The 57,671-nt window shown below is 70.2% G+C and carries 42 protein-coding genes, 2 tRNA genes and 2 pseudogenes (1 of these 46 running past the window's edge); 15 read left to right on the forward strand and 31 right to left on the reverse strand.

Features of this window, described 5'->3' with window-relative positions; genetic code table 11:
* Both H305_RS46835 and H305_RS0123500 read left to right on the forward strand, forming a co-directional pair.
* Window positions 1–3,267 (forward strand): HAMP domain-containing protein (locus H305_RS46835; RefSeq protein ID WP_078629206.1); only part of this gene is annotated, 3,267 nt, incomplete at its 5' end.
* A 12-nt stretch (window positions 3,268–3,279) separates the two neighbouring features.
* On the forward strand, window positions 3,280–3,864 hold the full coding sequence (locus H305_RS0123500) for a response regulator (RefSeq protein ID WP_028802553.1): 585 nt from the start codon (window positions 3,280–3,282) through the stop codon (window positions 3,862–3,864).
* A 109-nt stretch (window positions 3,865–3,973) separates the two neighbouring features.
* Here H305_RS0123500 and H305_RS0123505 read toward each other — a convergent pair whose 3' ends face one another.
* Together H305_RS0123505 and lepA are read right to left on the reverse strand one after the other, a co-directional pair.
* Window positions 3,974–5,848, reverse strand: a complete 1,875-nt coding sequence (locus tag H305_RS0123505) for an AMP-dependent synthetase/ligase (protein WP_028802554.1) — start codon at window positions 5,846–5,848, stop codon at window positions 3,974–3,976.
* 277 nt (window positions 5,849–6,125) lie between these two features.
* Window positions 6,126–7,994, reverse strand: coding sequence for a translation elongation factor 4 (lepA, locus tag H305_RS0123510; RefSeq protein WP_028802555.1), 1,869 nt, complete (start codon window positions 7,992–7,994; stop codon window positions 6,126–6,128).
* Window positions 7,995–8,522: 528 nt separating this feature from the next.
* Between lepA and rpsT the strand changes: the two genes are divergently transcribed.
* Window positions 8,523–8,789, forward strand: a complete 267-nt coding sequence (gene rpsT / locus H305_RS0123515; protein ID WP_028802556.1) for a 30S ribosomal protein S20 — start codon at window positions 8,523–8,525, stop codon at window positions 8,787–8,789.
* Between the two features lie 668 nt (window positions 8,790–9,457).
* Here the strand turns inward: rpsT and holA are convergent.
* From holA to leuS, 8 genes are all read right to left on the reverse strand, one after another.
* Window positions 9,458–10,444 carry a DNA polymerase III subunit delta gene (gene holA / locus H305_RS0123520; RefSeq protein WP_199791445.1) on the reverse strand — a complete coding sequence of 329 codons (987 nt, stop codon included), beginning with the start codon at window positions 10,442–10,444 and terminating at the stop codon, window positions 9,458–9,460.
* A gap of 70 nt (window positions 10,445–10,514) precedes the next feature.
* Complete coding sequence (locus H305_RS0123525) at window positions 10,515–10,760, reverse strand: hypothetical protein (RefSeq protein WP_078629207.1); 246 nt, start codon at window positions 10,758–10,760, stop codon at window positions 10,515–10,517.
* Between the two features lie 102 nt (window positions 10,761–10,862).
* A complete protein-coding gene (locus H305_RS0123530; protein ID WP_028802559.1) occupies window positions 10,863–11,693 on the reverse strand; it encodes an arylamine N-acetyltransferase family protein in 831 nt (276 codons plus the stop codon).
* Window positions 11,694–11,697: 4 nt separating this feature from the next.
* Entirely contained in the window at window positions 11,698–14,274 is a 2,577-nt protein-coding gene (locus H305_RS0123535) for a ComEC/Rec2 family competence protein (RefSeq protein WP_199791451.1), read from the reverse strand.
* Between the two features lie 14 nt (window positions 14,275–14,288).
* Window positions 14,289–15,470, reverse strand: coding sequence for a ComEA family DNA-binding protein (locus tag H305_RS50955; protein ID WP_078629208.1), 1,182 nt, complete (start codon window positions 15,468–15,470; stop codon window positions 14,289–14,291).
* A gap of 242 nt (window positions 15,471–15,712) precedes the next feature.
* Window positions 15,713–16,558: a DegV family protein gene (locus H305_RS0123550; RefSeq protein WP_028802562.1), complete on the reverse strand. Its 846-nt coding sequence runs from the start codon at window positions 16,556–16,558 to the stop codon at window positions 15,713–15,715.
* A gap of 72 nt (window positions 16,559–16,630) precedes the next feature.
* Complete coding sequence (locus H305_RS0123555; RefSeq protein ID WP_028802563.1) at window positions 16,631–17,356, reverse strand: hypothetical protein; 726 nt, start codon at window positions 17,354–17,356, stop codon at window positions 16,631–16,633.
* 153 nt (window positions 17,357–17,509) lie between these two features.
* On the reverse strand, window positions 17,510–20,392 hold the full coding sequence (leuS, locus tag H305_RS0123560) for a leucine--tRNA ligase (protein WP_028802564.1): 2,883 nt from the start codon (window positions 20,390–20,392) through the stop codon (window positions 17,510–17,512).
* Window positions 20,393–20,799: 407 nt separating this feature from the next.
* On the opposite strand from leuS, the gene H305_RS0123565 reads away from it, so the two are divergent.
* On the forward strand, window positions 20,800–22,116 hold the full coding sequence (locus H305_RS0123565) for a hypothetical protein (protein ID WP_028802565.1): 1,317 nt from the start codon (window positions 20,800–20,802) through the stop codon (window positions 22,114–22,116).
* Complete coding sequence (locus H305_RS0123570) at window positions 22,113–23,732, forward strand: NADH-quinone oxidoreductase subunit NuoF family protein (RefSeq protein ID WP_028802566.1); 1,620 nt, start codon at window positions 22,113–22,115, stop codon at window positions 23,730–23,732. The genes H305_RS0123565 and H305_RS0123570 overlap by 4 nt, the downstream gene beginning before the upstream one ends.
* A 48-nt stretch (window positions 23,733–23,780) precedes the next feature.
* Here the strand turns inward: H305_RS0123570 and H305_RS0123575 are convergent.
* Window positions 23,781–23,853: transfer RNA gene (locus tag H305_RS0123575), tRNA-Ala, on the reverse strand.
* A gap of 138 nt (window positions 23,854–23,991) precedes the next feature.
* On the opposite strand from H305_RS0123575, the gene H305_RS0123580 reads away from it, so the two are divergent.
* Window positions 23,992–25,176 (forward strand): glycosyltransferase 87 family protein, encoded by a 1,185-nt coding sequence (locus H305_RS0123580; protein WP_037765107.1) that lies wholly within the window; start codon window positions 23,992–23,994, stop codon window positions 25,174–25,176.
* Here the strand turns inward: H305_RS0123580 and H305_RS0123585 are convergent.
* The 3 genes from H305_RS0123585 to H305_RS0123590 form a co-directional block, all read right to left on the reverse strand.
* Window positions 25,145–25,378: a hypothetical protein gene (locus H305_RS0123585; RefSeq protein ID WP_010986886.1), complete on the reverse strand. Its 234-nt coding sequence runs from the start codon at window positions 25,376–25,378 to the stop codon at window positions 25,145–25,147. The two genes, H305_RS0123580 and H305_RS0123585, sit on opposite strands and share 32 nt — an antisense overlap.
* 3 nt (window positions 25,379–25,381) lie before the next feature.
* On the reverse strand, window positions 25,382–25,555 hold the full coding sequence (locus tag H305_RS54075) for a hypothetical protein (RefSeq protein WP_199791446.1): 174 nt from the start codon (window positions 25,553–25,555) through the stop codon (window positions 25,382–25,384).
* Window positions 25,556–25,624: 69 nt separating this feature from the next.
* Window positions 25,625–26,989 carry an MFS transporter gene (locus H305_RS0123590; RefSeq protein WP_028802568.1) on the reverse strand — a complete coding sequence of 455 codons (1,365 nt, stop codon included), beginning with the start codon at window positions 26,987–26,989 and terminating at the stop codon, window positions 25,625–25,627.
* A 222-nt stretch (window positions 26,990–27,211) separates the two neighbouring features.
* Between H305_RS0123590 and H305_RS46845 the strand changes: the two genes are divergently transcribed.
* A complete protein-coding gene (locus H305_RS46845; protein ID WP_051370870.1) occupies window positions 27,212–28,087 on the forward strand; it encodes a helix-turn-helix transcriptional regulator in 876 nt (291 codons plus the stop codon).
* Between the two features lie 55 nt (window positions 28,088–28,142).
* On the opposite strand, the gene H305_RS0123600 is transcribed toward H305_RS46845, so the two are convergent.
* From H305_RS0123600 to H305_RS53480, 7 genes are all read right to left on the reverse strand, one after another.
* A tRNA-Ala gene (locus H305_RS0123600) sits at window positions 28,143–28,215 on the reverse strand.
* Between the two features lie 106 nt (window positions 28,216–28,321).
* Window positions 28,322–28,984: a histidine phosphatase family protein gene (locus tag H305_RS0123605; RefSeq protein WP_028802569.1), complete on the reverse strand. Its 663-nt coding sequence runs from the start codon at window positions 28,982–28,984 to the stop codon at window positions 28,322–28,324.
* Window positions 28,981–29,424: a ribosome silencing factor gene (gene rsfS, locus H305_RS0123610; RefSeq protein WP_028802570.1), complete on the reverse strand. Its 444-nt coding sequence runs from the start codon at window positions 29,422–29,424 to the stop codon at window positions 28,981–28,983. The genes H305_RS0123605 and rsfS overlap by 4 nt, the downstream gene beginning before the upstream one ends.
* A gap of 155 nt (window positions 29,425–29,579) precedes the next feature.
* Window positions 29,580–31,325, reverse strand: a complete 1,746-nt coding sequence (locus H305_RS0123615) for an LCP family protein (protein WP_028802571.1) — start codon at window positions 31,323–31,325, stop codon at window positions 29,580–29,582.
* A 16-nt stretch (window positions 31,326–31,341) separates the two neighbouring features.
* The gene (gene nadD, locus H305_RS0123620; protein WP_028802572.1) at window positions 31,342–32,061 is read right to left on the reverse strand and encodes a nicotinate-nucleotide adenylyltransferase; all 720 of its coding nucleotides are present in this window, start codon (window positions 32,059–32,061) and stop codon (window positions 31,342–31,344) included.
* A 69-nt stretch (window positions 32,062–32,130) separates the two neighbouring features.
* Window positions 32,131–32,292, reverse strand: a complete 162-nt coding sequence (locus tag H305_RS54080; RefSeq protein ID WP_028802573.1) for a hypothetical protein — start codon at window positions 32,290–32,292, stop codon at window positions 32,131–32,133.
* 139 nt (window positions 32,293–32,431) lie between these two features.
* Window positions 32,432–32,623, reverse strand: a complete 192-nt coding sequence (locus H305_RS53480) for a hypothetical protein (protein ID WP_158690566.1) — start codon at window positions 32,621–32,623, stop codon at window positions 32,432–32,434.
* A gap of 70 nt (window positions 32,624–32,693) precedes the next feature.
* Between H305_RS53480 and H305_RS46850 the strand changes: the two genes are divergently transcribed.
* Window positions 32,694–33,824 carry a M48 family metallopeptidase gene (locus H305_RS46850; RefSeq protein ID WP_037765064.1) on the forward strand — a complete coding sequence of 377 codons (1,131 nt, stop codon included), beginning with the start codon at window positions 32,694–32,696 and terminating at the stop codon, window positions 33,822–33,824.
* 235 nt (window positions 33,825–34,059) lie between these two features.
* Here H305_RS46850 and H305_RS0123640 read toward each other — a convergent pair whose 3' ends face one another.
* The 5 genes from H305_RS0123640 to proB all read right to left on the reverse strand — a co-directional run bounded on the left by H305_RS0123640 (window position 34,060) and on the right by proB (window position 39,302).
* Window positions 34,060–35,127, reverse strand: a complete 1,068-nt coding sequence (locus H305_RS0123640) for a hypothetical protein (protein ID WP_028802575.1) — start codon at window positions 35,125–35,127, stop codon at window positions 34,060–34,062.
* Window positions 35,128–35,339: 212 nt separating this feature from the next.
* Complete coding sequence (locus tag H305_RS0123645; protein ID WP_078629209.1) at window positions 35,340–35,972, reverse strand: hypothetical protein; 633 nt, start codon at window positions 35,970–35,972, stop codon at window positions 35,340–35,342.
* Between the two features lie 59 nt (window positions 35,973–36,031).
* Window positions 36,032–37,318: a glutamate-5-semialdehyde dehydrogenase gene (locus tag H305_RS0123650; protein ID WP_028802577.1), complete on the reverse strand. Its 1,287-nt coding sequence runs from the start codon at window positions 37,316–37,318 to the stop codon at window positions 36,032–36,034.
* 61 nt (window positions 37,319–37,379) lie between these two features.
* Window positions 37,380–37,874 carry a hypothetical protein gene (locus H305_RS0123655; RefSeq protein ID WP_028802578.1) on the reverse strand — a complete coding sequence of 165 codons (495 nt, stop codon included), beginning with the start codon at window positions 37,872–37,874 and terminating at the stop codon, window positions 37,380–37,382.
* Between the two features lie 321 nt (window positions 37,875–38,195).
* The gene (gene proB, locus H305_RS0123660) at window positions 38,196–39,302 is read right to left on the reverse strand and encodes a glutamate 5-kinase (protein ID WP_028802579.1); all 1,107 of its coding nucleotides are present in this window, start codon (window positions 39,300–39,302) and stop codon (window positions 38,196–38,198) included.
* A 467-nt stretch (window positions 39,303–39,769) separates the two neighbouring features.
* Between proB and H305_RS0123665 the strand changes: the two genes are divergently transcribed.
* Window positions 39,770–40,000 carry a hypothetical protein gene (locus tag H305_RS0123665; RefSeq protein ID WP_028802580.1) on the forward strand — a complete coding sequence of 77 codons (231 nt, stop codon included), beginning with the start codon at window positions 39,770–39,772 and terminating at the stop codon, window positions 39,998–40,000.
* A 306-nt stretch (window positions 40,001–40,306) separates the two neighbouring features.
* On the opposite strand, the gene H305_RS46855 is transcribed toward H305_RS0123665, so the two are convergent.
* Together H305_RS46855 and H305_RS0123675 are read right to left on the reverse strand one after the other, a co-directional pair.
* Window positions 40,307–41,251 carry a M56 family metallopeptidase gene (locus tag H305_RS46855; RefSeq protein WP_037765066.1) on the reverse strand — a complete coding sequence of 315 codons (945 nt, stop codon included), beginning with the start codon at window positions 41,249–41,251 and terminating at the stop codon, window positions 40,307–40,309.
* Window positions 41,252–41,266: 15 nt separating this feature from the next.
* Window positions 41,267–41,656 carry a BlaI/MecI/CopY family transcriptional regulator gene (locus H305_RS0123675; protein WP_028802581.1) on the reverse strand — a complete coding sequence of 130 codons (390 nt, stop codon included), beginning with the start codon at window positions 41,654–41,656 and terminating at the stop codon, window positions 41,267–41,269.
* A gap of 179 nt (window positions 41,657–41,835) precedes the next feature.
* Here H305_RS0123675 and H305_RS46860 point away from each other — a divergent pair.
* The 5 genes and pseudogenes from H305_RS46860 (at window position 41,836) to H305_RS0123695 (ending at window position 47,649) form a co-directional block, all read left to right on the forward strand.
* A pseudogene (locus H305_RS46860) lies at window positions 41,836–42,373 on the forward strand (DedA family protein).
* A gap of 40 nt (window positions 42,374–42,413) precedes the next feature.
* Window positions 42,414–43,631 (forward strand): glycosyltransferase family 4 protein, encoded by a 1,218-nt coding sequence (locus H305_RS0123685; protein WP_028802582.1) that lies wholly within the window; start codon window positions 42,414–42,416, stop codon window positions 43,629–43,631.
* Window positions 43,632–43,710: 79 nt separating this feature from the next.
* A pseudogene (locus tag H305_RS54085) lies at window positions 43,711–44,104 on the forward strand (undecaprenyl-diphosphate phosphatase); the annotation flags it as partial.
* A gap of 363 nt (window positions 44,105–44,467) precedes the next feature.
* Entirely contained in the window at window positions 44,468–45,196 is a 729-nt protein-coding gene (locus H305_RS0123690) for a L,D-transpeptidase family protein (RefSeq protein WP_051370872.1), read from the forward strand.
* 341 nt (window positions 45,197–45,537) lie between these two features.
* Window positions 45,538–47,649, forward strand: a complete 2,112-nt coding sequence (locus H305_RS0123695) for a hypothetical protein (RefSeq protein ID WP_028802584.1) — start codon at window positions 45,538–45,540, stop codon at window positions 47,647–47,649.
* 51 nt (window positions 47,650–47,700) lie between these two features.
* On the opposite strand, the gene H305_RS0123700 is transcribed toward H305_RS0123695, so the two are convergent.
* A complete protein-coding gene (locus tag H305_RS0123700; protein WP_158690567.1) occupies window positions 47,701–48,171 on the reverse strand; it encodes a hypothetical protein in 471 nt (156 codons plus the stop codon).
* Window positions 48,172–48,200: 29 nt separating this feature from the next.
* Complete coding sequence (locus tag H305_RS46865) at window positions 48,201–54,665, reverse strand: RHS repeat-associated core domain-containing protein (RefSeq protein WP_051370875.1); 6,465 nt, start codon at window positions 54,663–54,665, stop codon at window positions 48,201–48,203.
* Window positions 54,666–55,073: 408 nt separating this feature from the next.
* On the opposite strand from H305_RS46865, the gene H305_RS0123710 reads away from it, so the two are divergent.
* Entirely contained in the window at window positions 55,074–56,165 is a 1,092-nt protein-coding gene (locus H305_RS0123710) for a hypothetical protein (protein WP_037765071.1), read from the forward strand.
* Between the two features lie 85 nt (window positions 56,166–56,250).
* Here H305_RS0123710 and obgE read toward each other — a convergent pair whose 3' ends face one another.
* Window positions 56,251–57,671, reverse strand: partial view of a GTPase ObgE gene (gene obgE, locus H305_RS0123715; protein WP_028802587.1) — the 3' portion only. The gene runs 16 nt beyond the window's last position; only the last 1,421 of its 1,437 coding nucleotides appear in the window; its start codon lies off the right edge, out of view; it ends in the stop codon at window positions 56,251–56,253.

Below are 57,671 nucleotides of genomic sequence, written 5' to 3' on the forward strand. Positions count from 1 at the left end.
AACACGATGGTCGACCAGCTCTCCGCCTTCGCCGACGAGGTCACCCGCGTCGCCCGCGAGGTCGGCACCGAGGGCAACCTCGGCGGCCGTGCCCAGGTCCGGGGCGTCTCCGGGGTCTGGAAGGACCTCACCGACAACGTCAACTTCATGGCGGACAACCTGACCTCGCAGGTCCGCAACATCGCCCTCGTCTCCACGGCCGTGGCCCAGGGCGACCTCGGCAAGAAGATCACGGTGGAGGCGAAGGGCGAGATCCTGGAGCTGAAGTCGACGATCAACACGATGGTCGACCAGCTCTCCGCCTTCGCCGACGAGGTCACCCGCGTCGCCCGCGAGGTCGGCACGGAAGGCAACCTCGGCGGCCAGGCGCAGGTCCGGGGCGTCTCCGGGGTCTGGAAGGACCTCACCGACAACGTCAACTTCATGGCGCTGAACCTGACTTCGCAGGTCCGCAACATCGCCCAGGTGACCACGGCAGTCGCCAACGGCGACCTGTCCAAGAAGATCACCGTCGACGCGCGTGGCGAGATCCTGGAGCTGAAGGACACCGTCAACACGATGGTGGAGCAGCTGCGCGCCTTCGCCGACGAGGTCACCCGCGTCGCCCGCGAGGTCGGCACCGACGGGCGGCTCGGCGGTCGCGCCCAGGTGCTCGGCGTGTCCGGCGTCTGGCGGGACCTGACCGACAACGTCAACTACATGGCCGACAACCTGACCTCACAGGTCCGCAACATCGCCCAGGTCGCCACCGCGGTCGCCCAGGGCGACCTCTCGAAGAAGATCGACGTGGACGCCCGCGGCGAGATCCTCGAACTGAAGACGACCATCAACACGATGGTCGACACCCTCTCGTCCTTCTCCTCGGAGGTCACCCGCGTCGCCCGCGAGGTGGGCTCCGAGGGCCAACTCGGCGGCCAGGCCCGGGTGGAGGGCGTGTACGGCACCTGGAAGCGCCTCACGACGAACGTGAACGAGCTCGCCTCCAACCTCACCACCCAGGTCCGTGCCATCGCCGAGGTGGCGTCCGCGGTCGCCCAGGGCGACATGTCCCGCTCCATCACCGTGGAGACAAGGGGCGAGGTCGCCGAGCTCAAGGACAACATCAATCTGATGGTGGCCAACCTGCGCGAGACCACGCGTGCGAAGGACTGGCTGGAGTCCAACCTCGCCCGCCTCGCCGCACTGATGCAGGGCCACCGCGACCTGATGGAGGTGGCGGACCTGATCCTGCGCGAGCTGACCCCCCTGGTGAACGCGCAGTACGGCGCCTTCTTCCTCGCCGATCCGGAGGAGGACGGGACCTCGCTGCGCACGGCCGTCCCGGCCAAGGGACTCGCCTTCATCGCCGGCTACGGCTCGGCGCAGGGCGCGACCGTCGACACGGGCGGCATGCCCGTGCACGGGCTCGTACGGCAGGCTGCGCGCGAGAAGAAGCGGATCCTGGTGGAGGAGGCCCCACCGGACTACATCAAGATCAACAGCGGTCTGGGGGAGGCCGCTCCCGCCAGCGTCGTCATCATCCCGATCCTGTTCGAGGACACGCTGCTCGGCGTGATCGAGCTGGCGTCCTTCTCCCGCTTCTCCGACGTCCACCTGGCCTTCTTCGACCAGTTCGTGAACACCATCGGCGTCGCCATCAACACCATCATCGCCAACTCGCGCACCGAGTCGCTGCTCGGCGAGTCCCAGCGGCTGGCCGTACAGCTGCAGGACCGCTCGGACGAACTCCAGTCCCAGCAGGCCGAGTTGCAGCGTTCGAACGCGGAGCTGGAGGAGAAGGCCGCGCTGCTCGCGACGAGTTCGCAGTACAAGTCCGAGTTCCTGGCGAACATGTCGCACGAGCTGCGCACCCCGCTCAACTCGCTGCTCATCCTGGCGCGGCTGCTGTCCGACAACCCCGACGGACATCTCTCCGACCAGGAGGTGCAGTTCGCGACCACGATCCACCGTTCCGGGTCCGACCTGCTCCAGCTCATCAACGACATCCTCGACCTGTCGAAGATCGAGGCCGGCCGCATGGACGTACGGCCCAAGAAGCTGCCCCTCATCAAGCTGCTCGACTACGTCCACGCGACCTTCCGCCCGCTCACCCTCGACCGGGGGCTCGCCTTCGAGGTGACGGTCGGCGAGGACGTACCGCGCGAGATGTACTCCGACGAACAGCGGCTCCAGCAGATCCTGCGCAACCTGCTCTCCAACGCGATCAAGTTCACCGCGACCGGCCGGGTCGAACTGCGCGTCAGCCGCCTCAAGGATGTGGGGCACATCTTCACCCGCGAGCACAGCGACGACGTGATCGCCTTCGCGGTGTCCGACACCGGCATCGGCATCGCCGCGGAGAAACTCCCGGTGATCTTCGAGGCGTTCCAGCAGGCCGACGGCACCACCAACCGCAAATACGGCGGCACGGGTCTGGGCCTGTCCATCAGCCGGGAGATCGCGGGCCTGCTCGGCGGCCGGATCATCGCCGAGAGCAAGCCGGGCACGGGGTCCACCTTCACGCTGTACGTCCCCGTCGTGAGCCCCGGACACACGGCGACCGGTCCCGTGCCCGAGGACCGGCCGGTGCCGGTGCCCGAGCAGCTGTCCAGCGAGCCGTACCCCGCCCACGACACGGACGACACCTGGCCGGCGCCCACGAAGCTGGAGGCCTGGAAGTCCGGCCGGGCGGGCCAGGTGCTGCCCGGGCGGCGCGTGCTGATCGTGGACGACGACATCCGCAACGTCTTCGCGCTCACCCATGTCCTGGGCCGCGTCGGCATGCCGGTCCTGTACGCGGAGAACGGCCGGGAGGGCATCGAGACCCTGGAACGCAACCCCGACGTCGAACTCGTCCTGATGGACATCATGATGCCGGAGATGGACGGCTACGAGACGATCTCCGCGATCCGCCGCACCCCCCGCTGGACGGGCCTGCCCATCGTCGCGCTGACCGCGAAGGCGATGCCCGGCGACCGCGAGAAGTCCATCGCGCGGGGCGCCAACGACTACGTGCCGAAGCCGGTGGACGTCGACCGGCTCCTCACCGTCGTCTGCGCCCTCCTCGACCCGGAGGGCAGCGACACGGGCGCCCGGAGCATGGACGCGGCGGCCCTGGAGCCGGCCGGCTCCCCGGAGGGCGGGGCCCGGCCGCCGAGCACGGAGAAACCGGAGGTCACGGACGCCCGGGAGAGCGCGCGCACCCGGGTCGAGGACGCCGCGGGCGGTGCCGTCGCGCCGGCTCCGGGCCCCCGGGGTGAGCCCGCCGTCCCGCCGACGACCGAGTGAGGCACCGTCACCATGAGCGCTGAGGCAACGACCGGCGAGCGCGCCAGCATCCTCCTCGTCGACGACATGGAGGACAACCTGATCGCGCTGGAGGCCGTCCTGGGGTCCCTCAACGAGCCGCTGGTACGCGCGCGTTCCGGCGAGGAGGCGATGAAGGCACTGCTGCGGCAGCGGTTCGCCGTCGTCCTGCTCGACATCCGGATGCCGGGCATGGACGGCTTCGAGACCGCCGCGAACATCAAGCGGCTCGACCAGACCAAGGACGTACCGATCATCTTCCTGACCGGCACCGACGCCGACGCGGGCTATGCCTTCCGCGGATACGCGACCGGAGCCGCCGACTATCTGACCAAGCCCTTCGACCCCTGGGTCCTGCGGGCCAAGGTCAGTGTCTTCCTCGACCTGCACCGCAAGAACCAGCAACTGGAACGCATGCTCGCGCACGAACAGGAACAGTTCGACGACCTCGCCGACCGTCTGCGGAGCATCGAACGCCACATGGCCGCCGGCGACCACCAGGACGTACCCGAACTGCGCGACCAGGTACGGCAGTTGCAGGACCTGGTCCGGGCGATACGCCGGCGACGGGGGATATGACGCGGACGGCGGGCACCGGGCGTCCACCGCCGGCCAGGCATCCGCGCGGTACGGCGACGGTACGGGGGCTCCGCAGTGCGGCGGAGCCCCCGTACCGAGCCGGGCGGGACTACGCCTCGCGCGTGCCCGCGTACATCTCGTCGATCAGGTGCTTGTACTCGCGCTCGACGACCGGGCGCTTGAGCTTGAGGCTGGGAGTGATCTCGCCGTGCTCGACGTCGAGGTCGCGGGGCAGCAGCCGGAACTTCTTGATGGTCTGCCAGCGCTGGAGGCCCTCGTTGAGCTCCTTGACGTAGCCCTCGACGAGAGCGACGGTGGCGGGCGCCGCCACGATCTCGGCGTAGGACTTGCCGTCCAGGCCGTTCTCCTTCGCCCACTCCAGGATGGACGGCTCGTCCAGGGCGATGAGCGCGGTGCAGAAGTTCCGGTCCGCGCCGTGGACGAGGATGTTGGAGACGTACGGGCAGACGGCCTTGAACTGGCCCTCGACCTCGGCGGGCGCGATGTACTTGCCGCCCGACGTCTTGATGAGGTCCTTCTTGCGGTCCGTGATGCGCAGGTAGCCGTCGGGAGACAGCTCGCCGATGTCGCCCGTGTGGAACCAGCCGTCCGACTCCAGGACCTCGGCCGTCTTCTCCGGCAGTCCGTGGTAGCCCTCCATGATGCCGGGGCCGCGCAGCAGGATCTCGCCGTCGTCCGCGATGCGCACCTCGGTGCCGGGCAGCGGCTTGCCGACCGTGCCGGTGCGGTACGCCTCGCCGGGGTTCACGAAGGAGGCGGCGGAGGATTCCGTGAGGCCGTACCCCTCCAGGATGTGGATGCCGGCACCGGCGAAGAAGTAGCCGATCTCGGGCGCGAGCGCCGCGGAACCGGAGACGCAGGCCCGCAGGTTGCCGCCGAACGCCTCACGGATCTTGGCGAAGACGAGCGCGTCGGCCACCTTGTGCTTGGCGCCGAGCGCGAAGGGCACGGAAGCGGTGCCGGTGCGGCGGAAGTTGTCCTGGCTGGCCTTCGCGTACTCGCGGGAGACCTCGGACGCCCACTGGAAGATCTTGTACTTGGCTCCGCCACCGGCCCGCGCCTTGGCCGCGACCCCGTTGTAGACCTTCTCGAAGATGCGCGGGACGGCCGCCATGTAGGTCGGCTGTACGACCGGCAGGTTCTCGATGATCTTGTCCACGCGGCCGTCGACGGCGGTGACGTGCCCGACCTCGATCTGGCCGGAGGTGAGCACCTTGCCGAAGACGTGCGCGAGCGGGAGCCACAGGTACTGCACGTCGTCCTGGCCGACCAGCCCGGTCGCCGAGATGGCCTTCGCCATGTACGCCCAGTTGTCGTGCGGCAGACGGACACCCTTGGGGCGGCCCGTGGTGCCCGAGGTGTAGATCAGGGTGGCGAGCTGGTCGGCGGTGATCGCGCCGACGCGCTCCTTGATCAGATCGGGGTTCTTCTCCAGGTACGCGGCGCCACGCGTCTCCAGCTCGGCGAGCGAGAGGACCCCGTCACCGGTCTCGACCCCGGCCGCGTCGACGACGACCACATGGGTCAGCTCGGGCAGTTCGGCACGCTTCTCCTGAGCCTTGGCGAGCTGGGCGGCGTCCTCCGCGATCAGGACCCGGCTCCCGGAGTCCGAGAGGATGAACGCCGACTCCTCGGCATTGGTCTGCGGGTAGATGGTCGTCGTGGCCGCGCCCGCGCACAGGATGCCCAGGTCGGCGAGGATCCACTCGACCCGCGTGGAGGAGGCCAGCGCGACGCGCTGCTCCGGCTGGACGCCCAGTTCGATCAGACCGGCCGCGACGGCGAAGACACGCTCGGCGGCCTGCCCCCAGCTCAGCGACTTCCAGTCGTCCGCGCCCTCACCCGACGCCGGTGGCACCGGGTAGCGGTACGCCTCGGCGTCCGGCGTGGCCACCACGCGCTCCAGGAAGAGGGCCGCCACGGACGGCGGACGGTTCTCGATCAGGGTCTGTGTGTCGCTCACGACATCCTCCGGGGCCCGCGACAGTGCGTGCGTCTTGGCTCGACCGACTGTTGGCTGCTGACTGCCGACTGCTGCTGTGCGGCTGGCTGGTTGCGGCTGTTGTTTAACTCGCGAGTAACCATCGAGCAGAGATCAGAGTAAAGCGCGTCCGGCCAGTGCGTAAGAGGCGGCGGACTGTCACTTCATACAGAGAGCGAAGCTACGCACGCGTACGGGCTCGCCGCGCCGAAGCGCGACGAGCCCGCATTGTGCCCCAGTTTCCGGGGGTAACAGGTGGCTACTTCTTGCCCTTGGCCGAACCACCGCTGTCGTCGCTGGACAGGACGGCGATGAAGGCCTCTTGCGGAACCTCCACAGAGCCCACCATCTTCATCCGCTTCTTGCCTTCCTTCTGCTTCTCCAGCAGCTTCCGCTTACGGGAGATGTCACCGCCGTAGCACTTGGCCAGCACGTCCTTGCGGATCGCGCGGATGGTCTCGCGGGCGATGACCCGGGAGCCGATGGCCGCCTGGACGGGCACCTCGAAGGCCTGCCGGGGGATCAGCTCGCGCAGCTTGGCGACGAGCCGCACACCGTACGCGTACGCCTGGTCCTTGTGCGTGATCGCGGAGAACGCGTCGACCTTGTCGCCGTGCAGCAGGATGTCGACCTTCACCAGGCTGGACGCCTGCTCGCCGGTGGGCTCGTAGTCGAGCGAGGCGTAGCCGCGGGTCTTGGACTTCAGCTGGTCGAAGAAGTCGAAGACGATCTCCGCGAGCGGCAGGGTGTAGCGGATCTCGACGCGGTCCTCGGAAAGGTAGTCCATGCCGAGCAGCGTGCCGCGGCGGGTCTGGCACAGCTCCATGATCGAACCGATGAACTCGGAGGGCGCGAGGATCGTGGCGCGCACGACGGGCTCGTACACCTCGTCGATCTTGCCTTCGGGGAACTCGCTCGGGTTGGTGACGATGTGCTCGCTGCGGTCCTCCATCACGACTCGGTAGACCACGTTGGGCGCGGTCGCGATCAGGTCCAGCCCGAACTCGCGCTCCAGCCGCTCACGGATCACGTCGAGGTGCAGCAGGCCGAGGAAGCCGACACGGAAGCCGAAGCCCAGCGCCGCCGAGGTCTCCGGCTCGTAGACGAGCGCGGCGTCGTTGAGCTGGAGCTTGTCGAGAGCGTCGCGCAGCTCGGGGTAGTCGGACCCGTCCAGCGGATACAGCCCGGAGAAGACCATGGGCTTGGGGTCCTTGTAACCGCCGAGCGCCACGGTCGCGCCCTTGTGCAGGGTGGTGATCGTGTCACCGACCTTGGACTGGCGGACGTCCTTCACACCGGTGATGAGGTAACCCACCTCACCGACACCGAGCCCGTCGGCCGGCAGCATCTCGGGCGAGTTGGTCCCGATCTCCAGCAGCTCGTGCGCCGCACCCGTGGACATCATCCGGATGCGCTCACGCTTGTTGAGCTGGCCGTCGATGACACGCACATAGGTGACGACGCCCCGGTACGAGTCGTACACGGAGTCGAAGATCATCGCGCGGGCGGGAGCGTCGGCGACACCGACCGGGGCAGGGATCTCGGCGACGACCCTGTCCAGCAGCGCCTCGACGCCCATGCCGGTCTTGGCGGAGACCCGGAGCACGTCGTCCGGGTCGCAGCCGACCAGGTTGGCGAGCTCCTCGGCGAACTTCTCGGGCTGGGCGGCCGGCAGGTCGATCTTGTTGAGCACCGGAATGATGGTGAGCTCGTTCTCCATCGCCAGGTAGAGGTTGGCGAGGGTCTGGGCCTCGATGCCCTGGGCGGCGTCGACGAGGAGGACGGTCCCCTCGCAGGCGGCCAGCGACCGCGACACCTCGTACGTGAAGTCCACGTGCCCGGGGGTGTCGATCATGTTGAGGATGTGGGTGTTGCCCGGGTCCTCGGTCGGGGCCCAGGGCAGCCGGACCGCCTGGGACTTGATCGTGATGCCGCGCTCGCGCTCGATGTCCATGCGGTCGAGGTACTGAGCGCGCATCTGCCGCTGCTCGACCACCCCGGTCAGCTGGAGCATGCGGTCGGCGAGCGTGGACTTGCCGTGGTCGATGTGCGCGATGATGCAGAAATTGCGGATCAGAGCCGGGGCGGTACGGCTCGGCTCGGGCACATTGTTAGGGGTCGCGGGCACGCAGGGTCCTGTCTCTTGAGGCGCCTGTCGCCTCGGGTCGGATCGATACGTAGGTTCCATGGTCCCACGCGTGGGGACCCGCGACCGGTCTGGGCCGCACGAGTGGATGCCGACCGCGGGTTTCGGGGGGTGGGGCGGAGATCGCCACGGGGTCGCGTCGGTTTTTGGGGAGCGGTGCGAGGGGTGGGCCGGGGCGGCAGTGGCGTCGGTCGTCGATCGGGTCGATGGGGGGGGGCGGACCGCCGGGGCGGGGTCCAACCGGGATGGCTCGCTGCTGTGGATGTGAGGGCCACCCGGGGACCGGGAGCGGTGGCCGTGGGCGCGGGCCCAGGACGGGACGAACGCGGGAACGAGCGGCGTGAACGGTCCCGCGCGAGGGGGCGACGACCGGTTTGGGGCGGTCGCCGGGCGACTGGTAGCCTGGGTGGCTGTGTCTCATGCCCTCTCTGCAGGAGGCACACCTCAAGGAAATCAAACGGCGTGCGAGACGTGCTGTCTCGTGCGCCTGAACCTGTAAAGGCTCATTTCGTGGCGAACATCAAGTCCCAGATCAAGCGGATCAAGACCAACGAGAAGGCCCGGCTGCGCAACAAGGCCGTCAAGTCTTCCCTGAAGACCGCGATCCGCAAGGCCCGCGAGGCTGCTGCCGCGGGTGACGTCGAGAAGGCCACCGAGTACACGCGCGCCGCGTCGCGCCAGCTCGACAAGGCCGTCTCGAAGGGCGTCATCCACAAGAACCAGGCCGCCAACAAGAAGTCGGCGCTTGCTTCGAAGGTCGCTTCCCTCAAGGGCTGAGTCGGCTGAGCCCTTGAAGGCTCACCACCTGACTTGACCGTCGGCCGGACCCGAGCGGGCCCTCTCTCATCCGCTCCCGTCCGACACCCCGGATCCACGCGCGGCCTGCGTTCGCCACGCGGGCGTGGATCCAGCAGCTTGAACCGAAGGCCTCGTACCCTTCCTTCCCCAGGAAGACGGACGGGGCCTTCGGCGTACCGGTGCGCCTCTCATGCCCCTCGGCCTCTGGTCCTCGCCTCTGATCCTCGCCTCTGGTCCTCGCCTCTGGTCCTCGCCCGCTGGTCCTCGGCCTCGCGAAGAGCAGACGCCGACTGCCCCCACCGGGTTGGCGCAGTGGCCGGCTCGGGGCCGGCCTCAAGGCCGGTGACCGGCTCGGGGCCCGGTGGCCGGCTCGGGCGCAGTGACCGGCCCGGTGGCCAGCTCGGGGCCGGTCTCAAGGCCGGTGACCGGCACGGGGCCCGGTGGCCAGCTCGGGCCCGGGGAGTGGCTCGGGCCCAGGGAGCGGCTCGGGGCCGGTGGCCGGCTCTGGCCCGGTGACCGGCACGGGGCCCGGTGGTCGGCTCAGAGCACCGTGACCGGCTCGGGACTGGCCTCAAGGCCGGTGACCGGCTCGGGGCCCGGTGGCCGACTTGAGGCCGGGCACACCGGGGGCTCGGCAGCCCGAACGGCTAGCCCCGGCCGGACCGAGCCGCGCGGGCGATCGCCACGACCGCCTTCTCCAGCGCGTACTCGGGGTCGTCCCCACCGCCCTTGACTCCCGCGTCGGCCTCGGCGACGGCCCGCAGCGCGACGGCGACCCCGTCAGGAGTCCAGCCCCGCATCTGCTGCCGCACCCGATCGATCTTCCACGGCGGCATCCCCAGCTCCCGTGCGAGGTCGGCCGGCCTGCCGCCCCGTGCGGACGACAGCTTCCCGATCGCCCGCACCCCCTGCGCCAGCGCACTGGTGATCATCACGGGCGCCACCCCGGTCGCCAGGGACCACCGCAGCGCCTCCAACGCTTCCGCGGCCCGTCCCTCCACGGCCCGGTCGGCCACGGTGAAACTCGACGCCTCGGCCCGTCCCGTGTAGTACCGCCCGACGATCACCTCGTCGATCGTCCCCTCGACGTCCGCGGTCAACTGGGACACCGCGGAAGCCAGCTCCCTCAGGTCGCTCCCGATGGCGTCGACGAGCGTCTGGCACGCCTCCGGCGTCGCCGACCTCCCGAGCGCACGGAACTCGCCCCGCACGAACGCCAGCCGGTCCGCCGGCTTCGTCATCTTGGGGCACGCCACCTCCCGCGCCCCCGCCTTGCGCGCGGCGTCGAGCAGTCCCTTGCCCTTGGCCCCGCCCGCGTGCAGCAGCACGAGGGTGATCTCCTCGATCGGCGCCCCCAGATACCCCTTCACGTCCTTGACCGTGTCGGCCGAAAGATCCTGCGCATTGCGTACGACCACGACCTTGCGCTCGGAGAAGAGCGACGGGCTCGTCAGCTCGGCGAGCGTGCCGGGCTGCAACTGGTCCGGGGTGAGGTCGCGTACGTCCGTGTCGGCGTCGGCGGCCCGGGCGGCGGCCACCACCTCCTGCACGGCACGGTCGAGCAGGAGATCCTCCTGGCCCACCGCGAGCGTGACGGAGGCGAGAGGGTCGTCTTGAGCTGTCTTCCTGGCCATCACCGAAAGCATCCCACGCGGCACTGACAACGCGTGCCGTGCGGGCGGCCCGCCCGCAGCCCCGAGCAGGTCACGGCTCCTCGCGCCAGCCGTCCCACTCCCCCGCGAACTCGTCCAGCTCCTTGGGGTCGAGCTGCTCCTCCGGGTCCGTCAGGACGACCAGCCACTGGGCGTCCTCCGCATCGTCCTCACCGGCCAGCGCGTCCCGGACGAGCTGCGGCTCCTCGTCGAGGGGGAACCGGTCACCGACTGCCTCGGCCGCCTCTTCCGCCGCGTCGCGGTCGGGCAGTACCAGCACATGTCTCACATCACTCACGCGGACATTTTCCGATACGCCCGACGCCGCCTGCGCCGGGGGCCGAGATCCCGGCACCGCACTCCGCGCCGCCCGCGCCACGACGGCTCCCCGCCCTCCGCGCTACGCCCGCGCCCGCACCTCGGGCACCCGCTCCAACTCGATCCCGAAGCGCTTCCGATAGGTGTCCAGTACCTCCTCGTCCGTCGCCAGCTCCGAGACCTCCTTCGTCCCGTCGGCCGTCGTCACCGTGAACTTCCGGCCGCTGAGCGTGATCCTTCCGCCCTCCTCCGTGACCCGTGAGCAGACGAGCGACCGTGCGAAGTGCGACTCCGGTGAAGTGCTGTGCCACCACGCCCCGACGACGAAGTCCTTGAGCACCCTCGGCCGTACCTCCATGCGGTACTGCGCCTTGCCGTCCCGGACGACGTCGAGGTCGCTGTCCTCCCGGCTCGCGCCGGGTCCCCGTACACCGGCGGTGTCCGGACCCGACTCGACGATCCGGAACGTGCCACCCGGGTCCTTCTGCTCCCCTCTGCCGCCGAAGGCCAGCGGGTAGTGGCTGTGCGCCCCGAAGCCGACATCGGCCAGCCAGTCGCCCCCGTCCACCGTCCGCACCCGCAGGGCGAGGTGGTCGTACGGAATCCCGAGCATCCCCTCCTTCCCGTACACCCGCGCCGCGAGCAGGGTCACGTCGAAGCCCAGGGCACCCAGCAACGCCCCGAACGCGCCGTTCAGTTCGTAGCAGAAGCCGCCCCTGTTCACGCCGACCAACTTGTCCAGCAGCCGTCGCTCCTCCAGCACGATCTCCTCGGCGAGATGGATCGACAGGTTCTCGAACGGCACCGTCTCCAGATGGCGCAACTGGAGCTCGCGCAGTACATCGGACGTGGGCCACGCGGGGTGCTGGGCCCCGATGCGGCGGAGGTAGGCGTCGGCCTGTGCGGAGTTCATGAGTTCAGTCTCTCGCCACGCTCAGCGCTCCGCCCGCACCCACGACCGCCAGCGCCCCGTCCTCGTCCGTGCGCAGCACCACCGCGCCCGCCGCCCGCAGCGCCGCGACGGTGCTCGGAGCCGGATGTCCGTACGGGTTGTCCCTGCCACAGGAGATCAGCGCGAGCCGCGGGGCGACCCTGCGTATGAGGTCCGGGTCCTGGTAGGCCGATCCGTGGTGGGCGACCTTCAGCACGTCCACCCGGCCGAGCTCGGCAGCCGCCGACGTCCTCAACAGGGCTTGCTGCGCCGGAGGTTCGAGGTCGCCGAGGAGCAGCAGCCTCAACCCTCCGGAACGCACCAGCAGGGCCACGCTCGCGTCGTTCGGGCCGTCCGGGACCGCGGCCGGGTCAAGGGCCGAAGCAGGGAGCGGCCAGAGCACCTGCCACTCCAGGCTTCCGGTGCGCCGCCGCTCACCGGCCGCCGCCCGCGTCACCGGGACGTGCCGTGCCGCGGCCTCCGTCCGCACGAACTCCGCCTGATCCGGTGGCTCTTCCAGACCCGTCGTCTCGATCGCGCCCACCGAACGCCCGCGCAGCACCCCCGGCAGCCCCGCCACATGGTCGGCATGGAAGTGGGTCAGCACGACGAGCGGAATCCGGGTGACGCCGAGAGCACTCAGGCAGCGATCGACGAGCGCCGGGTCGGGCCCGGCGTCCACCACGACCGCACTGCCGTCCCCCGCCGCGAGCACCGTGGCGTCCCCCTGTCCCACGTCGCACATCGCGAACCGCCAGCCCGGCGGCGGCCATCCCGTGATGACCCTGGTGAGCGGGGGCGGCTGCACCACGAGCAGCAGGAACAGCAGCACGAAGGCGCCGCTCAGCCATGGATGGCCCACGAGCCGCCGGCAGGCGATCACGACGACCGCCGTGGCCAGGGCGAGCAGCGCGGCACCCGTCCAGTCGTCCGGCCAGTCCACTCCCCCGCCGGGCAGGGCCGCGCCTGTTCGGGCGATGTCCGCGATCCATCCGGCCGGCCAACTCGCCGACCACGCGAAGGCCTCGGCGACCGGCATCGCCACGGAGGCCGTCGCCAGTGTCGCGAACCCCAGCACCGTCGCCGGCGCGACCGCGAACTCCGCGAGGAGATTGCACGGCACGGCCACCAGGCTCACCCGGGCCGACAGGAGCGCGACGACCGGTGCGCACAACGCCTGAGCCGCGGCGGCAGCGGCGAGCGCCTCGGCAGGACGGGGCGGCACACGATGCCTCCGGAGGGCGGCACTCCAGCGCGGGGCGAGCGTGAGCAGGGCGCCGGTCGCCAGGACGGAGAGCAGGAAGCCATAACTCCGCGCCAGCCAAGGGTCGTACAGCACCAGCAGCAGGACGGCCGTGGCCAGCGCGGGGATCAGCGACCTGCGGCGGCCGGTCGCGATGGCGAGCAGCGCGATCGACCCGCAGACCGCTGCCCGCAGCACACTCGGGTCCGGTCGGCACACGATCACGAAGGCGAGCGTGAGCGCTCCGCCGAGCAGTGCGGTCGCTCTGAGCGGCACACCGATAAGGCGTGCCAGGCCGCGCCGCTCGGCACGCTGGGCCAGCCCGGGCGGGCCGACGAACAGGGCCAGCAGGATGGTGAAGTTGCCGCCGCTGACCGCCAGGAGGTGCGTGAGATCGGTCGCCTTGAAGGCGTCGTCCAGCTCTGTCGTGACGTGGGACGTGTCTCCGACCACCAGCCCCGGCAGCAGTGCCCGTGCGTCCGCGTCCAGCCCGTCGGTGGCCTCCCGGAGCCCCTCGCGCAGACGGCCGGCGAACCGCTGCGGCCCCGACGGTTCTCCCGCCACCTCCGGCCGCACGCGTTCCGGCACGCGCAGCACGGCCGCGGTGTCGTCACCGTCCGACAGCGCCGGCACGAGTCGCCCCGACACGCGCAACCGCGTGGACGGCAGCAGGGACAGCCAGGACGAGCCGTCACCGGAGGTCCGGGGTGAGCCCCTCGCCGATCGCGTGTCGACGATCACGAGCACGGGTGTCCGTGTGGCGACCATCGTGCCGTCCGAACGCGTCACGCGCCTGACCTCCGCGTCGAGCAGCACGGCCGTGGGTGCCATGTGGTCTCCCTTGATCCGTGGCCGGGTGAGCCGGGGATCGGACGTGACCTCCAGCTCCACGGTCACGTGGGCGAACCGCCTTGCCAGTTCGGGTACGGGGCCGCGTCGCTGGTCCACCCCGTGCAACCCCGCCGAGGCCGCAGCCGCGGCGACGCAGAGCAGGACGGCCGACGCGGAGACCCGCCGCCAGGAACGCGCAGGCCCTTCCCCGTCTCCGTGTGCCGTGCGGGCGCACCTCCACTCGGTCAGCAGCAGTGCGAGGCCCGCGAGCAGGGAGACGACCACCACACCCGTCGCCCAGCCGGACGGGGCGGCCACCGTCACGGCCGCGGTCGCCCAGGCCGCCAGGGCCGGCGGCACGAGGCGGAGATCCGCCGGCCCCTCTTCCCTCGGGTTCGCGGCACCGAGGCGTTTCCCCGAGGCGGCGTGCACGGCCCGCCGGCTCGCGACGCCGTCGAGCGGGCGCTCCACCGTGCCCCGCGGCCCCATCGATGGCGGCCCACTCATGGCCGCACCAGATTCCGCAGGTCCGCGAAGCGACGATCGCCGATCCCGTTCACCTCTCGCAGTTCGTCGACGGAACGGAAGCCTCCGTGCTGGGTGCGGTAGTCGATGATGTGCCGGGCGAGGACGGGGCCGACGCCAGGGAGGCCGTCGAGTTGTTCCACGGTGGCCGTGTTGAGTGCGACCGGAGCGGAGGGGGCGGCCCCGGCGACGGATCCGCCCGCTCCGGCCGGACCCGAACCGCCCGTGCCGGGGTCCGTCACGGGGGCCGGTCCACCGACCACGATCTGTTCGCCGTCCACGAGGAGTCGCGCGCGGTTGAGCGCGTCGGTGTCCGTGCCCGGCCGCACTCCGCCCGCGGCACGAAGCGCGTCCTCGACCCGGGAACCGGCGGGCAGCCGCTGCAGGCCGGGGTTGCGTACCTTTCCGCCGACGTCCACGACGATCCCGCTCCCGGCGGCACCGACGGGAGCCGGCGCTCCCGTGGAGGCATCGGGGCTCGTCCCCGTTTTCCCCTCCTGCCCGTTCCGCCCTTCTTCGTCGCCGTAGGGAGCCGCCGCCCGCACCACCTCGGGAGCGCGAACCGACTGGGTCCGGCCCGTCCAGAAGTGCTGCACGGCGAGGACCGCGGCGAGCACGAGCACCACCGTGAGGGCGACGAGGCTCCTGCGCTCAAGGCCACACCTCGGCTGCAACCACAAGGGCAGCCGCTCCCGCACGGCGAGTTGTGCCCGGTACCGCCAGGCTGCCCGCTCCGGCACGTCCGAAGCGGCGTCCTCCTGCCGTACGGCGCCTGCGCGCAGGTCGACCCGCTTCCTCGGGGCGGCGCTCCCTCGACGGTCGGCCTCATCGTGCAGGTCGGCCTCCTCGTGCGGATCTGCGCCCGCGGGCGGGGCCGCACGAGCCGCGGCCCTCGCCACGGTGAGCCCGCCGGCGAGCTCGTCCGCATCCCTTGCCGCATGGTCCGCCCTCGGCGGCCCGTGCCCCAGCTCCCGCCGCTCCACGGGCCTTGTGGTGAAGAGCGCCTCCGCGCGCAGCCGGAGCGCCTCGGCCGACGCCTCGCGGCGCAGGGCGCGGCTTCGCGGGTGCCGGCGTCGATGGCCGTCGCGGCCGTCGGATGAGGGCCCGCGTCCGGGGCCGCTGGTCGGTGTGGCTGTGCGTGTGCGTGATCGAAGAGTCATGCGACGAGAATCCGGCATGACACCGCTCTCGCGATGATCTTGCTCAATTCCAGTGGATTACCACTCAGTTGTGGATAACTCCGTCACTCGCACGGGCTGCGGAGGTCGTACACCGCCACACGCAGGGCCGCACGGGCTGCGAGCGGCACCGACCGCCGCACACAGGGCCGCACGGACCATGCGGCACGCCAGGGTCACGGTGCGTAACTTCGGCGGTCACCCACCGCCCGCGGTCGCCTCTCTCATCGAGGCGATACGACCGCACCCAGCAGTCCGGGTCCCGTGTGGGCCCCGATCACCGCGCCCACCTCGCTGACGTGAAGATCCGCAAGCCCCGGGACCCGCTCTCGCAGGCGGTCCGCGAGTGCCGACGCCTTCTCGGGGGCGGCCAGGTGATGAACGGCGATGTCGACCTGGGCGCTGCCCGCGCGTTCGGCCACGATCTCCTCCAGCCGTGCGATCGCCCTGGACGCCGTCCGCACCTTCTCCAGGGGTTCGATGCGGCCGTCGTCCAGGCGCAGCAGCGGCTTCACCGCGAGCGCGGAACCCAGCAGCGCCTGGGCCGCTCCGATCCGGCCGCCGCGGCGCAGGTAGTCGAGGGTGTCGACGTAGAAGTAGGCGGAGGTACCCGAGGCACGCTTCTCGGCGGCGGTGACCGCCTCGTCGACCGTCCCGCCCGCCTCGGCGGACTCGGCCGCGGCGAGGGCGCAGAAGCCGAGCGCCATCGCGATCATTCCTGTGTCCACCACACGCACGGGCACCGGAGCCTCCCGTGCCGCGAGGACCGCCGCGTCGTACGTGCCGGACAGCTCCGCCGACAGATGGAGGGAGACGATGCCGGTGGCGCCCGATTCGGCGACCTTGCGATAGGCCTTGGAGAAGACCTCCGGGCTGGGCCGGGACGTGGTGACGGAGCGGCGCTTCTGCAGCGCCTGGGCCAGGGCGCGGGCCGAGATCTCGGTGCCCTCTTCGAGTGCCTGGTCGCCGAGGACCACGGTCAGGGGCACCGCTGTGATGCCGTGGCGCTCCATCGTCCGCGGCGGCAGGTAGGCCGTTGAATCGGTGACGATCGCGACATGGCGGGACATGAGCTGGAGGTTACCTGTCGGCGTGGCCGGGCGGCAGCCCGGCCCCTGCCAGCTCTTGTCGCAGCGACCGGATCAAGTCGTGCTCTCGGGGCGGGGCTTCTTCTGCCAGGGGTAGGCAGGGCCTCGGACCGGCGGATCGATGGCGGACCGGGTCGGTTCCTCGGGCCGGTGGGACTCCGGGCTCTCCGGCCAGCTCTGTCCGCCGGACGCGGCCTCGTCCGCCGCCGGCGCCTCGGGCCAGCCGGCGGCGCTCGGCCCCGGTTCCTTGGTCCAGTGCCGCAGTGCGCCGGCTTCCACGTCGATCTGCGCGCTCAGTGAGTCCAGGTCGTCGTCGGCGAAGCGGCGGGCCCGGTCGCGCGCGGCCCAGCGCAGCGAGTCCGCGGACTGGGTGATGCGCTCGGTGCGCTCGCGCAGGGTGGGCAGCCGGGCGGCCAGCGTGCCCCGGTCGGGCTCGCTCTCCAGGCGCTTGAGCTCGTCGTCCAGTTCGTGCCCGTGCGCGCTCAGCCGCTCGAAGAGGCCCAGGGATTCCTTGAGGGACTCGTCGTCCGCCACGCCCGCGTGCAGCGCGTCCTGCGTGGCGCGCATGGAGGTGCGCAGCTTGAGGCGGAGCTCGGCGAGCTCGCCCGCGGGGCCGGGCTGAGCGAGGGTCCTGGCCCGCAGCGTGGTGTCCTCGACCGTGCGGCGCGCCTGCGAGATCGTGCGGTCCACGCCGCGCTTGGCGGCGCCGATCACCTTCACCGTGGCGTATGCGCCGAGTACCACGAACAGCAGGAAGAGCAGCGCGATCACTGTGATCAAGGTTCCCACCACGCTCCTCCTCCATTGCCGCGACGGTGTCGTCGCGCTCTTCAACGGTAAACGCCACGGGCAGGTTCGGAGTTCCTGGAGAACCCCGAACCTGCCCGTAGGGGACTACCCCGAGCCCGCCCGGCGGCCGGGCGGGCAGGGCGACTAGGCCGGCACGATGTTCACCAGCTTCGGCGCGCGCACGATCACCTTGCGGATGCCCGCGCCACCCAGCGCCGCGACGACCTTCTCGTCGGCCAGCGCCACCTTCTCCAGCTCCTCGTCGGAGATGGCCGGGGAGACCTCCAGGCGAGCCTTGACCTTGCCCTTGATCTGCACGACGCAGGTCACGGTCTCGTCGACGACGTACGCCGGGTCGGCGACCGGGAAGTCGTGGTGGACGACCGAGTCGGTACGGCCCAGCCGGCGCCACAGCTCCTCGGCGATGTGCGGGGCCAGTGGCGCGATCAGCAGCACCAGGGGCTCGGCGACCGAGCGCGCGACGGGGCCGCCCGCCTTGGTCAGGTGGTTGTTCAGCTCGGTGACCTTGGCGATGGCGGTGTTGAACCGCATGCCCTCCAGGTCCTGGCGGACACCGTCGATCGCCTTGTGCAGGGCGCGCAGCGTCTCCTCGTCCGGTTCGGCGTCGACGACGGTGACCTCACCGGTCGCCTCGTCGACGACGTTGCGCCACAGTCGCTGCAGCAGACGGAACTGGCCCACCACCGCGCGCGTGTCCCACGGCCGGGAGACGTCCAGGGGGCCCATCGCCATCTCGTACAGACGCAGCGTGTCCGCGCCGTACTCGGCGCAGATCTCGTCCGGAGTGACGGCGTTCTTCAGGGACTTGCCCATCTTGCCCAGCAGCCGGGAGACCTTCTCGCCCTGGTAGTAGTAGGCGCCGTCGCGCTCCTCCACCTCGGCGGCCGGCACCGCGATGCCACGGCTGTCGCGGTACACGAAGGCCTGGATCATGCCCTGGTTGAACAGCTTGTGGAACGGCTCGGCCGAGGAGACGTAGCCCAGGTCGAACAGCACCTTGGACCAGAAGCGCGCGTACAGCAGGTGCAGCACGGCGTGCTCGGCTCCGCCTACGTACAGGTCGACGCCGCCGTGCGGCCGGGCCTCGCGCGGGCCCATCCAGTACTGCTCGATGGCCGGGTCGACCAGCTTCTGGTCGTTGTGCGGGTCCAGGTAGCGCAGCTCGTACCAGCAGGAACCGGCCCAGTTGGGCATGGTGTTGGTCTCACGGCGGTACTTCTTGGGGCCGTCGCCCAGGTCCAGCGTGACGTTGACCCAGTCCTCGTTGCGGGACAGCGGCGTCTCGGGGGACGTGTTCGCGTCGTCCGGGTCGAAGGTGCGCGGCGAGTAGTCCTCGACCTCCGGCAGCTCCAGGGGCAGCATCGACTCGGGCAGCGAGTGGGCGATGCCGTCCTCGTCGTAGACGATCGGGAAGGGCTCGCCCCAGTAGCGCTGGCGGCTGAACAGCCAGTCGCGCAGCCGGAAGTTGACCGTGCCCTCGCCGATGCCCTTGCGCTCCAGCCACTCCGTCATGCGGGCCTTGGCGTCGACGACACCCAGGCCGTCCAGGGAGATCTCCTCGCCGGCGGAGTTGACGATCTTCGCGTCGTACGAGGCGAAGGCGTCGTCCCAGGTGGACGCGTCCGTGCCGCGGTCGTCCGCGGGCTCCACGACACAGCGCATCGGCAGCTCGAAGGCGCGGGCGAACGCGAAGTCACGGGTGTCGTGCGCGGGGACGGCCATGATCGCGCCGGTGCCGTAGCCCATCAGCACGTAGTCGGCGATGAAGACCGGGACCTGCTCGCCGTTGACCGGGTTGGTGGCGAACGTGCCGGTGAAGACGCCGGTCTTGTCCTTGGCCTCGGCCTGGCGCTCGACGTCGGACTTGGAGGCGGCCTGGGCGCGGTAGGCGGCCACGGCCTCGGCGGGGGTCGCGTGCCCGCCCGTCCACACCTCGTGGGTGCCCTCGGGCCATGCGTCCGGGGTGAACTTCTCGACCAGCGGGTGCTCGGGGGCCAGCACCATGTAGGTGGCGCCGAACAGGGTGTCCTGGCGGGTGGTGAAGACCGTGATCGCTTCGCCGTCGATCGGGAAGTCGACGCGGGCGCCCTCGGAGCGGCCGATCCAGTTGCGCTGCTGCAGCTTGATGGCCTCGGGCCAGTCCAGCGCGTCCAGGTCGTCCAGCAGCCGGTCGGCGTACGCGGTGATGCGCATGTTCCACTGGCGCAGCTTGGCCTTGAAGACGGGGAAGTTGCCGCGCTCGGAGCGCCCCTCGGCGGTGACCTCCTCGTTGGCCAGCACGGTGCCCAGCCCGGGGCACCAGTTGACCGGCGCGTCGGAGGCGTATGCCAGGCGGTACTCGCTCAGGACGTCCGCGCGCTCGGAGGCGGTCAGTTCGTTCCACGCGCGCGTGGTGCCGTCGGCGGCCTGGACGGCACGGTCACCGCTCTCGAACTGGGCGACCAGCTCGCTGATGGGACGAGCCTTGGCGGCCTCGTCGTCGTACCAGGAGTTGAAGATCTGCAGGAAGATCCACTGGGTCCACTTGTAGTAGTCCGGGTCGATCGTGGCGAACGACCGGCGCTTGTCGTGGCCCAGGCCCAGGGCGCGCAGCTGGGCCTTCATGTTCTCGATGTTGGCCTCGGTGGAGACCCGCGGGTGCGTGCCCGTCTGGACGGCGTACTGCTCGGCGGGCAGGCCGAAGGCGTCGAAGCCCAGCGTGTGCAGGACGTTGTGGCCGGTCATCCGCTGGAACCGGGCGAATACATCGGTGGCGATGTAGCCCAGGGGGTGGCCGACGTGCAGGCCCGCACCGGAGGGGTACGGGAACATGTCCATGATGAACTTCTTGGGCTTGGCGACCAGCTCGGGGTCCCCGGCCAGGTCGCCGCTCGGGTTGGGCGCCTCGTAGGTGCCGTCGGCGTCCCAGAAGTCCTGCCAGCGTGCCTCGATCTCCGCGGCCAGCCCGGCCGTGTAGCGGTGCGGCGCCGCCACCTCGGCGGTGGCAGCGGTAGTCGTCTCGCTCATGATCCTCAAAGCTCCATCGATCGTCTCTGCCAGCGGAAATGAAAAAGCCCCTCGCACAGGAGGGGACGCCGCGCCGATTCCGACCACGATCTCTTCAGTGGTCAGGACTGATCAGCGCGGCTCGCTAAGCAGAAGGCGTACGGCACGCATGGCGTCAGGGTACCGCAGCCGCCGCGGGCGTCGCGACGAGGTTCCGGGCCGCTCGGCACGCCGTGCCACCGTCCGGATCACCGAAAAAGCTGAACGATATTCAAATATTACTTCGCGTAACAGCCTCTAAGGGACAACACAAAGACCCGATTGCCCTTTGGTAACAACGCAATAACTCAAACCTCGTACTCCTCGGTATGGCTCCACTTAGAGTGCCGCTTCGGGACCGCTTCCCCGAACCGTTGGGAGTAACCCCCATGAACCCTCGTCGCAACAACAGCTCGATACCCCGGCCAGGCCGCTCGGCCTACGGGGCGATGACGGCTGCCGCCCTGTTGCTCATCCCCCTGGTCGTGCTGGTCGGAGGTGACGGCCTGCGCGACTTCCTCAACTTCGGCGCCGGCGTGCTGTCGCTGGTCGCCCTCACCTGCTCGGTCATCTGGGGACTCCTCGCCACCGACCGGCTCTTCCTGAACACGCGCCAGCGACTGGTCGCACAGGCCGTGCACCGGACGACCGCCGTCTCCTCGGTCGCCTTCCTGCTGCTGCACATCACGGTCAAGCTGGCGCTCGACCACACCACCCTGATCGCCGCGCTGATCCCCTTCGGGCTCGGCGTCACGGGCAGCAACGGGCTGATCGGCCTGGGCTCGCTGGCCGGTCTACTGATGATCTTCACGGCCATCACCGGCGCGCTGCGCAGCGCCTTCGCGTCCCCCGCACCGGTCGCGGCACGCTGGCGGGCCGTGCACATGCTGGCCTACCCGGCCTGGTGCTCGGCCCTGGTGCACGGCCTCTACGCGGGTCGCGCCGCCAAGCCGTACGTCACCGTGTCCTACAGCCTCTGCCTGATCGCCGTGATGGGCGCCCTGGCGCTGCGCTCGGCGTCCGCCCCGTTCAAGCGCAAGGTCGCCGACCGCATCCTGACGGTCATCGGGGAGAGCAACGGCCCCGGCGCCCGCCCCTTCCGCGAGGAGCAGGAGGCCCCCCGCGGCGCCGCGGCGCAGTCCCCGCTGCCCGGCTACGCCGGACGCTCCGCCAGACGGTCCGCCCAGGACACGTTCGTACCGCCGCAGCGCACCCCGTCCCCGGCGGGCCTGTACGACGCTGCCCAGGACACCGCATCCACCGGCACCGGCATGTCCGGCTTCGCGGCCGCCTACCGCGCCGTGTCGGGCGGCACACCGGGTGCGGACGGTGCCGGGCAGAGCCAGACCGAGCACTTCCGGATGCCCCTGGAGATGCAGCCCACGGAGACGTTCCCGCACGTCGACGGCAGCAGCACGTCGGGCAGCTGGCCCATCCCCTCGCCGCCCCCCGTCGGCGAGGCGCCCCAGTCTGCCTACGACCCGCTGAACGACACGGGATACAGCGTTCCCGTCTACGACAATTCGGCTGCCGGCGCCTACGGAACAAGTGACTTGTACGACACCGGTGAGACGAACCCCTCCTACGGCACGTACAACACCAACGACACGTACGACAGCGGTCCCACGACTGAAGTACTGCCGGGCGCCTATGACGCTCCTGGTCCTGGTGAATCATGGAACGCCCCCAGCGGAGGCTTTAGGTGAACGAGGCCCTGCCCGACGTCCCGGAAGTCCGTGTAGTCGGACTTCCGCAGCTCACGTCGGGCTTCGACCTGGTTGAACGACTCGATCTGCCCATGCACCTCAAGGTGCACGGGCCGCTCGAACCGATGGGCGGCGAACAACTCGCGGGCCTCGCCGAGGCCATCTCTCTGAAGGGCCGCGGTGGCGCGGGATTCCCCTTCGCCAAGAAGCTGCGCTCGGTCGCCGAATCGGCCATCCAGAAGGGCATCCGCCCCGTGGTGGTCGTGAACGGAAGCGAGGACGAACCGGCCTGCCGCAAGGACACGGTGCTCATCAACCGTGCCCCGCACCTCATCCTGGACGGCGCCCTGCTGGCGGCGGAGGCCATGGGTGCGCGCACCCTGGTCATCGGGGTGACGCGTGCGTCCACGCAGGCCTCGATGGAAGCCGCGCTCGCCGAGCGCGGCTTGAGCAACCGGCGCGGATCGGCCCTTCGCGCGCGCGTGCAGCGCAACCCGGTGCGGATGGTGACCGGCGCTGCCGCCTCACTGATCCGCTCCATCGACGGCGGCCCGGCCATCCCGCCCGGCCGCAAGATCAGTGCGTCGCAGAGCGGCGTCGGCGGGGCGCCGACGCTGCTGTCCAATGCCGAGACCTTCGCCCAGCTGGCGATCGCCGCGCGCATCGGCCCCGACCGCTACCGCAACACGGGTCTGTACGACGAGCCCGGCACCGTCATGCTCACCGTCTCCGGGGCGGTCGCCCGCCCCATGGTGATCGAGGTGCCGACCGGCGTGCCACTGCGGTACGTGCTCCAGCTCGCCGGCGCCCCGCCGATGCCGCAGGGCGTACTCACCGGCGGCTACCACGGCAAGTGGCTGGACGCGGCGACGCTCAACGAGGCGATCGTCTCGCGCAACTCGCTGGACGCGGTGGGCGGCGCGCTCGGCGCGGGCGCGATCCTCCCGATCACCCAGCAGACGTGCCCCCTGGGCGAGTCGCTGCGCGTGGCGCAGTGGCTGGCCGAGGAGAGCGCGGGGCAGTGCGGCCCCTGCTACCTGGGCCTGCCCGCCGCGGCGCGCGGCCTGGAGGACATCCTCAACGGCGGTGGTCCGGCGGCCCTGGAGGCCGTCAAGCAGGTCGCCAAGGCCGTGAAGCGGCGCGGCGCCTGCTCCCACCCGGACGGCTCGGCGATGTTCATCGAGTCGACCATCAAGGCGTTCACCGACGACCTCGCCGCGCACGTGCTCGGAAACGGCTGCGGAAGGCCCGTGGAGGGCGTTCTGCCGCTCTTCGAGGGGGGCAGGCAGCCCACGGGCATCCCGGGCGGCCAGGCCCAGGAGGAGACCGGCCCGAGCCGGCAGAAGATCTTCGTGGACTGGACGCTGTGCCGCGGGCACGGTCTGTGCGCCGACATCCTCCCCGAGGTCTTCGAGCTGGGCGCCGACGGCTTCCCCACCGTCGCCCAGGCCTCCGTGCCCCGCTACGCGGAGGCGAAGGCACTGCGCGCCGTGCGGCGCTGCCCGGCGCTCGCCCTGCGTATCGAGGAGGACACCCGGTCCTCGGCGCCCGCGCGGAACAACCTGCCGGTGCTCTCCCAGGGACGTGGCCGCCGGGCGCTCGGCAGCGGCCGCTGAACACGAAGAAGCGGGCCACCCGATCGGGTGGCCCGCCATCAACGTCTGTGGAGCTAAGGAGAATTGAACTCCTGACCTCCTGCATGCCATGCAGGCGCTCTACCAACTGAGCTATAGCCCCTCGCGGTCTTGCGGCGGAGCCGCATGTTGACCGTGTCGCCCGGTTTCCCCGGCGGCGACGCCAACATTACACGGTCACCTGGGTGCATCACCAAATCGTTTCCCTTCTGTACGGATTCGGGGGCTAGTGTCGGCCTTCGTGACCGTGATCGCGCTCCCCCGTGCCAGACGCCGTACACCCGTCGCCGTGGGGGTGTGCCTGCTGTCGTTCGCGGCCTTCTGGTGGGCGCAGCGGGCCGCGCACGTATCGATGATCGATCTGATGGTCTACCGGGCGGAGGGGGAGACGGTCCGTGCGGGCGGCGACCTCTACGCGCTGCGCACGACCGAGGCCCATCTGCCCACCACCTACCCGCCCTTCGCGGCGCTGCTGTTCACGCCGCTGACGCTGCTGGACACGACGAGCATGCGCGCGGTGGCCACCACCGGAAACCTGGCCCTCCTTGTGGCGTTCGTCGCACTCTCGCTGCGACTCGTGGGCCACGCGCGCGTGGAGGGCGCCTGGTGGGTGGCGGCGGCGGCCGTGTGGTGCGAGCCGGTGTGGACGACGCTGCGGTACGGCCAGATCAATCTCCTGCTCGCCGTACTGGTGCTGTGGGATCTGTCACGGCGACCGGGACACCGCTGGGCCGGGGTGGGCATCGGGATCGCTGCGGCGATCAAGCTGACGCCCGCGCTGTTCGTGGTGTTCCTGCTGGTCACCGATGTCGTGGAACGCTCCGGCAGAGGCTCGGTGGGGCCTTGGCTACGGCATGCGCGCGGGGCCGTCGTCGCGTTCGCCGGGGCGACGCTGCTGGCGGCGGCCCTGCTGCCGCACGACTCCTCGCGGTTCTGGACCCGCATGGTCTTCGAGGCCGGCCGGGTCGGGTTCGTCGAGGACACGGCCAACCAGTCGCTGCGCGGCCTCCTGGCCCGGTTGCTGCACACCACCGAGCCCGGGGCCCTGTGGGCCGTCACCGCGGCCCTGACGGGCGTTCTGGGCCTAGCCGTGGCCGTCGCCGCCGAGCTGCGCGGGCTGCGGGCCTGGGCGACGGTCGTCTGCGCGGTGACGGCCCTGCTGATCAGTCCCGTGTCGTGGTCGCACCACTGGGTGTGGTGCGTGCCGATGGTGCTGCTCCTCGCCACGAAGAGCCGCACGGCGGCCGTCTGCGCGGCTCTGGCCTTTTGCACCTACTCCCTGTGGTGGGTGCCACACGGTCCGGGCAGGCTGGAACTGCACCAGAACGGCGTCGAGTTGACGCTGTCGTCCCTCTACGTGGGAGCCGGTTGCGCCTTCCTGGCCCTGGTCGGGGTCAGGCTGTGGCGAACGAGTAGAACCGCTTGAGGGTGCAGTGCTCGTCGAGGAGCCGCCCGTAGATCGGCTCGCCCTCCAGCTCGCGGTACGTCTCGATCGGGTCGCCTTTTATGATCAGCGCCCGCGCGCACTCCTCGCACCAGTACTGGTAGTCGTGGTTGACCGGCTCCATGTCGCGGACGATCGGCGTACCACTGCCGCACCAATCGCACTTCCGCCTGTGTGCACCCATCGATCAGCTCCAGCTGTGGCCGCAGGCCGTGCACACGTAGGAGATCCCGCCGTTGTCCCCGAGGACCTGGGCGACGTGGACCGATCCGCAGGAAGGACAGTCGAGGAGAGTGGCTTTTTTCCGTCTCGGTGCCACTTCGAGGAGATCGTCGACCTCCTCGCGGATGCTCGCAGGCATCGCTACTCCCTCCCGTCGGGCCGCGCCCCCTTCCGGCCGTTTGATTCTGCCACGGCCGGAGCAATACGGTCAGCGACGCCTGCGTACCAGTCCGGACACGGCACCCACCAAGGCCGTCGCGGCCAGCGCGTACATGCATGTGAGGAGCGCGTCCGCAGAGGTATACGCCCCCGGAGCCCCAAGTGACTCAAGGCGGTTCAAGAACAGAGTGCCGAAGGCCGCGACACCCATCAGCTGACCGAGCTGGGTGACGGTCGCGAGCAGTCCGCTGGCGTCCGCCGCGTCCTCGGGCCGCACCGTCGCCAGCGCCTTGGTGAGCGTGGGGCTGAACCCGAGCGCGAGCCCGGCCCCGACACCCGCGAACGCCACGTACAGCCACCCTCCGCCGTCGCTCCCGCCGTCGAGGACGGCTCCGACGCCGGCCACGGAGCCCGCGGCGAGCACGAAGCCGGCCGGTATCAGGCCGCGCTGCCAGGAGGCGGGCCAGTTGCGCCAGGTCAGGCCGACCAGGCCGAAGATCACCGCGGTCGGCGCGAAGGTGAGGCCCGCCCGCAGAGCGCTGTAGCCGAGCCCGCCCTGGATGTGCAGGGTGAGCGAGAACAGGAAGCCCGCGTTGACCGCCATCACGGCCAGCAGCCGGAAGACCGCGAGACCGACGCCGGGGTGACGCAGCACCCGCGGCGAGATCAGCGGCGCTCCGCCACGCCGGGCCAGCCGGGACTCGTACCGGCAGAACAGGACGAAGAACACCGCCGCCGACCCGAGCGAGAACCACGACCACAGCGGCCAGTCCTCCTCCTGCCCGAGCACGAGCGGCACGGTGAACAGAGAGACGGCGGCGGCGAGCAGCACGAGCCCCGGCACGTCGAGGCCGCGCGAGCGTTCCAGGGCCCCGGCGTCGTCCCGCGGCAGGACCCGTCGCCCGACGAACAGGAGGACGAGACCGACGGGCACGTTGACGAGGAACACCGGCCGCCAGCCCGTGCCGAACAGATCGGCGCTGACCAGCACGCCGCCCAGCACCTGTCCGGCGGCGGCGCCGGTGGCCAGGACGGCCGCGTACGCGCCGAGGGCGCGCGCCCGTGCCTCGCCGGCGAAGTTGCGCTGGATCAGACTGAGGACCTGCGGGATCATCACGGCCGATCCTGCGCCCTGCACCAGCCGGAAGGCGATCAACTCCTCCGTTCCCCGGGCCAGTCCGCAGGCCAGCGAGGCGGCGGTGAAGATGACGAGTCCGGCCAGGTAGACACGCCGGTGGCCGAGCCGGTCGCCCAACCGGGCTCCGGTGATCAGCAGCACGGCGTAGGAGATGGAGTATCCGGCGACCACCAGCTGCAGCCCCGCGCCGGACGCGTGGAGTTCGGAACCGATGGTGGGCACCGCGACGTTCACGATGAACACGTCGAGCAGCGCCATGAACTGTGCCGCGAGCACGACCGCGAGCAGTCGTCCCGGCCGATTGTCAGTGCCAGGGTTTTTACTGTCAGCAGGACTTGGACCGCGTGCGGGTTCTGTGCCCGCGGGGGTTGTCGTCGTCATGCCGTCGAGCGTGGCGGCGGCCGGATACCGGTAACGAGAGCCCCTCGATGCTGGTAGTGACAGCACCTGGCAGCGGTCGGGTCCGGCACGGACCATGGGACGGGGGATGTGGAGCCGATGAGCACGACACAACGCCGCAGGCCGGAGCTGGCCGCCTTTCTGCGCAGCAGGCGGGCCCGGGTGACACCCGCGGACGTCGGGATGCCGCCGGGCTTCCGGCGGCGCACACCGGGGCTGCGCCGCGAGGAGGTGGCCCAGCTCTCCGGCGTCGGTGTCACCTGGTACACCTGGCTCGAACAGGGGCGGCCGATCAACGCCTCCCCGCAGGTGCTGGACGCGGTCTCCCGGACACTGCGCCTCGACCAGCCCGAGCGCGAGCACCTCTACCACCTGGCCGAGGTCCCGTACGAGCAGGATCCCCCGGCCGCCGCACGAACCGTCGGACCGGAGATCCAGGGCGTCATCGACGCCGTCGACCCGCACCCGGCCGTGGTCTACAACGCGCGCTTCGACATCCTCGCCGCCAACCGCGCCTACCGCGACGTGTTCTTCACGCCCCGGACCGCCAACTCGGGCATGGGCAACGCGCTGTGGACGCTGTTCACCGTGCCCGAGCCGGCCTGTCCCCTGGTGTTCCGGGAGTCCGAGCTCCCGGTGATGGTGGCGACGCTGCGTTCGTCCTACGGGCTGCACGCCGGCGAGCCGGCGTGGGAGGACTTCATATGCCGCTTGTCGCATGCGAGTCCGCACTTCGCCCGGCTGTGGCGCAACGGCGACGTGGTGCCGCCCGGCCCGCGGGTGAAGACGTTTCGGCACGCTGCGGTCGGTGAGATGCGGATGACCTCGATCTCCCTGTCCATCCACGGTCTGCCGGAGTGCCGGATCGTGGTCTACCAGCCGGTGGACGAGGAGACGAGCCTGCGCGTGGCGCGACTGCGGGCGCTGATGACGCAGGAGACCACGGCGACGGCAACGAAAAATCCCGCTCCCTGACGGGAACGGGATCCTTCATCACCGATCTTTGACAACTCCAAAGAGAGTCATTGTGTGGAGCTAAGGAGAATTGAACTCCTGACCTCCTGCATGCCATGCAGGCGCTCTACCAACTGAGCTATAGCCCCTTGCGTTCTTCCCGCTCAGCGGGCCGAACAAGAAGAACCTTAGCCTGCGACCAGTCAGAAAGTGAAATCCGGTCCCGACGGGCCCCGGGACCGGACGGCGGGCCGCTCAGTCGTCGTCCCCGAGCACGGGCTCCGGCAGGGTGCCGGCGTTGTGCTCCAGGAGCCGCCAGCCGCGGGCGCCCTCCCCGAGGACGGACCAGCAGCAGTTGGAGAGGCCGCCGAGGCTCTCCCAGTGACGGGACTCCAGGCCGAGGAGACGGCCGATGGTGGTGCGAATGGTGCCACCGTGGCTGACCACCACGAGGGTGCCGTCCTCGGGGAGTTTGTCGGCGTGCCGCAGCACCACGGGGGCGGCGCGGTCGGCGACCTCGGTCTCCAGTTCGCCCCCGCCGCGGCGCACCGCCTCGCCGCGCTTCCAGGCGGCGTACTCGTCGCCGTACCGGCCGATGATCTCCTCGTGCGTCAGCCCCTGCCAGACACCCGCGTACGTCTCGCGCAGGCCCTCGTCGTGGGTGACGTCGAGGCTGGTGAGCTCGGACAGCTCCGCGGCCGTCGACGCGGCGCGCCTGAGGTCCGAGGCGACGATGGCGTCGGGCTTCAGCGAGGCCAGCAGCCGGGCGGCGCGACGGGCCTGGCCGACGCCGGTCTCGGTCAGCTCGATGTCCGTCGAGCCCTGGAAACGGCGCTCCAGGTTCCAGGAGGTCTGGCCGTGACGCCACAGGATGATGCGGCGGCCCCGGCCGGGCGTCTTCCCGGCCTCGGCGCTCACCGGAGCTCTCCCAGTTCGGCGGCGTCCTCCTCGGCCTGGAGCTTGGCGTGCTCGGCGGCCTTGCCCCGGGTCGCCTTGGCGTCGGCGGGCAGGTCCAGCTCCGGGCAGTCCTTCCAGAGCCGCTCCAGGGCGTAGAAGACACGCTCCTCGCTGTGCTGCACGTGCACCACGATGTCCACGTAGTCGAGCAGCACCCAGCGGGCCTCGCGGTCGCCCTCGCGGCGCACCGGCTTGGCGCCGAGCTCCTTGCTGAGCCGCTCCTCGATCTCGTCGACGATCGACTTGACCTGGCGGTCGTTGGGAGCGGACGCCAGCAGGAAGGCGTCGGTGATCGACAGTACGTCGCTCACGTCGTAGGCGATGATGTCGTGCGCGAGCTTGTCGGCTGCCGCCTGTGCGGCGGTGTTGATGAGCTCGATGGAGCGGTCCGTGGCGGTCACTACGCGGCTTTCCTTAGGCGGTCAGTAATGACTCAAGGGTCTCACGGACCGCCGAGGAGACCCCACGCGTTTCCCGGGCGCCGGTCCGGGGCGCCCGGCGGGCGGCCCCCGGACCTCCCGGGGCGGGGCGTCGGCCGCCCCGGGAGAGGCGGCGGTCAGCCCCTGGGGCTGCTCAGCTTGTAGTCCTGGCCGAGGACCACGGACACGTCCGCGTTGGACGTCACCGTGCCCTTCTTCACGGAGCCGGCGGGGAGACCCAGTGTCTTGGCGACCTCGGTGGCGTCGGCCTTCTTGGCGGCGTCGGAATAGGTGATCCGCGACACTGTCTGCGCCGCCCCCGTTCCCGAGTCGAGGAAGGTGTAGCCGCCGTTGACCAGGACGACGCGGGCCTGCTCGGTGGCGCCCTTGGTGCCCGTGGCGTTCTTGATCCCGACCCGGACGGCCGCGTCTGCGTCGGGGCTCTTGGCGGTGCCGCCGAGCACGTCCTTGATCACGCTGTCGCTGGCGCTCTCGCTGAGCGTGCCGTCCTGCTGCACGGGCAGCAGCGCGGTCTTGTAGTCGCCGCCCTTCGCGAGGTCGGCGAGCTTCGCGAGGAAGGCACCGAGGTCCGCGTCGGTCAGCGGCGGATCGAGGATCTGGGCGAGCGTCTGCACGGTGGTGGTCGCGGCCTGCTTGTCCGAGGACAGCTTGCGCAGCACGCCCTGCATGACCGCTCCGAACCGCTCCAGCTGTGCGTTCTGGGACTCGCCGGAGGCCCGGTAGGTGGCGTAGGCGACGGCCATCCTGCCGCTGAGGGTCTGGTCCTCGCCCTTCTTGACGAGAGGCGCCTGGCCCTTCTTCTTCGCGTCGGGGTCGGGCACGTCGGTGTTGGTGGTGATGTCGATGTTGCCGACGAGTTCGACGAGGTTGTTCAGGTAGGGGGTGTCGAGGCGCCAGGTGCCCTGGATGTCGGTCCCGAGCACCGTGTCGATCGCGTCCCGGGTGCCGGAGGTTCCGTCGTCGTCGACGGACTTGGCCAGCGTGGTCGTCGAGCCGTTGTCGTCCGTCATGGCGAGCGAATTGGGCAGCAGGACGGTGGTGCCCTGCTTGGTGGTGGTGTTGTCGACGAGCAGGGCCGTGGAGGTGCCGCCGCCCTTCGTGTTATGCAGGTGGACGACGATCACGTCACGGTTCTGGGCGCCCACGGCGGTCGTCGCGCCCGGCTTGCCGTCCGAGGAGGTGCCGGGCAGCTTGCCCGCGTACCAGAGGTAGCCCACGCCGCCGACCGCGACGAGGGCGAGCACCACGACCAGGGCGACGACGCGGCTGCGGGCGCGGCGCTTGGCCTCCTCGCGGCGCTCGGTGCGGTTCTCGGTGAACGCCAGCCAGTCGATGACGTCCTCGGAGTCGTCCTCCTGCTCCTCGACGAACGCGAACTGCTCGGTGCGGTAGTCGCGGCCCGCCCGGGGTTCGTCGTCCTCCACGGGACCCGCCTGCTGCGGAATGTAGGCGGTCTGCTCGGCCACGCGGGGCTGCTGCCCGGTGCCGGCGCCGCCCGGGCCCTCGCCCTGCCCGTACGGGTCATACGGGCCCGGGACGCCCGCGGCGGGGGCACCGGTGCCGTAGGGGTCGTACGAGGGCGCGGGCGGCCGCCGGGCCGGGTCGTAGGGCGGCACGGCCTGCTGCTGCCCGGTGTCGTACGGCGCCGGCTGCGGTCCGCCCGCGTCGTAGGGCCGGCCGGGCTGCGGGTGGCCCGAGGCGTACGGGTCGTAGCCGTAGCCCTGGGGCTGGGAGCCGTAGGGGTCGTAGCCCTGCTGCTGGGGCTGCTGCGACACCTGTCGGTACACAGGCTGCCCGAACTCGTCGTAGCCGACGAGCTCGTACTGGTCGCCGCCCGCGTATCCGTCGTATCGGTCGTTCACCGGTGCCCCTCTCGGCTCACTCGCCGCGGTACAACTCGCGCTTGTCGATGTAGCGCACCACACCGTCCGGCACCAGATACCAGACAGGTTCGCCCTTGGCGACTCTCGCACGGCAGTCTGTAGACGAGATGGCGAGCGCGGGAACCTCGACGAGCGAGACACCGCCCTCGGGCAGCCCCGGGTCGGTCAGGGTGTGACCGGGCCGGGTGACCCCGATGAAGTGCGCGAGGGAGAACAGTTCTTCCGTGTACCGCCAGGTGAGGATCTGGCCCAGGGCGTCGGCGCCGGTGATGAAGAAGAGGTCCGTGTCGGGGTTGAGCGCGCGCAGGTCGCGCAGGGTGTCCGTGGTGTAGGTCGGGCCGCCGCGGTCGATGTCGATGCGGCTCACCGAGAACTGGGGGTTCTCGGCGGTCGCGATGACCGTCATCAGGTAGCGGTCCTCGGCCGGAGTGACCTTGCGGTCGGTCTTCTGCCACGGCTGCCCCGTCGGCACGAAGACGACCTCGTCGAGGTGGAACTGCGCGGCGACCTCACTGGCCGCCACGAGGTGCCCGTGGTGGATCGGGTCGAACGTTCCGCCCATGACGCCGAGGCGGCGCTTGCCCGGATTCGAGGGACCGTTTCCGGGGCCGGTCGTCACTCGGCCGACGTTGCCGGCCGTGCCGCCCTTGGCGGAACCGCCGGTGCCGCTCTCCGTGTCACTCGCCGGACCGGTAGGCATGTCCTGCTCTCCCATGCGTGCAGACCCTACCGGCCCGGCGGACGGGCTCCGGCCGACAGGGGCCCTGAGCGGGCCCTGTGGGGCTCAGCGGTCCCGGTTGAAGCGTGTGGTGATCCACAGCAGCAGAAGGAGGACGAAGAGGGCGCCGCCGCCGGTCAGGTACGGGCTGAGGCTCTCGTGGTTGCCGCCGTTCTCACCCTCGGCGGCGACGGTGACCAACTGTGCAGCGGTGCTGTGGAAGCTCATCTCGGCAGGACCTATCCGGTGTGGGCGGGATAAAGACGTCGGCTCATCGTATGCGGGGGCCTCGGCCACGATCACGCCGACTCCGCCGTTGGGGACGCCGGTTGCCGCGCGGCGCCGGAAAACCGGGCGCCTCGGGCGGTCAGTCGTCCCGCTTGTACCCGCGCAGCAGGAACCATGCGGTGAGGGCCACGCCGACGACCATGACGACCAGCACGACGCGGAGCAGATTGCCCGGCCCCTGCTTGTCTGCCGCGCTCGCGGCCTCGGTGAGCCAGGCGGCTGCGGGGATGTGCTCCATGGCGTACGACTCCTTCTCTGTACTGCCCGTCAACGGTATCTCCGCCTAGGCTGGGCTCTGCCTTGGGGGCACATAGGGCACACAGACGCGCATGGGGGAAGACATGTCCGACGACGGCCACGAGCAGAACGGGCACGAGAACGTGCCGAGCAGGCAGCGCAGGCGCTTCGAGGGGATCTCCTCGCGGGCGTACGAACACCCGGCGGACCGCTCGGCCCTGGTGGCCCTGCGCAAGCTCAGCGGCTTCGACACGGTCTTCAAGGCGCTCAGCGGCCTGCTGCCCGAGCGCAGCCTGCGGCTGCTGTTCCTGTCCGACTCGGTGCGCGTCTCCGACGCCCAGTTCGCGCACCTCAACGCCATGCTGCGGGACGCCTGCTACATCCTGGACCTGGAGAAGGTCCCCCCGATGTACGTCACCCAGGACCCGCAGCCGAACGCGATGTGCATCGGCCTGGACGAGCCGATCATCGTGGTGACGACGGGGCTCGTCGAGCTGCTGGACGAGGAGGAGATGCGCGCCGTCGTCGGGCACGAGGTCGGCCATGCGCTGTCCGGTCACTCCGTGTACCGCACGATCCTGCTGTTCCTCACCACCCTCGCCCTCCGGGTCGCCTGGATCCCGCTGGGCAACCTCGCGATCATGGCGATCGTCACGGCGCTGCGCGAGTGGTTCCGCAAGTCGGAGCTGTCCGCGGACCGCGCCGGGCTGCTGGTCGGCCAGGACCTGCGTGCCTCGATGCGCGGCCTGATGAAGATCGCGGGCGGCAACCATCTGCACGAGATGAACGTGGACGCGTTCCTCGCGCAGGCCGAGGAGTACGAGGCCGGGGGCGACCTGCGGGACTCCGTCCTGAAGATCCTCAACGTCATGCCCCGCACCCACCCCTTCACCACGGTGCGTGCGGCGGAGCTGAAGAAGTGGGCGGAGTCCCGCGACTACCAGCGGCTCATGGACGGTCACTACCCGCGGCGCAGCGAGGACAAGGACACCTCGGTTTCGGACTCCTTCCGCCAGTCGGCGGCGAGCTACGCCAGCGACGTGAAGAACTCCAAGGACCCGCTGATGAAGCTGGTCAGCGACATCGCGGGCGGTGCGGGAGACCTCGGGGGCCGGGTGCGGCGCGGCTTCGGCGGCTTCACGGGCGGCGCGGCCAAGGACGCTCCGCCGCGGAACTCCGGTGGCGGGTCCGGCGACGACCACCCGGGCGACGGGCGTCCCGACGGCGACAGCTGACCAGGACAGAGGCCTCCACCCCCCGGGCACGGGCGTCCCGGTTCAACCGGAGGGCCGACGAGCGACACGGCTCCGCACGCGGACGCTCCTCGCCCAAGATCCGGCGGGCGTCACGGCCTTCGCCCGGGGGGCTCCTCACCGGAGGTCCGGGGGCTCCGGACCGGAGGTCCGGGGAGCGTCACAGCCCCGGGCCAGGCGCTCCTGGCCAAAGGCCCTGGCCCGGGGCCGGCGAGCGTCACACCTTCGGCTGGGCGCTCTTCGCCAGTGAGCCGCACAGGGCCGTGGCGCTCCCGGTGGCGTACGGGTCCGTGCCGGCCGGGCCGCCCGCCTTGGCCGTCTGCCCCGCGAGCAGCGGATGCAGCCGGCCGACCGAGTCCTCGGAGCAGGCGAGCGGGCCGGCCTGGACGTAGGAGACGGCCAGTTCGGCCTGGTGCATACGCAGGTCGTCGCGGTCGAAGCGGAAGTGCAGCTCACGCCGGACGGTGAACAGCGAGGCCTGCGCCTTCGCGTCCGAACCTGTCGGCTTCAGCGCGTACACGAAGGTGTGGTCTGCGATGACCTCCAGGGTGTTCGAGTCGAATTCGGCGGCCTGGAGGGTGCCCTGTACGCGGATCTTGTCGTCGGCGAGCTGGGCGCCGACGGGGTCGAAGCGGACGAGCCAGCCGGTGGGGGCGTGCCGCCCGTCGGCCATCGGCCGTTCGAAACTCTGGTCGAACTGATCGAGCTGCTGAGGATCGAGCAGGATGCGCACGGGCCGGGTGGCACCGCCGGTGAGCACGTCGGGGTCGAGGGCGGACTCGACGAGATAGTCCTTCGCGGTGGTCAGGGCCGTGACGACCTGGCTGTCGGAGAAGTGCGCGGTGCGTCGGGAAGCGGGCAGCGTGATGCCCTCGGCGCCGATGCGGAACTGCGCGGCGGGGCTGTGCGCGTACAGCTCGTCGGTGCTGGTGGAGCCTGGGACGGCGGTCTGCGGGGACAGGGGTATGACCGTCATCCGCAGCGGCTCGGGGGGCTGGGCGGTGGGGGTCTGGTACGGGTGGCGTACGCCCATGTAGATCGCCGTGCCGAAGGCTATGGCGATCAGCAGGACGAGTATCAGTGCCTGCCGGGACAGGCCGCGCTGGAGGGTGGGGCGGCGGCGTACGGCCGGTGTGTGATCGGCCATGCGCTCCTGGGCGGAGAACTCCTGGAGGCGGGCAGCGCGGACGAACGACTCGTCGAAGACGACGGATCGGTACTCGTCCTCTCCACCTGCGGGAGCGCCTTCGGGTGTCCCCTCAGGTGGGTCTCCAGGCCCGCCCATACATTCAGAGTAGGTCTCCCGGAGCTCAGGTAAACGCCGCGGTACACGACAAGTTCTGACAGGTTCTCACCAGGACTGTCAGGCCGTTCGAGGGACCGTCACCGGGCCGTCCGAAGGACCGAATGCCTTGGTCTCCCGGCCCGACGGCTTGGCCTCCCGGCCCGGACGGCTTGCCCTCCCGGCCCTCGGGCCGGTGCCCCGGCGGCGCGGTGTCAGGGCCTCCTGGGGTCCGCCGAGACCGCCGGCTGGGAGTAGTCGGCCGAGGCGGAGGGGCCGGTACCGGTCACGCTCTCCTGGCCCTGCTCCAGGCCCGTGGAGGCGGGCGGCGGGACCTGTTCCTGACGGCCGGAGGAAGCCCCCCGGTAGACCGCCGTGAAGGCCAGGGCGACCATGCCGATGCCCATCACCAGCGCGAGGATCCAGGCGACGGGGCGGTGCCAGCGGGTCTGCTTCCCGTAGGGCCTGCCGTAGGTCCCCGGTGCGCCGTAGTGGCCGTCCAGGGCCTCGGTGTCGTCCAGATCGTCCAGATCGGGATCATGGCCGAAATCGCCGCGGCCGAAGCCGTCCTCGTACCGCTCGTCCTCGCCCCGGGAGCCCCGGGAGTGCGTGCGGCGCGCCTCCGCCTCCGAGGCCTCGGCGCGGGCCTCGGCGGCTGCGAGGAGTCTTTCCACGGCGGTCGGCTCGTGGATCACCGCCGCCCGTACGAAGTCCTCGTCGAAGACCACGGTGGCGAACTCTTCGTCCGCACCCCCGCGGTCGCGGTCGTCGTCGGGCTCCCAGCCGTCAGGGAACGGCGTGCCCCCCACGTCCTCCGGCACGGATCCAGAGTAGACCTGGGGGGTCATTTTGGGCAGACGGTATGGAAATTCATCCACCTGACGAGACGGTTCCGCCGGGGCGGGTGTCAGCGCCGGATGTGCCCGTCCCCGGTGACGATGTACTTGGTGCTCGTGAGCTCCGGAAGCCCCATGGGCCCCCGGGCGTGCAGCTTCTGGGTGGAGATGCCGATCTCGGCGCCGAAGCCGAACTGGCCGCCGTCGGTGAAGCGCGTCGAAGCGTTCACGGCGACAGTGGTCGAATCGACCAATCGGGTGAATCGGCGGGCGGCCGGCTGCGAGGTGGTGACGATGGCCTCGGTGTGGCCGGAGGTCCACAGCCGGATGTGCTCCACGGCCCTGTCGAGCGAGTCGACGACGGCGGCCGCGATGTCGTAGGAGAGGTACTCCGCCTCCCAGTCCTCGGGTGTGGCCTCGACGACGGTGGCCTTGGAGTCCTTGGCGTAGGCGAGGACCCGCTCGTCGCCGTGCACGGTGACCCCGGCGGCCGCGAGGGCGTCCAGGGCGCGCGGCAGGAACTGCGGGGCGATGTCCTGGTGGACGAGGAGCGTCTCGGCGGCGTTGCAGACGCTGGGCCGCTGCGCCTTGGAGTTGATCAGGATGTCGATCGCCATGTCGAGGTCGGCGTGGGCGTCGACGTAGACGTGGCAGTTGCCGGTGCCGGTCTCGATGACCGGGACGGTGGACTCCTGGACGACCGTGCGGATCAGCGAGGCTCCGCCGCGCGGGATGAGGACGTCGACGAGGCCTCGGGCGCGCATCAGCTCGCGTACGGACTCGCGGTTCTCGCCGGGCACCAGCTGGACGGCGTCGGCAGGCAGGCCGGCGCCGCCCACGGCGTCGCGCAGGACCCGCACGAGGGCGGTGTTCGACTCGTAGGCGGAGGAGGAGCCGCGCAGCAGGACCGCGTTGCCGGACTTCAGGCAGAGGGCGGCCGCGTCGACCGTCACGTTCGGGCGGGCCTCGTAGATGATCCCGACGACGCCGAGCGGGACGCGGACCTGGCGCAGGTCGATGCCGTTGGGCAGGGTCGAGCCGCGGACGACCTCGCCGACCGGGTCGGGCAGTGACACCACGTCGCGGACGTCCGAGGCGATCGCGCGGACCCGCTCCGGCGTGAGGGTGAGCCGGTCGATGACGGTCTCGCTCGTCCCCGCCTCGCGGGCGCGGGCGATGTCCTTCGCGTTGGCCTCGACGATCTCGCTCGTACGGACCTCCAGCGCGTCCGCGATCGCGAGCAGGGCGTCGTCCTTGTCGGCCCGCGGGAGGGGCGCCAGGTCGGCGGCTGCGGCCTTCGCGCGGTAGGCGGCCTGGGTGACCGGAGACATGGAGTCGTACGGCGAGAGCGTGGTCATGGAGGAAGGGTAGTGCGCCGGGGGGACGGATCCACTCGTCATCCCACACCGCGAGACGGGATCAAAAGGGGTGAACTCCGACAGGCGTGGCGGGCAGCGGCCCGTACCCCTCCGCGATCCGCTGGTGGTACGTCTCGCGGTCGATGACCTCCAGACCGACGATCTCCCAGGGCGGGAGCTTGGCGGTCTGCCGGTGCTCGCCCCACAGGCGCAGCGCGACGGCCGCGGCGTCGTGCAGGTCACGGGCCTCTTCCCAGTAGCGGATCTCCGCGTGGTCGTTGGCGTAGCGGCTGGTCAGCAGGAAGGGGTGGTCGTGGGCGAGCTGTTCGAGGCCGCGCCGGACCTCCTTGAGCGGGGCCTCTTCACCCGAGACGCTCAGCGTGACGTGCCACAGCCGTGGCAGGTCGGCGGGCGCCTCGCCCTCGTAGGTGTCACCGGCGGCGACGCTCGTCAGGGCGCGTTCCTCGCCCACGGCTCGGGACGGGTGTCCTCCCGCCCGCTTGGAGCCGAGGGCGGGAGAGGCACCACCGCGGGACGCTGCCGCCCCAGGGCGCACTCGTCTCACGACGGCCTCCTTCACGCGATGTTCGTACTGAATCCCGGACTCTCCCTGCCACAAAGTTGAGCAGGTGGGCAGCCCTCGCGTGGCACTTTTGCGGAGTTTCACCTCGCGGCGGCCGGCGTCCGCGAAACGTTCACAACATTTTTGGACCGGAGTTTCGGGCTGGTGCCCACTGCGGCGTCCGGCCGACCGTTCCGAGGACCTGCACGGCGGCACAGCGGCACGACACGGCAGGACAGCGCGACAGCACAGGCTGCACGACCGCGGAGCGGTCATGCGTGCCGAGGCCGGCCGCGGGACCGCCCACCCGGCGGGCTACGGGTTCAGGAGGACGAGGTCGTCGCGGTGGATGACCTCCCGCTCGTACTCCGGGCCCAGCTCGCGCGCCAGTTCCCGGGTCGAACGGCCGATGAGCCGGGGGATCTCCTTGGCGTCGAAGTTCACCAGGCCCCGTGCGACCGCCCGGCCCGTGCCGTCGCGCAGTTCGACCGGGTCGCCCGCGGTGAACTCGCCTTCGACGGCCGCGATGCCCGCCGGCAGCAGGGACGTGCGCCGTTCGACCACGGCGCGGACGGCCCCGTCGTCCAGCACCAGCGCGCCCTGCGGGGTGGAGGCGTGCTGGAGCCACAGCAGCCGGTCGGCGGACCGCTTGCCCGTGGGGTGGAAGTACGTGCCGGTGTCCCCGCCCGCGAGGGCGTCGGCGGCGTGGACGGCGCTGGTCAGCACCACCGGGATGCCGGCCGCGGCGGCGATCCGGGCGGCCTCGACCTTGGTGACCATTCCGCCGGTGCCGACGCCGGCCTTGCCCGCACTGCCGATCTCGACGTGCGCGAGGTCGTCGGGGCCGTGCACCTGCGCTATCCGCGAGGTGCCCGGCTTGCTCGGGTCGCCGTCGTACACGCCGTCGACGTCGGAGAGGAGGACGAGCAGATCGGCCCGGACGAGGTGGGCGACGAGGGCGGCGAGACGGTCGTTGTCGCCGAAGCGGATCTCGTCCGTGGCGACGGTGTCGTTCTCGTTGACGACCGGGAGGGCGCCCATCGCGAGGAGCTTGTCGAGGGTGCGGGAGGCGTTGCGGTGGTGGGCGCGGCGACTGGTGTCGTCGGAGGTGAGGAGCACCTGCCCGACACGGATGCCGTAGCGGGCGAAGGAAGCGGTGTAGCGGGCGACGAGGAGGCCCTGGCCGACGCTGGCGGCGGCCTGCTGCCGGGCGAGGTCCTTGGGGCGGCGGCGCAGTCCCAGCGGCGCGAGTCCGGCGGCGATGGCGCCGGACGAGACGAGGACGATCTCCCTCTCGCCTCCGCTGCGCCCCTTGGCGAGGACGTCGACGAGGGCGTCGACACGGTCCGCGTCGAGGCCGCCGGACGCGGTGGTCAGCGAGGAGGAGCCGACCTTGACGACGATCCTGCGGGCCTCGACCACGCCCTGTCGCACCGCCTGCCTTGCCGCTGACACGCAATTCCCCAATGTTTCGACCAGCCCGGTGGGTGCAATCTACGCGAGCGCCGACGCCAGGCGCCTCCGCGTTTCGAGGAACGGACGGCCCCTGTTCCCATGAGGGGACGGTGTGGGACCCCTCGCGGGGGCTTCGGCCTTCCTTCTGCGGCGCCCCTTTCCGGGCACGCCCGAGGGACGGGCCGCACCTCCCACGCTCCCCCATCCGCCGCATGCCTTCGCAGGCCCAACCCGCGCCTTGCACAGGCCCCTCGCTCCCGCCATCTCGTGCAGCTCACCGCGCTGCTCGCGATGTTCGCGCTCTTCACAAGCACAGATCGTCTCCGCGCTGTTGCCGGACGTCCCGGTGTTCATCGCCGCGAGCGCGGCCGGCCCGGGGATCCCAGCCTGCTCACGCCTCTCGGCAAGGTCCGCTTCGACGCCATCGTGCGGACATGCTGATCCTGGTGGGGCTGCGGCGGATCGACGACATCGACCCGCCGCACGAGCAGGCGCCGCTGCTGGTCGCGCTCTGCCTCTTCTACGCCGAGCACTTCGCCGCCGCCAACACCTCGGGCATGACAGAGCCTTCCGCGTGGGCTTCCCGACCGTGCCGGCGGGCGTCGTCCTCACACCGGACGCGAGCAGCGTCCCGGCGCTCCTGGAATCGGCCCGCCACCCGGTGAAGGACGTCTTCACCGCGGCCTGTGCGGAGCTGAAGGAGCACCGGCTCGACCCGTCGAACGCACCGTCACTGGCTCGTTTCAACGCCGCGATCACCGCGCTGTGCACGAAGGCGGACGAGCGACGGGTGCGGATGGAGCCACGCCTCCAGGCGGCGATCCCTTCACCGCGCAGGGCGACCGCCGAGGAGAACAAACAGGAATCGGCGCAGGAACCGGCACAGGATTCGGCGCAGGAGGTACTCGGAGGCCGAGGGCAGCGGCGGGTCCCATCGTTCTCTCGGGCAGTGGCACGCGGCGGGCAGGCGGCTACCGGACGCCGACCGCCTCCAGCAGGAGGTGGAGGTCGTGCGCAGCCTCGGCGGTGGACCAGGTCGCGAGCGTGAGGATCGCCGTGGTGGCGAGGACGAGACCAGAGCGGCGGTCGAGGGGTGGGGAGAGGAGGGCATCGACGCGACGGGGAACGGGGCCGGCGTTGCTGAGCGGGCTCTTGCTGCGGCCGAGGACGCCGAGGGCGGGGCCCGGGGGCTGCAAGGGCGCAGGAGAGCGGTGGGCGGCCAGGGCCGCTTTGCCCACGGTACGGGCGACGCGGGCGCGGTCGCCCGTGGCGATGGCGGCGCGTTCGTCGGCCCAGCGTTCGATGGTGTAGGTGGCGGCGGTGGCGAGCGGCCGCAGCAGCGGGTTGGCGGCGGCGCCCAGGCCGGCCAGGGCGACGAACAGGTAGTGGTGGGCCGCCAGGTGAGCGCGTTCGTGGGCGAGCAGGATGTCGTGCTCGGTCTTGTCCAGGGTGTGGAGCATGCCGGTGGAGACGACGACGCGGCCGGGCAGCCCGGGCAGGGCGTAGGCGTCCGGGGCCTCGTCGTCGACAACGACGAAACCATCGGACGTCGGCATGCACGCGGCTTCCACAGCGGCCGACGCCAGTGACCGGGCGCGGCGCCAGAGCATGCGGGCGGCGGCGAGCACGGCGCCGCCGAGCAGCAGTCCGGCGATGAGGGCGACGGACAGTTCGGCGGGGTCGTCGTGCTGCGCGCTGTGCGCCGACCAGTGTCCGAGACCGGCGAGCTGGGGAATGCGGATCAGCCCGGTGACGGCCAGCAGCCCCAGGGAGATGGTGCTCTCCGCGGCCAGGACCAGGGCCGAGGCGGTGAGCAGCCAGGTGGCCAGCCGCGGCTCGCAGCGTTCGGACAGCGGACGCGCGCCGAGCGGGGCGATCAGGGACAGCAGTAGGGGGAGATAGACGGCGATGCGCATCCGGGCGGGTCTCCTCTACCGGTCGGGGTCCGGGTCGGGTCCCAGCAGCTGGCGCAGCAGGTCCGCGTCGGTGTCGGACAGGCTGTCGGCGAAGCGGGCGAGGACGGCCTCGCGGTCGGGGCGCTCCTCCAGGACGGTACGCATACGGCGGGCGGCGAACCCTGGATCGTCTGTGACGGGCGCATACGCGTAGGCCCGGCCGCGCCGGGTGCGGTTGAGCAGCTGTTTGGCATGCATGCGGGTGAGGATCGTCACCACGCTGCTGTACGTCAGCTCGCCGCCGAGGCGTTCGGCGACCTCGCCCGGGGTCAGGGCACCCTCGGCCTGCTGGAGCAGGGCAAGGATCTCAGCCTCCCGCTCGCCGCTGGCCCGCTTTGACCCCCGTCCCGGCGTTTCGTCACTCATGGGGTTGTCGTCCCCTCGCCAACTTCTACAGTCGCGTAGAATTTCTACGGCGGTGTAAATGCTGCCATGGTCCGAGTGTGCCATGCGCCCGTGCCCGGGGGACAGCTTCCCACCCCCGACAGGCGCAGGACGGGAAAGGATGCCGGGTGCCGCAGACCCTCAACCCGCTGGGATTTCTCATGCCCGGCGACTTGCTGCCGTTCACCGCCGGTCTGCTGTGCACTTCCAGCGGCGCCGGTGGCGTGCGTCTGTCGCTGCCCGGCGCGTTAGCCGCCGCCGTGACCGGGACGCTGCTCGGTGCCCAGGTTGGCTATCCCCTCGGCCGCCACGCCGGCCGAACCCTGCTTGGACCGCACCCGCAACCGGCACCTGCTGGACGGGGCGGCCCGGGCCGAGGATCTCCTCGCCCGCTACGGGCACGGCACGGCCATCATGCTGGCCCGCTTCATCCCGGTGGTGCGCACCGTGCTCAACCCGCTGGCCGGGATCGTCAAGGTGCCCGCTCGCACTTTCGCGCTGTGGCAGATCACCGGCGGCCTGGTGTGGACGGTCGGCCTGACGCTCGGCGGCTCTGCCCTGGAGAGCGGCATCCCCAACGTCGACCGCTACCTGTTGCCCCTGGTCGGCGTGATCGTCGCCGTCTCCCTGCTGCCGCTCGACCTGGAGGTGCTGCGCGTCCGGCGCCGCACTCGCACCGCCAACGAGTCGACACGATGACCGGCGCCACGGACCCCACTCGCTACCGGGAGCTCGCCGCGTGAAGATCACCTTCCTGATCCACAACGTGTACGCGGTCGGCGGTACCATCCGCACCACGCTCAACCTCGCAGCGGCCCTTGCCGACCGGCACGAAGTGACGGTCGTCTCGATGCTGCGCCACCGCGCCCGCCCCCGGTTCAAGGTCGACCCGCGGCTGACCCTGGTGCCCCTGGTCGACATCCGCCAGGAATCGGCCGACGCCGCCGATCCTCTGTTGCACCGGCCCGCCGAGGTCTTCCCCGCCGCCGAGAAGCGCCACAAGCAGTACAGCCTGCTCACCGACCGGCGAGCCGAGGAGTACCTGCGTGCCTGCGATGCCGACGTCATCATCGGCACCCGTCCCGGCATCAACGTCTACCTGGCCCGTTTCGGCCCGTCCGACGCCCTGCGCATCGCCCAGGAACACCTCACCCACGACGCCCACAGCAAGAAGTTGCGCGCCGAACTTGCCCGCGACTACCGCACGTTGGACGCGCTCGTCACCACCACGGAAGCAGACGCCGCCGTCTACAGGGCGAAGATGCGGCTGCCAGGAGTGCGGATCTTCGCCATACCCAATGGTGTTCCCGAGCCCGATGTCGAGCCCGCCGACCCCGCCGCCAAGGTCATCGCCGCGGCCGGGCGCCTGGCCCGGGCCAAGCGGTTCGACCTGCTCATCGAGGCGTTCGCCGGGGTCGCTGACAAGCACCCGGACTGGAGGCTGCGCATCTACGGGGCGGGCGACGAACGGAATCGCCTGCAGCAACTGATCGACGACCAGCGCCTGGGCAGCCGAGCCAAGTTGATGGGCGTGCGCTCGCCGATCGAAGCCGAGTTCGCGCGGGCGTCCATCGTCGCGAGCGCCTCGGACGCCGAGTCGTTCGGCATGACCCTCGTCGAGGCGATGCGCTGCGGTGTGCCGGTGGTCGCCACCGACTGCCCGCTCGGCCCCGCAGAGATCATCCACGACGGCGTCGACGGCCGCCTGGTCCCGATGGGTGACCCGCGTGCGCTGACCACCGCGCTGCTCGACCTGATCGCCGACGAGCCCGCCCGCCGCCGCATGGGCGAAGCGGCCCTGGCGTCCGCCCGCCGCTTCGATCCCGCCCTCGTCGCCCGTACCTACGACGAGCTCTTTGCCGAGCTGGCCGCCACCATGCACTCCCGCGCCCGGCAGCGCCGCCGGGCCCTGTGGCGCGGCCGAGCCCGCAGGTTCCTGCGCCGACTGTGCCGGTAGCCGCCACACGCACGTCGCCCAACACCCCTGCCGCACCGCCCAGATCACCCGGCCCCTTCCTTTGCTGAGATGGATTCCCATGAGCGCCATCAGCGTCGGTCAGGCCTCCGTCCCCGGAGTCGTCGAGGGGTGACCGAGTTCCTCCCGTCTCCTCCACCGTCCACCTCAAGATCACCGAGGGGCTGGTGGGCATCCCGGTCGTCGACACCTCCGTGGTCGGCTTCACCGCCGTCATCCAGGTCTGCGCCATCGCCGCCGTACTCGTCTGCTTCGTCAAGGAGACATCCTGCGGATCGGCTCCGCCCCGGGCCGGGGGCTGGCCAACCGCGAGGAGCGGTACCACCACGACGACAAGTTCGCCTGGTGGGTCCTCTGCCCCACCATTCCGATCGTTGCCGCTGATCGCAGGCAGCGGCCTGATGTGGGCGGCGGACCAGATGGGCCGGCACAAGCGCGGCGAGGACGACACGAGCCTCGCGATGATGGAGCAGGACTCGTCCGCGGACCACTTCGCATACGTCGGTGCACCGGTACCGGGCGGCAGCCATTGCCCGAGGCCCTCCCGGGGAGCACGTTGGACATCGACACCTCGCTCTCCGAGCTGGTGGATACGGCAGCGGCGCGGTGGCCCTGGACAACCTCGCCCCGATCGGTCGGCGACGAGTACGACCTCCGGTTCGCAAACGCCGAGGCCGCTGACGGCTGGGAACAACTGGCCCGCCAGGCAGCGGGCAACCTGCGGCGCGCCTTCGAGAAGACCCGGTACGGGCCACCGGCGGCGGTCGCACGTGGGGCCAGCGCGTACTCGTCTGGGACGGTTTGCGACCATGGAGCCCATGCGAAAAGGCAGTGCGATACGGGCGGCCGCAGTGGCGGCCTGCGGTGCGTTGGCGATGTCCCTGGCGGCGTGCACCAGTTCGGGCCGCGGGCCCGCCGCCGCGACCAGCGACCGGGCGGACCACGCGCAGCCACGGAACACGGCCCTGAAGCGAATACCCGACGTCAGCGACCGGCTGTGGCGACGCGTACCGGCCGATTCCCGCCAGGTGATCGCCGTCTACGGCGCGGGCAAGAACTCCCCCAACTCGACCGTCGTGCTCTTCAGCAAGCACGGCTCCACCTGGAAGCGGACACGTTCCTGGGCGGCGCACAACGGGAGGAAGGGGTGGACGACAGACCATCACGAGGGCGACCGGCGCAGCCCGGTGGGAGTGTTCACGCTGAGCGACGCGGGCGGCGTGCTCGACGCCCCGGCAGCCAAGCTGCCGTACACCAAGTCCGCATCGTTCCAAGCCCCCCACTACTGGAAGAAAAGGTACTGGCACGACTTCGACCACGTCATCGCCATCGACTACAACCGGGTCAAGGGCACTCCGCCCAATGACCCGACCCGGCCACAGGGACAGTCGAAGGGCGGCAGCATCTGGCTGCACATGGACCACGGCAGCGGCACGTCGGCGTGCGTGAGCCTGCCCAAGTCGGCGATGCAGTACCTGCTGCGCACCCTCGACCCCAAGCAACACCCGGTCGTGGTGATGGGAGACAAAGCGGAGTTGAAGGCCTGACAGCAGGACCGACAGCGCATCCGACGGCGAGAAGGCGGGCACCGGCCGCGTTTCGGGGGTGGACGACCGCTTTCCCGGGAGGGAACGACGTCGGTTTCCGGAGGGCGGACGGCCTTGGTTCCAGAGCGGGCACCCGCGCTTTCAGGGCTCACTCACAGAGTTCCGAGCAATACGTCTGTTATTTAGTGATTGTCCCCACGGAAGATTGCTAGCCAGGCCCAGAAGTCATACGGTCGGTCGTCGGCCTTCTTCTTTCGGCGCCCCCTCGCGGGCGTGCCCGGGGAGGGGCCGTACCCTCCCACGCCCCCCATCCGCCGTATCCCTTCGCAGGAGCCCAGCCCGTGCCTTCCGCAGGCCCCTCCCTCCGCCGCATCGTGCAGCTCTCCGCGCTGCTCGCGATGTTCGCGCTCTTCACGGCCCAGATCGTCTCCGCGCTGGTGCCGAACGTCCCGGTGTTCATCGCCGCGAGTGCGGCGGGTCTCGCCCTGGACATCTGTCTGCAGTACCGGGATCCCGGCCTGCTCTCGCATCTCGGCAAGGCACGTTTCGACGTCACCGTCCGCCAGCTGCTGCGCGACATGTTGATCCTGGTGGGACTGCTGCGGATCGACGGCATCGACCCGACGCGCGAGCAGGCGCCGCTGCTGGTCGGGCTGTGCGTCTTCTACGCGCTGCACTTCGCCTGCCAGGCCGTCTCGGTCCTGGTACGCCGCACCCGTACGCTGCCTGTCGTCACCCGGAACATCGACTCGACCGCGCTGCGTCTGACCACCGCGCCGCCGCGCATCCTGGCCCGCCGCCAGGGCCACCGTCTACTGACGTTCTCCCTGCCGACAACGGCCGGCCTGCTGGTCACCGCGGCCACCACGGACGCGTACTGGGGCGGCATCGGCGTCGGCATCGCCCTCGCGCTGATCATCGGCGGCATCGCGTACCTCGGCACCTGGCTGCTCCCCAAGAAGCGCGCCAAGAGCGAGCAGAAGGTCATGGAGTGGCTGGATCAGTGGCTGGCGGACTACCAGCCGACGGTCGCCATGTACTTCTCGGGCGGCACGACGTCCGCGTACCAGGCGAACATGTGGCTCTCCACGCTCTCGCAGATCGACGCCAAGCCGCTGATCGTGTTGCGTGAGCGTTTCATGGTGCAGAAGATCGACGCGACCGACGTCCCGATCATCTGCTTCCCGAAGGTCGCGACGATGTTCTCACTGGAGAACTCGACGCTGAAGATGATGCTGCACCCGGCCAACGCCGCGAAGACCTCACAGGTGCTGCGCATACCCACGATCAAGCACGCCTTCATCAACCACGGCGAGAGCGACAAGCTGTCCTCCTGCAACCCGTACGCCAAGGCGTACGACGAGGTGTGGGTGGCCGGCCCCGCGGCCCGCGAGCGGTACGCGCTGGCCGACGTCGGAGTCGAGAACAAGGACATCGTCGAGGTCGGCCGGCCCCAGCTGGCGCCGATCCGTCCCTACGCGGGCACGCCCATAGGTGCCTACACGACCGTCCTGTACGCCCCCACCTGGGAGGGCTGGGACGGCAACCCCGGCAACACCTCGGTGGTCCTGGCCGGCGAGAACATCGTGCGGCAGCTCCTCGCCGACGACGGTGTGCGCCTGCTCTACAAGCCGCACCCGATGACCGGGTCCGTCGACCCGCGCGCGGGCGCCGCGAACGAGCGGATCAAGGCGATGATCCGCGAGGCCAACACCAAGCGGTCCGGTGCCCGCCCCGGGCCGGAGGCGGCGGCCGAGCTGGCCAGCCGTACGGCCGAACTGGACAAGGTGACCTCGACCGCCTTCCGCAAGAGCGCGGACGAGATGGAGCGGATGCTGCTCCAGGGCGCGCCGCAGGGCGACCGCGAGGCGGAGATCGCCGAGGCGACGGCGGCCTGGGAGTCCGCCTACTGGGCGTCGTTCCCGGAGTGGGAGCACCAGATCATCACGGACGCGCGTCCGGCGATCTTCGCCTGCTTCAACCAGGCGGACCTGCTGATCAGCGACGTCTCGTCGGTCGTCTCGGACTGGCTGTCCAGCGAGAAGCCGTATGCCGTCGCCAACACCTCGGGCATGACGGAGGCGACCTTCCGCACCGGCTTCCCCACGGTCTCCGCGGGCGCCATCCTCACCCCCGCCGCCGACGGCGTCCCGGCCCTCCTGGAGTCCGTCCGCCACCCGGAGAAGGACACCTTCACCGCAGCCCGCGCCGAACTGAAGGAACACCTGCTCGGCCCGTCGGACCCACCGTCGCTGGTGCGTTTCAACGCCGCGATCGCCGCGCTGTGCACCAAAGCCGACGAGCGGAGCGTGCGGATGGAGTCCCGACTCTCCGCGGCGATCCCCTCACAGCGTGGGGCGGCCGAGGAGACTGCGCAGGAGTCGGCCCAGGGTCTTGGCTCGGAGTCGGATTCCGAGGAGGACAGCGGGGCCGAGGACTCGGTCAACGCGTAGCGAACACAGGAACCCGGGGTCCCTCTGGACCCCGGGTTCTCGCGTTCCCGCTCAGCAGGATTCGTCCGCTTTCTTCCTGAACTCCTTCAGGGACATGACCTTGCCGCCGGCCAGGACCTCCCCGGGCCCGAGCTTCTTGACGTCCGCCGGGCGGAACGTGGTCTCTCCGCGGTAGTCGACGCTGTTGCCGTGCCCCGAGGTGAACCTCAGCGTGTAGGACCTTCCCGCGGTCAGCCCGCCGGTCCCCTTCTGCCGGGCCCGCCAGTCCGCGGGCAGGGAGGACAGGTCGAGGTCCTGCTCCCCCTTCAGGGGCTTCGGCGGCGCGCCCAGCCAGTAGTCCAGCCCGGGGAGCGCAGCCTTGCCGGACGGCTCCCCGCCCAGGCGGATGACCTTCACCGAGGTGACCGCCGACCCCGGGCACGGCCGCAGCCGGACCCGGACCTCGCCCCCCTGCGCCGAGTAGACGGCGATCAGGGGGTGGTCCGGCGGACTGCACCCGGCGACTGCGGTGAGCGCGGCCACGGCGCCCACCAGCACAGTCGCCTTACGCCTCAGCAGGTGCGAAGGACGATGGAAGTGTCGCAATGGTACCTGCCCCGATAGAGGTTGGCCTCGACCTCGAAGGCGTTCCCGTCGTAGTTGTTCCCGTACTGGATCCTCGACTTGGCGGCCTGCACTCCGTAGTCCGCCTCGAAATCCAGGGAATTAGAGTAGCGAGCCCACTGAGTGGAGTGGACCGCCTCGTGCTTCAGCAGGTCGGGGGCGTACTTGTCGGCGTACTTCTGGCCCTTGGCGGCCGCCAGGTCCTTCCGGTCCTCGGCCTCCTGCTCGAAGTACCCGCCCTTCCCCTTGTAGTAGTTCCGGTCGTGCGGCAGGAACAGGACGTCTCCGACCGTCATGGGCTGGTCGCCGCCAGGTGAGTGGCTGTAGCAGAGGACTTGGCTCGAAGCGGCCTCGCACTTGCCTCCTCTGGCCATGTGGAACGAGATGGCCTGTGCGTTGGCGCCGTTGAGGTCGTTCTCGATGTGGTACTTCCCGGTCAGCATGCGCACCAGCTCGGCCCGGCGCTTGGCGGCCGCGGCCAGCTTCCCCGCGAGGTCCCACAGCTTCGGGAGCCAGCCCTCGCCCGACACGGGGGTCCCGCCGGTGCTCGTGCCCGTGCCGTATCCCGGCGGCGGCGGGCCGGGCGACGGGGAGGGCGTGGGGCTGGGGCTCGACGTGGAGTTGTCCGGGACGCCGTCACCGTTCTTGTCGTTGGTCGGGCAGGATACCCCGAACTCCTTGCCGCAAGCGAGGCCCAGGCCCGTCGGGTCGTTGTAGGTCAGGGGGTTGTTCTGGGCGTAGCTGTACGCCGACAGGTTCTGCGGCTCGTACGGCGTACTCAGCTCGTCGGGGCTGATGAACCGGCCTAGCGACGGATCGTACATGCGCGCCCCGAGGAGCGACAGCGACGTGCTGTCGTCCTCCGCCTTGCCGAGGAAGCCCCGGTCGAGGCCGTCGGGCAGGCTGCCACCGGTGTTGCGCTGTTTGCCGAACGGCGTGTAGCGGCGCCGGGTGATCACTCCGCCCATGGTGATGAGCAGGGTGGTGGAGGCCTGGCTGTCGCCCAGCAGCCAGGTCAGCTTGCCGTTGGCGGAGCCGTCGTCCACGCGCATGGCCACCGTGGTGCCCGCCGCGGTGTAGAACCGGGTGGCCCTCGCCGCGGCGCTGCCCACCTTGTGGATCTCGTGGCCCTCTACATAGGCCACGTTCTCGGTCTTCGACGTCCGCAGCAGCACATTGCCCTCGGCGTCGTAGACGTACCCGGACACCTCGTCGCCGCCGGTCTTCTTCTGGGTGATCTTGGTGACTCGGTTCTGGGCGTTCCACACCAGGTCGGAGGTGACGCCGTTGACCGTGCGGGAGTTCATCTGCCCCGCCGCGTTGTAGCCGAAGGAGTCGGAGCCGGCCTTGGTCACCGCGTGCGGGTGCGCCTGCTCCGGGGTGTAGGTGGACTCGTCCGCGCTGTAGCCGGGGTAGTTGTAGTCCTTGGTCGTGGTGCCGGACGCCGTCGTGTCCTTGACGGACTGGATGTTGCCGATCGAGTCATAGGTGTACGTCGTGTCGTACGGGTCGAGCGAGCTGGTCAGGTCGGGCGTCGCCGCGCCCGAACAGCCACCCGTGGCCTGGGTGGTCCACGCCCGGGTCACCCGGTTCAGCTCGTCGTAGGTGTAGCACTCGCTCTGCCCGGTCACCCCGTCCAGGACGCCGGTGAGCTGGCCGCCGAGGTCGCGGGAGAAGGTGTCGTCCTGGCCCACCTTGGTGGTGGAGCCCGCGGTCACCGTCGTCTTCGCGTTCGCCAGCAGGCCCGTACCGTCACCGTCGTTGTAGGTGTAGGCGCGGCTGACCGTGGCGTCGGATCCGCCGCTCGCCCCGTACGCACGGGAGTCGAGGCGGCCCAGCCGGTCGAAGCCGATGGACGACTGGTAGGTGGCGAGGGGGCTGGAGACCTTGTTCGGCATGCCCTGCGCGGTGTAGGTGGTGGTCACCGTCTCCGCGGGCAGGTTACCCATCGCCGGGTAGGCCACCGACGTCATGTGGTCGGCCGAGTCATAGCCGTACCCCACGGAGTAGGTGTCGGCGAGACCGGAGCCGTCGTCGGGGATCGTGGTCGACTTGCCCAGTACGCGCCCGCGGGCGTCGTAGCCGGTGATGGCCTCCGTGTACGCCTTGCCGTTGGCGTAGGTGGTGGACGAGGCGAGCTGTCCCTTGCCGCCGGTCGCGGTGTCGTACGTCAGCTGCGTCAGGACCGTCGAGCCCTGCTTGAGGTAGGTGTTGCGCTGAAGCGCGTCGTATTCGTAGGTCAGCGTCGCGTTGTTGGCGTCGGTAGTGGTCAGGAGCTGACCGTTGTCGTCGTAGGTGCTGGAGGACTTCCCGGCGTCCGGGTCGTCCACCGTCAGTCGGTCGCCGAGCCAGTTGTAGGTGAAGTCGGTGGTGTTCTTCTTGTCGTCGGTGATCGTCTTCAGCTTGCCGCTGCGGTAGTACGCGTACGAGGTGGACGCGGGACCGCCCGGTCCGTGCTCGACGACCTGCGTGGTCTCCCCGAAGACGTTGTAGTAGGTCTCCTTGCGCTCACCGGCCGCCGGAACCGTCTGCGTGTAGTCGCCGAAGTAGTACGTGCGGCTCTGACTGACCGCCTGGGGCTGCTCGTTGACGAGGATCTGCGAGCCGGTCGTGCGGCCCGCCCAGTCGATCAGCAGATCCGTGTACGAGGGCAGGTCGGCGACGGTCGGCAGCACCATGCCGGAGCCCGCCGCACCGGAGTTGTAGAAACTCGCCGACGTGCCGGTCACGTTGCCGGAGGTGTCGTAGCGCGTGGACACCACGGTGCGGCCGGAACCGTCGGGCGCCGTCGACTGCTTCTCCCGGGTTCGGCCCAGACCGTCGGCGTACTCGTAGGTGTTCAGGAACATGGTCCCCGACTGAAGGACACCGCTGGTCACCTTGGGGGCGCCGGTGACCGTGTCGGGCACGCCGTCGCTGTTGGTGGCGGTCGGGATGCTGTAGGAGAACTGCATCGACGGGGTGCCGGAAGGGTAGTTGGCGATCTCGGTCGGCTTGAAGACCTGGCTGAAGCGGCCCACCGAGTCGTGCACGATCCGCGCGGTCCTGCCGTTCGGATCGAGGATCATGTACGGCGTTCCCCACAGCCGCGACGACCAGGTGGTCGTCGACATCGCCGAACCACCGCTCGGTGTCGGGGTGGTGACCTTCACACCGTCATAGGGCCAGGTCGTGTTCGGCGAGTAGGTGGTCGTGGTCTTGGCGTTCTTGCCGTCGTACGTCGCGACGACCCGGCCGGCGGTGTCGTAGTCCGATTTGTTGGACCGGAACGCGCCCGACGCCGTGTACGTGCGCACCTCGGTGGGGTTGCCGTCGCTCAGCGTCGCGTCGTTGCCGGCGACGGACGTGGACTTGTCGTAGAAGGTCTCGGTGAACGAGTCCTGGTTCGCCGAGTCGCGCGAGGCGCAGTCGGCGGCGTAGTGGCGGCGCTCGTCCTCCACCACCATCCACCGCTTGACGTCGGAGCCGGGGAAGTTGGCGGTGCTGTACGCGCGGCCGTAGGTGGTGCAGCGGTTGTCGTCGAAGGACGACAGGCCCCAGTCGTTGGTGCGCAGCGGCAGACCGTAGGTGGTGCTGGTGGAGGACGTGTCGTCGTACTCGTCCTTCACGGTGTGCTCGCGCCAGCCGGTGGACGTCAGCGACGTGGTGGTGGTCTTGCTGTCGCGGACGAAGCGGGCGTCGGGCAGGCCGTCGTACACGGCCGTGTCGTGGACCCAGTACTCCTTCAGTACCCGCTCGTGCGACTGGCCGTCGCCGTCGCGCTTGCTGGTCTCCAGCGACTTGCCCGCCAGCCAGGCCGAGTCCGTCCAGTCGGTGCCGAAGCCGTCGGTGACCTTGACGCTGCGGGTCAGCGAGGAGTCGGTCTTGGAGGTGCGGTCACCGTCCAGGCCCCGGTACAACCAGTAGTACGTGGACGCCGAGTTGGACTTGGTGCCGGTGAAGACCTCGACCTGCGGATAGCCGACCCACTCCGACCAGGTCTCGTCCTCGTCCTTGGTCAGCGGGTCGTTGGTGAACCGCCAGCCGGCGCCGCCGTGGTACTCGTAGCTCGTCGTCATCGTCGGATCGCCGTCGCTGTTCGCGCCCTGGCCCACTCCGGGGTCCACCGACACCTGGGTGACCAGGTACTTCTTGAACCAGCCCGTCTCTGCGTCCGTCGCCCCCTCGGGGGTCCACTTCTGCCAGAAGCACAACTGGGTGTTGGAGGACTGACTGGGCAGGCTGTTGATGTCGCAGGCGTCCGGCTGACCGTAGGTCACGCTCGTCACCGCACCGAGATCCCCGTAGATCTTGGTGATCCGGCGGAAGTTGAGCAGGCTGGCGCCGACTTGGTTGTCCTTCCACTCACCATTGAAATTGATCACCGGCAGGCGCAGGTCGGGCCCGTCGCCGTACCCCTTGCGCTGGATGTAGTCCAGCCACAGCGTCTTGCCGACCGTGCCGTCCGGGTTCGGCAGACCGTGCTTGGTCTGGTACTGCATCGCCGGATCCCACGTCGTACCGCCGTCGTCGCTGACGAACGTCTTGATGTCCCACAGCATGTCCGTGGTGAAGAACGTCGGGTAGTACGTCATGCCCGCGCAGTTGTTGTCGGCCGCGCTGCCGTCACACATCAGGTCCGTCGGCACATCCGGATACGAGTCCGGGTTGGACGAGATACCCGGGCACGCCTTCGGCTCGTCCCCCAGCGGGTCCGTCTCCGACATGCGCTCCACGCACCGGCCCACATGGGTGAGTTCGACCTTCGCGGGCAGCTTGGCGCCGGTGAGCTGCGACGCCCACCCGTACTCGATCCGCGTCAGATAGCCACCCGCGTCGTACAGGCGCGCCTTGTCGGCGTTGGCGACCGAGCGGTAGTGGTTCTGCTGCTTGTCGTAGAAGTAGGCGTTCTCCACCTCGTTCGGGTCCACCACCCGGTCCAGGTTCCAGCGCCACGCCTGCGTGCACGGTTCGGGGAACTGGCTGTGACACGGCTCGCCGTCGTTGTTGCCGACCACCGGCTCGGTGTACACCGAATCGGTCGCGGCGCTGTTGCGCTCGCTGCGGCCCCAGCCGAAGTAGTAGCGCATGCCGTCCTGGTCGGAGATCGCCCAGTACTCGTCGTCGCTGCCGTGACCGCCCGTCAAGTGCTGCACGCGCCAGCCCGGATCGTCCTGCACGTGATAGGAACCCGTGCCGGTGCCGTCCTGGACCAGCTGCGAGGAAACGCCGTTGAGGCTGATCGAGTACATCGCGCCGTCGGGTTCCTTCGCCGAGTTCGGCGAGTCCCAGCACATGTCGCCGATCTGCGGCAGGCCGTCCTGCGAGCAGTTCTTGTAGCGGCGCTCGATGAAGCCGACGTCGAGGTCCCAGCCCATGCCGGCCCAGGACGCCTGGTTGTTCGTGGCGGACGTACGCCCGTCCACGGACTGGGAGTTGTACGACAGCGACAGCGACGGGGTCGCGCCGAAGGGGGCCTTCGGCAGCTGGACCGGCATGCTGTACGTGAACGCACCGGAACCGGTGGACACCGCCCACGAACCCGTCGGGCTCAGCGTGGAAGCGCGGTAGTCGCCCTGGTCCGACGACGATCCGGAGGTCACCGCCAGCACGGTGGCGCCGGTGGCGTCGGCCGCCGTGCTGCTGCTGAGCAGCGGGGCCTTGTCGGCGGTGGCCGTCGCAAAGGGGTCGGCGTCGGCGAACACCGTCGCGGAGAGCGTGCCCGACCTGACGTCGTTGTCGCTCTGCACGAAGCGCCTGGTGTCGGGTGAACAGCCCTGCTTCTTCGGGGTGGTGAGCGCACAGGCGGGCATCTGGACCAGACGCAGCCGGGCGGCGAAGTCGCCGCCGTAGGCGTACTTGAACGTCGAGTAGTCGATGGAGACGCGCACCGGTCCGGGGGCGGGCTTGCTGTCGGTACGGGTGACGCGCAGGCCCATCCCGATGCCGCCGACCGGCTTCACCTTCGCCCGGTCGAGCACCTCGACGTCCACGCTCTGCGGCGCCGGAGCCGAAGGCGCCAGGCGGCTTCCGTTGCCGGAGGCGGCACCCGACTTGGCACCCTTCTTCCGGTTCCCGAACTCCGCCTGCGGAGGCGTGCCCGCCGCGATGATCTGCGCAGCGGTGGGCTTCTGCACCGACACCGCAGCGGACTTGGCCGCCTTGCTCGTGCCGTCGGCGTCAACCACAGCACCCGACGGCGCCACAGCAAGCGCGTTGCCCGGGGTGGCCCGGCTCAGATCGACACGGGCCTCGGCGCGCTTGGGCCAACTCGTCGACCGCGGCCTGGTCTGGGTCGACTCGGCCTCCTGACGGGGCACGCCCTGCGCGGCACGCGCCGGCACGCTGACGGTCCTGTCCTTCGGCTTGGCCGCGTCCACGACGGCGGCGAACGCCGGCGCGGACATCAGCCCGCAGAGCAACGCGCTGGACACTGACGCGACGAAGCCACGTCTGAACGACCGCCCCATAACCCCACCCCTTGCACCACACGCGCACAGAAACCCGGAAATCGGGCATACACAGTGCTGTTCGCATCGGCACGGGCAACACAGTGCCAACGCAGGGCGAACACACTTGCGGCGCGAGGCTAGCCGAGGAGATCCACTAAACCAACATCAACGAATCGCCCCAATCGGGCAACCGGCAATAAAGACGGGATAAATTTCCAGCACGTCCAGGCAACCGTCGAACACGAAAGAGACTCGCTACCCAGCGCGGTTCCCGAATGCTTTAATGACCCGCCAAAACCAAGTTCGGGAGCCCCTTCGGACTGAAATGTCCTTTTTGTATGCAGGGGTACAAATAAAGGCACTCTTCTTTTTTAAGGGGCTTTGAATATCATGCTCGACCGCAGGCAGATACTGAGAATGGCGGGGGCTGCCGTCGGCGTGGCCGCTGTTCCGGCGATCGCCATCGCCTCGGCACGGGGAGTCGCACGTACCTCGCGCACGTCGGAGACGGACGCGGGGTCCGTGACGGCCACCAAGCGATTCGACCTCACCGCCGCGTCCGACCAGTTGCTGCGCGAGATCGGCCTGAGCGGCACGCGCGTGCTCCAGTCTTTTGCATTCGACAACGCAAAGGGTCATCTCTTCACGGTCCAGCTGGTGGACGGCGGCCTGAAGCTCCCCGGCGAATCGCAGACCTACACAGGCGCCGAGCGCGAGGCCAACGGCGATTTGTGCCTGACCCGCCTCGACACCTCCGGGCGAATTCTGGGCACCATGTACCTGCTCGGCTTCGGGCACGGCGTGCAAATCGGCGTCGAATCCACCAGCACCGCCAGCTATCTGTGGACCGAGACCAGCTCCGTGCGCACCCAGAATTCCGACGGCACCTACACCGGCTGGGGCAGCAAGCTGGCCCGCTTCAAATTCGCAAACGGCACCGTCCTGACACCGAATTCCCCGGCGATCACCCAGTACAGCCTGGAATCCGGTGTCGACCGCACCACGGTCGCCCTCGACCCCGTCAACCAGCGCCTCGCCGTGCGCCATCGCATCAGCGGCGCCTTCCGCTACCGGCTCTACGACCTCGTCGCCTTCAAGAGCGGCTCCCGCACCGCCCTCGCGGATGTCGCCCAGCCCGCCGACCTCCAGCCCGGATACACCGACACCTTCCAGGGCTTCGCCAGCTACGGCAGCTACCTCTACCTCCTGGCCGGATCCGCCTACGGCACCGCCGGTTCCGTCTCCCCCGACGGCAACACCTACATCACCAGCGTCGACTGGAACACCGGAACCCTGGTCGAGCAGAAGCTCACCAAGGCGGCGTACACCCTCCTCTACCGGGAACCGGAGGGCATGGCCATCCAGGTCCCCGACCCCAACAACCCGACTGCCGTACGCCTGTGCAGCGGCTTCGCCTCCGAGACCTCCACTACGGACAGCCGGAAGAAGGCCAGCATCTACTACAAGAGCGTCCTGATCTGACGTCGGACGCGGCAAGGGCGTCCTTGGTCCGACCGCTGTCGGATCAAGGACGCCCTTGAAGCAGTGCCGTCCGGAAGGGCCCGAGCTAAAACGGCTCGAACCCGTCGAACTCCGTGTCCGCGTCGTCCCGTTCCGCCTGCTTGTCGCGGCGGCGCTGGGCGGCGGGGCGGGGAGCGTCGAAGCGGTGGTCCTCGCCGCGGCGGCCGAGCATCTCCGCGCCGGCCATGACGGTGGGCTCCCAGTCGAAGACGACCGCGTTCTCCTCGGGCCCGATGGCGACGCCGTCACCCGCCCTGGCGCCCGCCTTCATCAGCTCTTCCTCGACGCCGAGACGGGCGAGCCGGTCGGCGAGGTAACCGACGGCCTCGTCGTTGTTGAAGTCGGTCTGGCGGACCCAGCGTTCGGGCTTCTCGCCGCGCACGCGGAAGAGGCCGTCCTCCTCCTGGACCACCGTGAAGCCGGCGTCGTCGACCGCCTTCGGGCGGATGACGATCCGGGTCGCCTCCTCCTTGGGCTTGGCGGCACGCGCCCGCCCGACCAGGTCGGCGAGCGCGAAGGACAGCTCCTTGAGGCCCATGTGCGCGACCGCGGACGCTTCGAAGACGCGGTAGCCGCGCGCCTCCAGGTCGGGGCGGACCATCTCGGCCAGGTCCTTGCCGTCCGGTACGTCGATCTTGTTGAGGACGACGAGCCGCGGCCGGTTGCCGAGGCCGCCGTACTGCTTCAGCTCCTCCTCGATGACGTCGAGGTCGGAGACGGGGTCACGTTCGGACTCCAGGGTGGCCGTGTCCAGGACGTGGACCAGCACGCTGCAGCGCTCCACATGGCGCAGGAACTCCAGGCCGAGGCCCTTGCCCTGGCTCGCGCCGGGAATGAGGCCGGGGACGTCCGCGATCGTGTAGACGGTCTCGCCCGCCGTCACCACGCCCAGGTTCGGGACGAGGGTCGTGAAGGGGTAGTCCGCGATCTTCGGCTTGGCGGCCGACAGGACCGAGATCAGCGAGGACTTGCCGGCGCTCGGGTAGCCGACGAGCGCCACGTCCGCGACCGTCTTCAGCTCCAGGACGATGTCCTGCAGATCACCGGGCACACCGAGCAGCGCGAAGCCGGGCGCCTTGCGGCGGGCCGAGGACAGCGCCGCGTTGCCGAGGCCGCCACGCCCGCCCTGGGCGGCGACGTACGACGTGCCGTGGCCCACGAGGTCCGCGAGCACATTGCCCGCCCTGTCGAGCACCACCGTGCCGTCCGGGACCGGCAGGATCAGGTCCTGGCCGTCCTTGCCGGAACGGTTGCCGCCCTCGCCGGGCTTGCCGTTGGTGGCGCTGCGGTGCGGCTTGTGGTGGTAGTCGAGCAGCGTGGTGATCGACTGGTCGACGACCAGCATCACGTCACCGCCACGGCCGCCGTTGCCGCCGTCGGGGCCGCCGAGCGGCTTGAACTTCTCCCGGTGAACGGAGGCACAGCCGTGGCCTCCGTTACCCGCGGCGACGTGCAGCTCGACGCGGT

This window comes from Streptomyces sp. 142MFCol3.1 (genome assembly GCF_000424945.1).
Taxonomy (GTDB): domain Bacteria; phylum Actinomycetota; class Actinomycetes; order Streptomycetales; family Streptomycetaceae; genus Streptomyces; species Streptomyces siamensis.

Bases quoted from the DNA above. Each gene is read 5' to 3' on its own strand.
- H305_RS0123500 (WP_028802553.1), top strand. From the start codon at position 3,280: ATGAGCGCTGAGGCAACGACCGGCGAGCGCGCCAGCATCCTCCTCGTC.
- holA (WP_199791445.1), bottom strand. From the start codon at position 10,444: ATGGCCAGGAAGACAGCTCAAGACGACCCTCTCGCCTCCGTCACGCTC.
- H305_RS0123530 (WP_028802559.1), bottom strand. From the start codon at position 11,693: ATGAACTCCGCACAGGCCGACGCCTACCTCCGCCGCATCGGGGCCCAG.
- H305_RS0123535 (WP_199791451.1), bottom strand. From the start codon at position 14,274: ATGGGGCCGCGGGGCACGGTGGAGCGCCCGCTCGACGGCGTCGCGAGC.
- H305_RS50955 (WP_078629208.1), bottom strand. From the start codon at position 15,470: ATGACTCTTCGATCACGCACACGCACAGCCACACCGACCAGCGGCCCC.
- H305_RS0123550 (WP_028802562.1), bottom strand. From the start codon at position 16,558: ATGTCCCGCCATGTCGCGATCGTCACCGATTCAACGGCCTACCTGCCG.
- leuS (WP_028802564.1), bottom strand. From the start codon at position 20,392: ATGAGCGAGACGACTACCGCTGCCACCGCCGAGGTGGCGGCGCCGCAC.
- H305_RS0123565 (WP_028802565.1), top strand. From the start codon at position 20,800: ATGAACCCTCGTCGCAACAACAGCTCGATACCCCGGCCAGGCCGCTCG.
- H305_RS0123585 (WP_010986886.1), bottom strand. From the start codon at position 25,378: ATGGGTGCACACAGGCGGAAGTGCGATTGGTGCGGCAGTGGTACGCCG.
- H305_RS54075 (WP_199791446.1), bottom strand. From the start codon at position 25,555: ATGCCTGCGAGCATCCGCGAGGAGGTCGACGATCTCCTCGAAGTGGCA.
- H305_RS46845 (WP_051370870.1), top strand. From the start codon at position 27,212: ATGAGCACGACACAACGCCGCAGGCCGGAGCTGGCCGCCTTTCTGCGC.
- nadD (WP_028802572.1), bottom strand. From the start codon at position 32,061: ATGGGAGAGCAGGACATGCCTACCGGTCCGGCGAGTGACACGGAGAGC.
- H305_RS54080 (WP_028802573.1), bottom strand. From the start codon at position 32,292: ATGAGCTTCCACAGCACCGCTGCACAGTTGGTCACCGTCGCCGCCGAG.
- H305_RS46850 (WP_037765064.1), top strand. From the start codon at position 32,694: ATGTCCGACGACGGCCACGAGCAGAACGGGCACGAGAACGTGCCGAGC.
- H305_RS0123640 (WP_028802575.1), bottom strand. From the start codon at position 35,127: ATGGGCGGGCCTGGAGACCCACCTGAGGGGACACCCGAAGGCGCTCCC.
- H305_RS0123645 (WP_078629209.1), bottom strand. From the start codon at position 35,972: ATGACCCCCCAGGTCTACTCTGGATCCGTGCCGGAGGACGTGGGGGGC.
- H305_RS0123650 (WP_028802577.1), bottom strand. From the start codon at position 37,318: ATGACCACGCTCTCGCCGTACGACTCCATGTCTCCGGTCACCCAGGCC.
- H305_RS0123665 (WP_028802580.1), top strand. From the start codon at position 39,770: ATGCTGATCCTGGTGGGGCTGCGGCGGATCGACGACATCGACCCGCCG.
- H305_RS46855 (WP_037765066.1), bottom strand. From the start codon at position 41,251: ATGCGCATCGCCGTCTATCTCCCCCTACTGCTGTCCCTGATCGCCCCG.
- H305_RS0123675 (WP_028802581.1), bottom strand. From the start codon at position 41,656: ATGAGTGACGAAACGCCGGGACGGGGGTCAAAGCGGGCCAGCGGCGAG.
- H305_RS0123690 (WP_051370872.1), top strand. From the start codon at position 44,468: ATGCGAAAAGGCAGTGCGATACGGGCGGCCGCAGTGGCGGCCTGCGGT.
- H305_RS0123710 (WP_037765071.1), top strand. From the start codon at position 55,074: ATGCTCGACCGCAGGCAGATACTGAGAATGGCGGGGGCTGCCGTCGGC.